The organism is Desulfofundulus thermobenzoicus, assembly GCF_009428905.1.
Taxonomy (GTDB): Bacteria; Bacillota; Desulfotomaculia; order Desulfotomaculales; family Desulfovirgulaceae; genus Desulfofundulus_A; species Desulfofundulus_A thermobenzoicus.
Window position 1 is genome coordinate 1 of record NZ_WHYR01000007.1, and the last position, 57,671, is coordinate 57,671.

59 protein-coding genes, 2 pseudogenes and 1 riboswitch (1 of these 62 running past the window's edge) are annotated in these 57,671 nt (G+C 54.1%); of the genes and pseudogenes, 5 read left to right on the plus strand and 56 right to left on the minus strand.

All coding sequences use genetic code 11. From position 1 onward, the window contains the following. Positions 1 to 207 precede the first annotated feature (207 nt). Positions 208 to 308: riboswitch (cyclic di-GMP riboswitch) on the minus strand. 217 nt (positions 309 to 525) lie between these two features. Next, positions 526 to 1,491, minus strand: coding sequence for an NAD-dependent epimerase/dehydratase family protein (locus GFC01_RS03730; RefSeq protein ID WP_423244365.1), 966 nt, complete (start codon positions 1,489 to 1,491; stop codon positions 526 to 528). Between the two features lie 398 nt (positions 1,492 to 1,889). Between GFC01_RS03730 and GFC01_RS03735 the strand changes: the two genes are divergently transcribed. Then, positions 1,890 to 2,480 (plus strand): Uma2 family endonuclease, encoded by a 591-nt coding sequence (locus GFC01_RS03735; RefSeq protein ID WP_341473739.1) that lies wholly within the window; start codon positions 1,890 to 1,892, stop codon positions 2,478 to 2,480. Between the two features lie 18 nt (positions 2,481 to 2,498). Here the strand turns inward: GFC01_RS03735 and GFC01_RS03740 are convergent, their stop codons facing one another. From GFC01_RS03740 to GFC01_RS03765, 6 genes are all read right to left on the minus strand, one after another. Beyond that, entirely contained in the window at positions 2,499 to 2,879 is a 381-nt protein-coding gene (locus GFC01_RS03740; RefSeq protein ID WP_207707576.1) for a type II toxin-antitoxin system VapC family toxin, read from the minus strand. Positions 2,880 to 2,914: 35 nt separating this feature from the next. Next, positions 2,915 to 3,151 carry a YlcI/YnfO family protein gene (locus GFC01_RS03745; RefSeq protein WP_152945306.1) on the minus strand — a complete coding sequence of 79 codons (237 nt, stop codon included), beginning with the start codon at positions 3,149 to 3,151 and terminating at the stop codon, positions 2,915 to 2,917. Positions 3,152 to 3,295: 144 nt separating this feature from the next. Continuing rightward, a complete protein-coding gene (locus GFC01_RS03750; RefSeq protein ID WP_152945307.1) occupies positions 3,296 to 5,161 on the minus strand; it encodes a tetratricopeptide repeat protein in 1,866 nt (621 codons plus the stop codon). A 69-nt stretch (positions 5,162 to 5,230) separates the two neighbouring features. Beyond that, a complete protein-coding gene (locus tag GFC01_RS03755) occupies positions 5,231 to 6,646 on the minus strand; it encodes a sugar transferase (RefSeq protein ID WP_194174796.1) in 1,416 nt (471 codons plus the stop codon). Positions 6,647 to 6,783: 137 nt separating this feature from the next. Further along, positions 6,784 to 7,260 (minus strand): ribonuclease toxin HepT-like protein, encoded by a 477-nt coding sequence (locus GFC01_RS03760; protein WP_152945309.1) that lies wholly within the window; start codon positions 7,258 to 7,260, stop codon positions 6,784 to 6,786. Further along, a complete protein-coding gene (locus GFC01_RS03765) occupies positions 7,232 to 7,615 on the minus strand; it encodes a nucleotidyltransferase family protein (protein ID WP_152945310.1) in 384 nt (127 codons plus the stop codon). The genes GFC01_RS03760 and GFC01_RS03765 overlap by 29 nt, the downstream gene beginning before the upstream one ends. A gap of 472 nt (positions 7,616 to 8,087) precedes the next feature. On the opposite strand from GFC01_RS03765, the gene GFC01_RS03770 reads away from it, so the two are divergent. Together GFC01_RS03770 and GFC01_RS20150 are read left to right on the plus strand one after the other, a co-directional pair. After that, positions 8,088 to 8,315, plus strand: coding sequence for a DUF433 domain-containing protein (locus GFC01_RS03770; RefSeq protein WP_152945311.1), 228 nt, complete (start codon positions 8,088 to 8,090; stop codon positions 8,313 to 8,315). Positions 8,316 to 8,317: 2 nt separating this feature from the next. After that, positions 8,318 to 8,464 (plus strand): annotated as a pseudogene (locus GFC01_RS20150) (DUF5615 family PIN-like protein); the annotation flags it as partial. A gap of 95 nt (positions 8,465 to 8,559) precedes the next feature. Here the strand turns inward: GFC01_RS20150 and GFC01_RS19240 are convergent. From GFC01_RS19240 to GFC01_RS03820, 11 genes are all read right to left on the minus strand, one after another. Continuing rightward, a complete protein-coding gene (locus tag GFC01_RS19240; RefSeq protein WP_152945312.1) occupies positions 8,560 to 9,609 on the minus strand; it encodes an RpnC/YadD family protein in 1,050 nt (349 codons plus the stop codon). 311 nt (positions 9,610 to 9,920) lie between these two features. Beyond that, entirely contained in the window at positions 9,921 to 11,069 is a 1,149-nt protein-coding gene (locus GFC01_RS03780; RefSeq protein ID WP_152945313.1) for a glycosyltransferase family 4 protein, read from the minus strand. A gap of 4 nt (positions 11,070 to 11,073) precedes the next feature. Then, positions 11,074 to 11,379, minus strand: coding sequence for a Uma2 family endonuclease (locus tag GFC01_RS19680; RefSeq protein WP_279233425.1), 306 nt, complete (start codon positions 11,377 to 11,379; stop codon positions 11,074 to 11,076). Beyond that, positions 11,376 to 11,666 (minus strand): Uma2 family endonuclease, encoded by a 291-nt coding sequence (locus GFC01_RS19685; protein WP_279233426.1) that lies wholly within the window; start codon positions 11,664 to 11,666, stop codon positions 11,376 to 11,378. Before GFC01_RS19685 ends, GFC01_RS19680 begins: the two co-directional genes overlap by 4 nt. Before the next feature lie 368 nt (positions 11,667 to 12,034). Next, entirely contained in the window at positions 12,035 to 13,711 is a 1,677-nt protein-coding gene (locus GFC01_RS03790; RefSeq protein WP_194174799.1) for an SWIM zinc finger family protein, read from the minus strand. A 289-nt stretch (positions 13,712 to 14,000) separates the two neighbouring features. Beyond that, positions 14,001 to 15,056: a GDP-mannose 4,6-dehydratase gene (locus GFC01_RS03795; RefSeq protein ID WP_152945315.1), complete on the minus strand. Its 1,056-nt coding sequence runs from the start codon at positions 15,054 to 15,056 to the stop codon at positions 14,001 to 14,003. Positions 15,057 to 15,071: 15 nt separating this feature from the next. Next, entirely contained in the window at positions 15,072 to 16,040 is a 969-nt protein-coding gene (gene gmd / locus GFC01_RS03800) for a GDP-mannose 4,6-dehydratase (protein ID WP_341473740.1), read from the minus strand. Positions 16,041 to 16,231: 191 nt separating this feature from the next. Beyond that, complete coding sequence (locus GFC01_RS03805) at positions 16,232 to 17,431, minus strand: glycosyltransferase family 4 protein (protein ID WP_194174800.1); 1,200 nt, start codon at positions 17,429 to 17,431, stop codon at positions 16,232 to 16,234. Between the two features lie 22 nt (positions 17,432 to 17,453). Further along, a complete protein-coding gene (locus tag GFC01_RS03810) occupies positions 17,454 to 18,626 on the minus strand; it encodes a glycosyltransferase (protein ID WP_194174801.1) in 1,173 nt (390 codons plus the stop codon). Next, entirely contained in the window at positions 18,619 to 19,755 is a 1,137-nt protein-coding gene (locus GFC01_RS03815) for a glycosyltransferase family 4 protein (protein ID WP_152945318.1), read from the minus strand. Before GFC01_RS03815 ends, GFC01_RS03810 begins: the two co-directional genes overlap by 8 nt. A 206-nt stretch (positions 19,756 to 19,961) precedes the next feature. Continuing rightward, a complete protein-coding gene (locus GFC01_RS03820; protein ID WP_152945319.1) occupies positions 19,962 to 21,044 on the minus strand; it encodes a ParA family protein in 1,083 nt (360 codons plus the stop codon). 503 nt (positions 21,045 to 21,547) lie between these two features. Here GFC01_RS03820 and GFC01_RS03825 point away from each other — a divergent pair. Next, positions 21,548 to 21,712 (plus strand): annotated as a pseudogene (locus GFC01_RS03825) (IS110 family transposase); the annotation flags it as partial. On the opposite strand, the gene GFC01_RS19245 reads toward GFC01_RS03825, so the two are convergent. The 34 genes from GFC01_RS19245 to fliP all read right to left on the minus strand — a co-directional run bounded on the left by GFC01_RS19245 (position 21,704) and on the right by fliP (position 55,282). Further along, entirely contained in the window at positions 21,704 to 21,934 is a 231-nt protein-coding gene (locus tag GFC01_RS19245; RefSeq protein ID WP_243137217.1) for an IS110 family transposase, read from the minus strand. The pseudogene GFC01_RS03825 and the gene GFC01_RS19245 overlap by 9 nt on opposite strands. A 449-nt stretch (positions 21,935 to 22,383) precedes the next feature. Continuing rightward, positions 22,384 to 22,728, minus strand: coding sequence for an IS110 family transposase (locus tag GFC01_RS20155; RefSeq protein ID WP_423244368.1), 345 nt, complete (start codon positions 22,726 to 22,728; stop codon positions 22,384 to 22,386). Positions 22,729 to 23,253: 525 nt separating this feature from the next. Further along, the gene (locus GFC01_RS03840; protein ID WP_194174802.1) at positions 23,254 to 27,408 is read right to left on the minus strand and encodes a glycosyltransferase family 4 protein; all 4,155 of its coding nucleotides are present in this window, start codon (positions 27,406 to 27,408) and stop codon (positions 23,254 to 23,256) included. Continuing rightward, positions 27,405 to 28,943 (minus strand): methyltransferase domain-containing protein, encoded by a 1,539-nt coding sequence (locus tag GFC01_RS19925; protein WP_194174803.1) that lies wholly within the window; start codon positions 28,941 to 28,943, stop codon positions 27,405 to 27,407. The genes GFC01_RS03840 and GFC01_RS19925 overlap by 4 nt, the downstream gene beginning before the upstream one ends. 30 nt (positions 28,944 to 28,973) lie before the next feature. Beyond that, complete coding sequence (locus GFC01_RS03850) at positions 28,974 to 30,326, minus strand: ABC transporter ATP-binding protein (protein WP_152945325.1); 1,353 nt, start codon at positions 30,324 to 30,326, stop codon at positions 28,974 to 28,976. A gap of 14 nt (positions 30,327 to 30,340) precedes the next feature. Further along, entirely contained in the window at positions 30,341 to 31,117 is a 777-nt protein-coding gene (locus GFC01_RS03855; RefSeq protein WP_152945326.1) for an ABC transporter permease, read from the minus strand. Positions 31,118 to 31,208: 91 nt separating this feature from the next. Further along, on the minus strand, positions 31,209 to 31,361 hold the full coding sequence (locus GFC01_RS18720; protein WP_194174812.1) for a hypothetical protein: 153 nt from the start codon (positions 31,359 to 31,361) through the stop codon (positions 31,209 to 31,211). Next, positions 31,358 to 31,987 (minus strand): tetratricopeptide repeat protein, encoded by a 630-nt coding sequence (locus GFC01_RS03865; RefSeq protein WP_341473741.1) that lies wholly within the window; start codon positions 31,985 to 31,987, stop codon positions 31,358 to 31,360. Before GFC01_RS03865 ends, GFC01_RS18720 begins: the two co-directional genes overlap by 4 nt. Positions 31,988 to 32,155: 168 nt before the next feature. After that, a complete protein-coding gene (locus GFC01_RS03870; protein WP_152945329.1) occupies positions 32,156 to 32,506 on the minus strand; it encodes a pepsin/retropepsin-like aspartic protease family protein in 351 nt (116 codons plus the stop codon). Beyond that, the gene (locus GFC01_RS03875; protein ID WP_152945330.1) at positions 32,493 to 32,747 is read right to left on the minus strand and encodes a hypothetical protein; all 255 of its coding nucleotides are present in this window, start codon (positions 32,745 to 32,747) and stop codon (positions 32,493 to 32,495) included. The genes GFC01_RS03870 and GFC01_RS03875 overlap by 14 nt, the downstream gene beginning before the upstream one ends. Before the next feature lie 2 nt (positions 32,748 to 32,749). Beyond that, a complete protein-coding gene (locus tag GFC01_RS03880) occupies positions 32,750 to 34,315 on the minus strand; it encodes an O-antigen ligase family protein (protein WP_152945331.1) in 1,566 nt (521 codons plus the stop codon). 159 nt (positions 34,316 to 34,474) lie between these two features. Next, positions 34,475 to 34,744, minus strand: coding sequence for a DUF2283 domain-containing protein (locus GFC01_RS03885; protein ID WP_152945332.1), 270 nt, complete (start codon positions 34,742 to 34,744; stop codon positions 34,475 to 34,477). After that, positions 34,741 to 34,986: a DUF4258 domain-containing protein gene (locus tag GFC01_RS20160; protein WP_423244366.1), complete on the minus strand. Its 246-nt coding sequence runs from the start codon at positions 34,984 to 34,986 to the stop codon at positions 34,741 to 34,743. Before GFC01_RS20160 ends, GFC01_RS03885 begins: the two co-directional genes overlap by 4 nt. A 30-nt stretch (positions 34,987 to 35,016) precedes the next feature. Further along, positions 35,017 to 36,333: a dTDP-glucose 4,6-dehydratase gene (locus tag GFC01_RS19255; protein WP_243137213.1), complete on the minus strand. Its 1,317-nt coding sequence runs from the start codon at positions 36,331 to 36,333 to the stop codon at positions 35,017 to 35,019. Beyond that, positions 36,333 to 36,794 (minus strand): dTDP-4-dehydrorhamnose 3,5-epimerase family protein, encoded by a 462-nt coding sequence (locus tag GFC01_RS03900; protein WP_152945333.1) that lies wholly within the window; start codon positions 36,792 to 36,794, stop codon positions 36,333 to 36,335. Before GFC01_RS03900 ends, GFC01_RS19255 begins: the two co-directional genes overlap by 1 nt. A gap of 349 nt (positions 36,795 to 37,143) precedes the next feature. Further along, positions 37,144 to 37,413: a type II toxin-antitoxin system HicB family antitoxin gene (locus tag GFC01_RS03905; protein WP_152945334.1), complete on the minus strand. Its 270-nt coding sequence runs from the start codon at positions 37,411 to 37,413 to the stop codon at positions 37,144 to 37,146. 56 nt (positions 37,414 to 37,469) lie between these two features. After that, the gene (locus GFC01_RS03910; RefSeq protein ID WP_152945335.1) at positions 37,470 to 38,537 is read right to left on the minus strand and encodes a glucose-1-phosphate thymidylyltransferase; all 1,068 of its coding nucleotides are present in this window, start codon (positions 38,535 to 38,537) and stop codon (positions 37,470 to 37,472) included. Between the two features lie 133 nt (positions 38,538 to 38,670). Then, positions 38,671 to 39,954 (minus strand): flagellar motor switch phosphatase FliY, encoded by a 1,284-nt coding sequence (gene fliY, locus GFC01_RS03915; RefSeq protein WP_152945336.1) that lies wholly within the window; start codon positions 39,952 to 39,954, stop codon positions 38,671 to 38,673. Continuing rightward, positions 39,954 to 40,937 carry a flagellar motor switch protein FliM gene (gene fliM / locus GFC01_RS03920; protein ID WP_152945337.1) on the minus strand — a complete coding sequence of 328 codons (984 nt, stop codon included), beginning with the start codon at positions 40,935 to 40,937 and terminating at the stop codon, positions 39,954 to 39,956. The genes fliY and fliM overlap by 1 nt, the downstream gene beginning before the upstream one ends. Before the next feature lie 23 nt (positions 40,938 to 40,960). Continuing rightward, on the minus strand, positions 40,961 to 41,338 hold the full coding sequence (locus tag GFC01_RS03925) for a response regulator (RefSeq protein WP_341473742.1): 378 nt from the start codon (positions 41,336 to 41,338) through the stop codon (positions 40,961 to 40,963). Between the two features lie 13 nt (positions 41,339 to 41,351). Next, positions 41,352 to 41,987 carry a chemotaxis protein CheC gene (locus tag GFC01_RS03930; RefSeq protein WP_341473743.1) on the minus strand — a complete coding sequence of 212 codons (636 nt, stop codon included), beginning with the start codon at positions 41,985 to 41,987 and terminating at the stop codon, positions 41,352 to 41,354. Further along, on the minus strand, positions 41,984 to 42,832 hold the full coding sequence (locus GFC01_RS03935) for a CheR family methyltransferase (protein WP_423244367.1): 849 nt from the start codon (positions 42,830 to 42,832) through the stop codon (positions 41,984 to 41,986). The genes GFC01_RS03930 and GFC01_RS03935 overlap by 4 nt, the downstream gene beginning before the upstream one ends. 1 nt (position 42,833) lies before the next feature. Continuing rightward, positions 42,834 to 43,343: a chemotaxis protein CheD gene (locus GFC01_RS03940; protein ID WP_152945339.1), complete on the minus strand. Its 510-nt coding sequence runs from the start codon at positions 43,341 to 43,343 to the stop codon at positions 42,834 to 42,836. Positions 43,344 to 43,407: 64 nt separating this feature from the next. Further along, positions 43,408 to 44,265, minus strand: coding sequence for a flagellar hook-basal body protein (locus tag GFC01_RS03945; protein WP_152945340.1), 858 nt, complete (start codon positions 44,263 to 44,265; stop codon positions 43,408 to 43,410). A 359-nt stretch (positions 44,266 to 44,624) separates the two neighbouring features. Further along, positions 44,625 to 45,395: a flagellar basal-body rod protein FlgF gene (gene flgF / locus GFC01_RS03950; RefSeq protein WP_152945341.1), complete on the minus strand. Its 771-nt coding sequence runs from the start codon at positions 45,393 to 45,395 to the stop codon at positions 44,625 to 44,627. A gap of 381 nt (positions 45,396 to 45,776) precedes the next feature. Next, positions 45,777 to 46,526 (minus strand): FliA/WhiG family RNA polymerase sigma factor, encoded by a 750-nt coding sequence (locus GFC01_RS03955; RefSeq protein WP_152945342.1) that lies wholly within the window; start codon positions 46,524 to 46,526, stop codon positions 45,777 to 45,779. 12 nt (positions 46,527 to 46,538) lie between these two features. Beyond that, on the minus strand, positions 46,539 to 47,174 hold the full coding sequence (locus tag GFC01_RS03960; RefSeq protein ID WP_152945343.1) for a flagellar brake protein: 636 nt from the start codon (positions 47,172 to 47,174) through the stop codon (positions 46,539 to 46,541). Positions 47,175 to 47,524: 350 nt separating this feature from the next. Continuing rightward, positions 47,525 to 48,451: a MinD/ParA family protein gene (locus GFC01_RS03965; RefSeq protein ID WP_341473744.1), complete on the minus strand. Its 927-nt coding sequence runs from the start codon at positions 48,449 to 48,451 to the stop codon at positions 47,525 to 47,527. Next, positions 48,432 to 49,832, minus strand: a complete 1,401-nt coding sequence (locus GFC01_RS19930; protein WP_152945344.1) for a flagellar biosynthesis protein FlhF — start codon at positions 49,830 to 49,832, stop codon at positions 48,432 to 48,434. Before GFC01_RS19930 ends, GFC01_RS03965 begins: the two co-directional genes overlap by 20 nt. An 82-nt stretch (positions 49,833 to 49,914) precedes the next feature. Then, positions 49,915 to 51,993, minus strand: a complete 2,079-nt coding sequence (flhA, locus tag GFC01_RS03975; protein ID WP_152945345.1) for a flagellar biosynthesis protein FlhA — start codon at positions 51,991 to 51,993, stop codon at positions 49,915 to 49,917. A gap of 68 nt (positions 51,994 to 52,061) precedes the next feature. Beyond that, positions 52,062 to 53,129: a flagellar biosynthesis protein FlhB gene (gene flhB / locus GFC01_RS03980; RefSeq protein WP_152945346.1), complete on the minus strand. Its 1,068-nt coding sequence runs from the start codon at positions 53,127 to 53,129 to the stop codon at positions 52,062 to 52,064. 61 nt (positions 53,130 to 53,190) lie between these two features. Beyond that, positions 53,191 to 53,961 (minus strand): flagellar biosynthetic protein FliR, encoded by a 771-nt coding sequence (gene fliR / locus GFC01_RS03985; RefSeq protein WP_152945347.1) that lies wholly within the window; start codon positions 53,959 to 53,961, stop codon positions 53,191 to 53,193. 144 nt (positions 53,962 to 54,105) lie between these two features. Further along, positions 54,106 to 54,375, minus strand: a complete 270-nt coding sequence (gene fliQ, locus GFC01_RS03990; protein WP_152945348.1) for a flagellar biosynthesis protein FliQ — start codon at positions 54,373 to 54,375, stop codon at positions 54,106 to 54,108. 169 nt (positions 54,376 to 54,544) lie between these two features. Continuing rightward, positions 54,545 to 55,282, minus strand: a complete 738-nt coding sequence (fliP, locus tag GFC01_RS03995; protein ID WP_341473747.1) for a flagellar type III secretion system pore protein FliP — start codon at positions 55,280 to 55,282, stop codon at positions 54,545 to 54,547. A gap of 44 nt (positions 55,283 to 55,326) precedes the next feature. Between fliP and GFC01_RS04000 the strand changes: the two genes are divergently transcribed. Further along, positions 55,327 to 55,521, plus strand: coding sequence for a hypothetical protein (locus tag GFC01_RS04000; protein WP_152945350.1), 195 nt, complete (start codon positions 55,327 to 55,329; stop codon positions 55,519 to 55,521). Positions 55,522 to 55,556: 35 nt separating this feature from the next. On the opposite strand, the gene fliO is transcribed toward GFC01_RS04000, so the two are convergent. The 4 genes from fliO to GFC01_RS04020 form a co-directional block, all read right to left on the minus strand. Next, positions 55,557 to 56,024: a flagellar biosynthetic protein FliO gene (gene fliO / locus GFC01_RS04005; protein ID WP_152945351.1), complete on the minus strand. Its 468-nt coding sequence runs from the start codon at positions 56,022 to 56,024 to the stop codon at positions 55,557 to 55,559. Continuing rightward, complete coding sequence (gene fliN / locus GFC01_RS04010) at positions 56,021 to 56,401, minus strand: flagellar motor switch protein FliN (protein ID WP_152945352.1); 381 nt, start codon at positions 56,399 to 56,401, stop codon at positions 56,021 to 56,023. The genes fliO and fliN overlap by 4 nt, the downstream gene beginning before the upstream one ends. A 58-nt stretch (positions 56,402 to 56,459) precedes the next feature. Further along, positions 56,460 to 56,951, minus strand: a complete 492-nt coding sequence (locus GFC01_RS04015; protein ID WP_152945353.1) for a flagellar basal body-associated FliL family protein — start codon at positions 56,949 to 56,951, stop codon at positions 56,460 to 56,462. 82 nt (positions 56,952 to 57,033) lie between these two features. Further along, positions 57,034 to 57,671, minus strand: partial view of a flagellar hook protein FlgE gene (locus GFC01_RS04020; protein WP_152945354.1) — the 3' portion only. Its footprint extends 607 nt past the window's final position; the window shows 638 of its 1,245 coding nt (coding positions 608-1,245); its start codon lies beyond the right edge, outside the window; the stop codon is at positions 57,034 to 57,036.

A 57,671-nucleotide genomic window follows, 5' to 3' on the forward strand; every position in this document is an offset into this window, starting at 1 on the left:
GAGAAGGAGGGAGGAGGAACCCCAAAAGGGGTGTTTTACCGGCTTAAAAAGAGGGGCCAAAGTTAACAGGTTACCCCCCCCCCCCCCGAACAGAAGTTCTATCAAGGAACTTTTTCATGTTTGCTCAAACCCCCATCTTTTACAATTATTCCAAATTAAGAAAGCCGCAGGGAGACAAGTATACGCCTTCCTGCGGCTACCTTTCTCCCTTGCAACCCAGCCGTCATAGTTCCCGTAGCAGCCCTTCGGGAAACCTTAGACCTGTGACTTTGCGCCCCCGGCTTTCGCCGGGTTTGCCCTCCGGGATTCGGAATGAAAAGAATAGCTTTATCTACTTTTCTTCCTTACTATCTTGTTTCGACATAATTTGAGCTTACTTGACGTAATCGGGTAAATTCATTCAGGGACACTCCCCAGCGTCAGAACCGGTTGGCGGGAGTCTTCACCCAGTCCATGACCAGCACCCGATCCCTGGTTGCCCGGCGTATCCCGGCCAGGACGCACATTCTCCGGGCAGGGGGTATTTCAAAGCTTCTGCGCCAGGTGTGCCACGGTACGCTTCAGACCTTCCCGCAGATCCACCTGCGGCTTCCAGTCCAGCTCCCGGGCCGCCCTGGCGGCGTCCAGGTAGATCCTTTTCAGCTCCCCGGTCCGCTCCGGGCCGTAGACCACCCGGCCGGTGTAGCCGGTGATGTCCGCCAGCAGCCGGAAGAGTTCGTTAACGGAGGTGCCCAGGCCGGTGCCGATGTTATAGGCCAGGGCGTCGATGCCATCCACCGGCTGCAGATTAATGCCGTTCATTATTTTCCGCAGGGCCAGCAGGTTGGCCCGTACCACATCCCCCACATACACATAATCCCGCAACTGCTCACCGTCGCCGTAAATGGTGGGTGTTTCTCCCCGCAGCATTTTTTGTCCAAAGATGGCCACCACGCCCGCTTCCCCGTGGGGATCCTGGCGTGGACCGTAAACATTGCCGTAGCGCAGGGCGATATAGGGCAGGCCGTGCACCCGGGCGTAATAATAAAGGTAAAATTCGGAGCTGAGCTTGCTCACCCCGTAGGGGGAAAGGGGCCCTTTGGGGAAATCCTCCGTTACCGGCATCCTTTCCGGCTCCCCGTAAACCACCCCGCCGGAGGAGGCAAAAATAAAGCCCTTGAGCCCGTGCCGCAGGCCGTTCTGTAAAAGGTTCAGCAGTCCCTGGATGTTTATCCGGGCGTCTTCCCCCGGGGAGGCCACCGAATGCCGCACATCAATCTGGGCCGCGTGGTGGACCACCAGCTCTACCTTTTCATCCCGGAAGACCCCTTCCAGTTCTGATGAACATATGTCCATATGGTAAAACCGGGCTGCCGGATTTAAATTTTCCTCCCGCCCGCTGCTCAAATCGTCCACCACCACCACATGGTGACCTTCCTCCAGCAGGGCGTCCACAATATGGGAACCGATAAATCCGGCGCCGCCGGTGACTAAAATTTGCAAAATCCTCACTCTCCCAGCAAAGTTCTTATACGATAATAGCACGGACAGCCGCCTGCCTGCAAGAAAAAAGACGCTTTTACCGGTGACCGGTAAAACGTAAACCGGCGGATTGTGTAAACGTTTCAAGGTGTTGATGAGCCTGTTTTTAGCTGAGGATTGCCTCCGTTAAAGACCAGGCACTATTATTTCGACATGCAAAGGGTTTACCGGTTGCACAACGCGGCAATCTTAAAATCGCTGGGGGATTAGCGCTATGGTGGATAAGGAACTTTTGGCGAAAAAAGAAACTGCTGATCGAGTATATCTCCGATATCTCCGACCTGTGGTTGACAAAATTATGTCCCCAGGATACTATTTAATGAGAGGGCTGGTTATTAAATCCTGTTTTTCTAAAGAGGTGATTTACGGTGCGGGAAACGGCAGTTACCCGCGAGCCTTCCCCTCAAACGGGTTTAACTTATGCTGATTATTTGAAAATTGACGACGGGCAGCGCTATGAGCTGATGGAGGGGGAACTGTTCTTGACGCCTTCGCCGGGTTTTTCGCACCAGTACATTGCGGCCAACATCGCAACGCTTTTGCGCGACTACGTGGAGAAAAATAATCTGGGGCTGATTTTATTTGCGCCTTTTGATGTGGTACTTGCCGATAACGTGGTTTTGCAGCCGGATGTGCTTTACCTTTCCCGGGAGCGGTTCTCACTGCTTACGGAAAACTGCCTGCAAGGAGCACCGGACCTGGTGGTGGAAGTGCTCTCGCCGGCCTCGGGGCGCCGCGACCGCTTGCAAAAGAGCAGGTTGTACCGGCGTTACGGAGTGAGGGAATACTGGGTGGTGGACCCCGCCGGCGAAACGGTGGAAGTGTTCAGCGCCAGCGAAAAGGGTTGGCTGTTGGCCGGGGTGTACGGTCCGGAGGATTCCCTCGCCTCTCCCCTGCTTCCCGAATTCGCTGCCCCGGGGGCGGAGATTTTCCGCCGGCCGGAGGGCCTGACGGTGTAAACGCGATACTGGATTATTTCACCAGCCTTTAATTATTAATTGTTCAAAGGGGTAGTGGGAAAGGTTCCTGGTAACCAGAACCAGGTTCCTGGAAATGGCCAGCGCAGCGTTGGTCACGTCCGCGATGGCCAGGGTATAACCTCTGGAAAGCCACTCCTTCCTCAACCGGCCGGCCAAAGCCGTCTCTTCGAAAGTGGGAGTAAGGTAAAAGTAAAGTTCCCGCAGTATTTTCTCCACCTGCTCCTGGACCGGCTGCGGTACCCCCGTCATAAATTCTGTGACCACAACGCTGGAAATAAAAAGATCTTCCTGGTTAATCTCGAGGAGCAGGTCTTCTGCCCTGGCCCTTAGATTATTCCGCCTGCCCCGGTTTAAATCAATCAAAAAGTCCGTGTCCAATAAAAATCCGGCTCTATCATTTTCCGAAATCACTATTATACCCTTTCGTCCATGGCTCTCAGACAGTTAATAAAGGCCAGGGTATCCAAATCGTCGGCGATAAAACCTTCCGCACTCGCGATATGGGCAAGACGCGCCCTGCGTTTGAGCTCTTTTTCGATGGCCGTGGCGATAAACCGGGAGCGATTACCTCTACCCACCAGGGCGTCAATTTTCTGGACGATTCCCACCGGCAACCTTACGGCTGTGATTTTAGAATTTCCGGTGGTCATGTATATCACCCCCATTCTGTATTACATTTAGTATAACATACCAAAGGATACCTTACAACTCCCGCTTAAGCTGTTTTCCTTATAATGCATGTAAAAATAACTGTGGATGATCGCCAGTATCCTTCAGGGGAACCGGGAAGAGTCTTAAGCTTCCAGAATGTCCATCAGAATCTGACGCAGTTCCAGAGGCACTACGACAATTTTACATTGATTGCCTCCCACCCTGGCCCGTCCTACAAATACCAGTGCCCTGGACCACAGGGTGCCTAGAGTGGACACCGGTTCGCGCTCCTGCCAGAAGTAACCGTCTCCCTGCAGGGAACCGAACTTACGGGTGACGGCGTTCATACGGCTCCAGCCGCCCCGCTGCAGCAGGTAGCGCAGCAGTTCCCGCTCTTCTTCGCCCAATGCTTCCACCACCTGTTCCAGGTTGCTGCGGCTGGTGAGAAATTCCCGTAATTGTGCCTCCCTTTGCTGGCGAACCCGGGCTGGCTCCAGGTGGTGGCTCAGGCAGGCACATTCAAGCCAGTGGGCAGGCATATTTTTCAATCCCCGCGAGAGGGGGGCGTCCACGGGCAGGGGTTTTTTCTCCACTTCTGTGCGCTGTCTCTCTTCTAAATCGGCAATAAAATCTTCCGGTGAGAAAAGTGAATGGACAAGCTCAGCCTTTTTAATTTCCTTTTCCAGGAATTTTAACTTATCTTCATTTTGCTCACCCAGGGCGTTTTTGTCAACCTTATTAAAATATTCCCGCGCCTGCTCTACCTTTCCCATTTGCAGCATCAGGGCCGATAGATTGAACAACAGGGCCGGGTCGTCCGGAACCATATCCGCGAGCATTTCCATTATGACCAGCGATTCTTGTAGCTTGTCCCTTTGACGCAGGATGTTGGCCAGGGTCATCATGGCCGGGGGATAGATCCTGCCCTCCTGGTATATTTTTTGTAGCAGGGCTTCGGCTTCCTCCAACTGCCCATTATCCCTTAAACGAATAGCCTGGTCCACCATTTCGTCCAGTTCCTGATCCGGCTCCGTTATGACCGGCAGCTTTTTCAATACCACCAGGCGCCGTTTCCCATCAATGAACATGGGTATGGGCTCGTTCTCCTTAAAGATACCCCTGGCCACCAGGGCATCCGCCGCTGCAAACTTGAGGGATGGAGGCAAGTCCGGGTATTCCAGAAACTGACGACCCAGTTCTTCCCCCCACTTGCCGCCGAAATAGATCATCGTGTATAGGGCCTGTCCCGCCTTTCCGGAGTGATCAGCCAGGACCCAGGAAAGAAGAAACATGCGCACAGAACCGTCCTGCATGCACCGCTGTTGTCCCTCTTTGCTGTTTCCGGCTCTGAGTATTATTTCTTGCATATCTTCCACGGAATGAAACTGGTAGCCCATTTGAAAGGGCGGGATGACACCCATTTCCGCCAGTAAAGCCACCTGCTGCATATGGGGGAATACCTTATATACATGGCCTATGGAGGCCCAAAGGTCTGCGGCCCGCCCGTAATTGCCCATATTAAAACAGGCCACGGCAGCCATAAACCTGTTTTCCCACCGGATGTGCAGAGATTCCCAGCGGTGATAAAGGTCTAATACGTAGCGGTGATCCCCAAGGTCGGCGGCGGCCCGCATGATTGCCACCGTATACTCCCGGAAAGGACGCGGAACCTGTGCCAATCCAATGCCTTCTTCAAAGCTATCTACGGCCCGTTGCAACCACCGGCGGGCCTCCTCATCCCGGTGTAAGGCGCAGTAAATCCTGGCGGCCAGGGCATAAGTATAGGGGTTTGCTTCGATGTTTTCCATTTTCAGACATGGCTCCAGGATCTTGAGGGCGCGCCCTGGTTCTCCGCCCATGAAGACGGCCGTCGCCAGGTTGTTGCGGATGGGGATGGCGTTATCCAGTTCCAGGGCTTCGGCGAACACCTTTTCCGCTGCCCGGAAGTCGCTCTTACTCAAAAGTGAGCTGCCCTTAGCGACCAGTTGCTTTGCCTTATTGACCTTCATATGTAATTCACCAGCTTTCCCTTTTTTGGATTGCCATTATACTACAGTGGTAACCGCGGCGACAGGGGCTCATTTTCCCTCCTCCCCCGCCGCCGCTTCCCGGCAGCCGTTGACCAGGGCGTGGATGGCGGCGCTCTTTTCCGGGTCCGGTTCGCTGCAGCCCCGGGCCGCCTCCCCGCCCAGGGCCACGGGGATGGTCTGCAGCAATATCTTCAAATCCAGCAGGAAGGAATAATTGCGTATGTAATAAAGATCGTAGCGCAGCTTGTCCGCCGCCGAGGTGGTGTACTTGCCGTAAACCTGGGCCAGGCCGGTGAGCCCGGGTTTCACCAGGTGGCGGTAGTGGTAATCGGGTATTTCCTTAACAAACTGTTCAACGAAGAAAGGCCTCTCCGGCCGGGGTCCCACCAGGCTCATGTCCCCCTTTAGAACATTGAACAGCTGGGGCAGTTCGTCCAGCCGGGTGGCCCGCAGGATACGGCCCACCGGAGTGATGCGGGGGTCCTTCTCCCCGGCCAGCACCGGCCCGGTCAGTTTCTCCGCATCCCGCACCATGGTGCGAAATTTGTAAACCCGGAAGGTTTTGCCCCGGAAACCCGTGCGCACCTGGCGGTAAAGGACCGGTCCCGGGGAAGAGAGAACAACGGCCAGGGCGCAGAGCAGCATTACCGGGGCGGCCAGCACCAGCCCCACCCCCGCCGCCAGCACGTCCACCACCCGTTTTACGGCCCGCTGGGGCCAGGTGAGGCGGATGTCCTGCACCTCCACCACCGGCAGATCGTCCAGCTGGGTCAGCCCGGCCCGGATCAATAAAATGTCGTAAAGATCCGGCACCAGAAAAGCTTCGCGCCTGGCCTTCAGGCAGGCGCTCAAAATGCCGGCCTTATCCTCCCGGGAAAGGGAAGGCACCACCAGCACCGCATCCACAGCGGGCAGGTGTTTGCCCAGATCCCCCAGTTCCTCCGGGGGTAAAACCCGCCGCACCTTGAACCAGCCCCGGGGCAGGTCCAGCACCTTGCCCAGGATCTCCGCGGCCTCCGCCGGCGGTCCCACCACCAGCAGTTCCCGCTGGCCGTAAAGCAGGCGCTCCAGGTGCCAGAAAAAATAACGCCACAGGCAGACGAGGGTCACCTGCAGGGGCACCGCCAGGGCCAGCACGCTGCGGGGAAAGGCGAAACCCCTGAACCAGAAGGTGAGGGCCATGGTGGTGACGGTTATGCCGGCAATGCCGGTTACCGCCGCCCGCAGGACCGGCGTCAGGCCGTTGTGCAGTTTCTGGTACAGGCCCAGGCCGCCGAAGAGAAGCAGCGTAACCGCTCCAATCCAGGGCAGCACCCGGATAAAGGCCTGCCAGTTCTCACGGGGTATTGTCCCGTCGAAGCGCAAAAGAAAGGCCAGGTAAAAGCCGCCCAGGACAACCAGAATGTCCCCGGCGGCCAGAAACCAGGGCAAGACCAGTCTTGGTAAACGCCGTTGTGTGTTCATGGTTATAACCAGTACTCCCGTCCAATACATTGAAAACATTTTTGAGCAGTGATTTATCAACGATAAAGGCCCAGCCTGCAAATACCCCGGGCAATCATATCTTAATTTGCATAACATGAACCCGTGGTGCGAAGGATCTATTTAGCAGCCAGTTCCCGCAAAAATGCCGTGAAGGAATGGTAATTACCAGCCCATAAATCTTTTAATTGCCAGGCTTTCTTCAATACCAGAGCAACTTTTTCCGCTTCGAGGTCGGTATCGTAGGCGTGGCGGAAAAAGTGACGGAAAGCCCTTAATTCATTGAGACAGTGATAAGCTTCTTCGCTGAGCAAAGCCGGTCTAAGACCTTCGATGGACAAACGCATTCTGTCCAATAAGCTTTTGTGCCAGTGCAGGGTATCAACCGTGTTTTCAAAAACTTCGGCCACTTGATAAAAAATCTTTTCATACCCGGAATAAAGCTGATTGAGATAAAAAGCTGTTTCCACCAGATAGCTGTAATCAGCGTTTGCATGATAATGTTTCCAACTCCGGTCAAGCTTATCATATATACGGGCCTGCCGGCGGTTGATATCTTCCATTTCACTAAGAAGAAGGAGGATTCTTTCTTTCATAAAGCACTATCCCCTCGCGTTTTATTTTGTCTTTGAATGGCAGCCTGGTTATTTCCCGGAGATCGATATCCTGCTCAAAGCGGCGGTCCAATTCCGCCCACAGATTGAACAGGTCAGTCCCGGAAAGGTTGCCCTCCACCGCCAGGTCCAGGTCCGAATCCGGCCGCCAGCGGCCGGTCAACATGGAACCGTACAGGTATACCCTCTCCACAGGGAAAAAAGGCGCTACAACCTTTAGCGCTTCCTTCAGTCTGGCCAGAACCCGGTAGCGTGCCTGTTCTCTGATTTGCCGCCGCTTTTCTTCTCTCTCCCAGAGGAACCGGCGCACCCGGGCTATTTCTTCTGACGTAACCATCCAGTCCATGCTCCCCTCTCATGTCTGCGTACCAGCTGTTTTTTTTCTAGTCAAAAACAGGAATGAGGAGGCGATTGACGGCGAATTCTGCAAGTGCCGTCTTTATCGATTCCACCCCCGGGATACCGGCGGCGCCGGTGATCAGAATCTGCTTTTGGGCATGATTACTACCTTCCCTGGAAAATCTCAGATTATCATAACATGAAATGCCGGAAACCGGCAACCGGTTTCCGGCGGCAGCGGTGTTGATATGCCTGGGCGATAAACCGCAGTACCCGGCCCGCCGGACACCGGTACAGCTTATTATATGAAATAGCACTCGTGCGCTTTGAGCACGATGCCGACGGGATATTGATTTACAGGTTTTTTGCCTTATAATGCATGTAAAAATAACTGTGGATGATCGCCAATATCCTCCTGGGGAACCGGGAAGAGTTTTTCGAGGTATACGTTTAGTTAGGGGGTGTTGGAAATGATTGAGCGTATTTCAATTGATCCGGCTGTTTGTCACGGTCAGGCCTGCATAAAAGGAACGCGTATTCCTGTGCATCAAATTATCGCTATGATGGCGAATGGAGATACCATTGAGGAATTGCTGGCGGAATATCCAACCCTGCAAAGGGAGGATATTCTGGCCTGCCTCGAATATGCGGCTTTACTCGCTGAAGAACAGATCACACCCATCGAGGTTATGTCGTAATCATGAAAATTTATGTGGATGAAAATATCCCATCGCGAACAGTTCAAATCCTGAGAGAACTGGGTCACGAAGTTTTTGATCACCGGGGAACGACGAAAGAAGGAATTGCCGATCGGGAACTTTGGAAAATTGTTTTACGCCTGAAATGCCTGCTTATCACTACTGGGCCGGTTCTTGTTGATGCACTCGGGTTGCTTGTATTATTCAGAAAGGACCGCCGGGGAGCGGCGATAGCACGAAAATATCAGATGATATCCTTAAGGTTGCCGTTAACAATGGCCGTGGCCTCTGCCAGTGTGTTTGCAGCAAATAGCTCTTCCAGGACATGGTCCAGGACATCGAGATTGGTCATTTGGCCGATCTTTTGCTGTAGACCGGTGGACTCTTCTCCGAAGCGGCGGGCCAGGTATTTGCGGATGGCGTCCTGCTTTCCCTGGATTTTGCCTTTAATCTCACCTCTGGCCTCACCCACTGCTATCCCCTTTTCAATTCCCTTTTCAATTCCCTTTTCAATTCCTTTTTCAATTCCTTTTTCAATTCCCTTTTCAATTCCCTTCATTTCTGCTTTCTCCAGCTCTTTAGCGATGTATTGGTAGAAAATGTCGGTCACGATTAACACCTCCCATAAACTGTCCATGGTTTTACTGTCCAGCAGCCTGCTATTCATAACCATCAGGCAGCCAATCAGGTAGCCGTCTTCGGGTGAAGCCACTTTATCCCGTAGTATTTTAGCAGATTCAATGGCCAGTTCTTCCGGTGCATGTTGCCGGCTATCCATCATAGGCAGGAAGATCAAGTTTATTTTGTCCAGGTCGTCCAGGCCCATGTCCCCGGCGATTTTCTCATTTATTCCGGCCAGCACCTCTTCAGCATTTTTATTGCCGGCTACAGCGTTTTCTACTGCATACTGGAGCGTTCCCAGATTAATACCAGTCAAGCCGGGCTTTACACCACGCGGGTAAATTACCACCGTACGGATTTTGGGCATATAATTCTTTTCCTGCCGCCAGGCTTTGCTCAACCGCAGGTCGTAAAGAATGAAGCGTTCCAGATCCTCCACGTCGGCCGGTGTTGACTGATACTCCAGGTGGAGCAGCGTGCCATCTTCGATCAGGAAAAGATGGTCCATGTCGCGCCGCTCCACCTCAATGGCCGCCTGTACCGTCGGCTCTACCCCGATAATTTTGCCGATCTTTATACCGAAAAATTCCACCATCCTGTCTTTAAAAGCACCTGTCAGGCATTTGAACATAATATCCCGGCTCTGGGGGTGAAAGTCAAAGGTGGTCCGCAATGTTTTATTCCGCTCCTTAACGATATTATAGCAGATCCTGGGGCTATCTCCTAGCCCGTGATAATCGGAAAAGCCCGTATCAAACTAATTTGACGTCATATCGTCTCAAACGCTCCTTGATAAACGTCCTTGTCGGGAAAGTTTTCGCGGATAAGAGCCAGGTGTTCACGTACCAGTCCGATCCCCCGCCGCACTACCCTGGCCGCCAACAAGGGCGGTACATCGTCAAGACTTCCCTGAACGGCGCCACTTTGATTCAGGAACATGTATTCTCGTTAAGTCAACCCCTTGACAACTTAACTCAGGTTAAATTACACCCTTAAAAGATCATCATAAACCCGAAGGTAATCCGCCACCATCCGTTCCACTGAAAAATGCTCCAGAACCGCCCGCCGGCCCCTTGCGCCCATATCCCGGCGCAGCTGACCGTCTTTGAGCAATGTTTCCAGGGCCTGCACGGCCCCGGCCAGGTCCCGGGGTTTTATTAAATAGCCCGTCTCCCCCGGCGTGACCAGTTCCCCCACCCCGCCCACAGCCGGGGCCACCACCGGTTTGCCGGCCTGCATGGCCTCGATAACGGTCAGAGGCAGGCCCTCCCATAAAGAAAAAAGAACGAACACATCCAGCCCGGCCACCAGGGCCGGGGCATCCTCCCGGTTGCCCAGAAAAAACACCGCCCGGGAAAGGCCGTGGCGCTGCACATATTCCCGGCAGGGGGCCATCAACGGGCCGTCGCCGATGAGCACAAAGTAAAGATTTCCGGCCCATTTCCCGGAATAAAGTAAAGCCCGGGCCACCTCCAGAAAAAAGAGGGGGTCCTTTGGCGGGCGCAGGCGGCAGACAGTACCCACCATCAGGGCCTTTTCGCTCAAGCCCAGTTCTTCGCGCAGGGCCGGGGGCTGCTGGGCCGGCCGGGGCAGGCCGTTATGAATGACCGCCAGCCGGTCCGGCGGCACCAGCTTTTCATCCAGGGCTTTTTGATAATCGGCCCGGGAAACGCAAACCACCCGGTCGCTGCACCGGCCGGCCACCTTTTCCGCCAGAACAAAAAAAGATTGCTTGATCCGCGAGTGATGGTCACCCAGACCCCACCCGTGCACGGTAAAAAGGATTCCCCTTACTCCGGCCAGGCGGGCCGCCAGCCGGCCCAGGATGCCGGCTTTGGAGCTGTGGCAGTGGACGATGGCGAACCCTTCCCGGCGCATCAGGCGGTATAAAAACCAGAAGGCACGCAGGTCTCTGGCCGGGGAAATTTCCCGGCAGAGGTGGGGCACCTGAACCACCCGCACACCGTCCAGGGGCGCAAGCCAGCGCACCAGTTCCCCGCCCGGGGCACAGGCTACGGTAATATCAAAGCGATTCCGGTCCAGGCCGGCCACCAGATGATAAAGCACCTTCTGGGCGCCGCCCATTTCGGACAGGGTGATTAGCTGCAGGAGTTTGATTCTGGACATGGGCATCAGATTATCGCTTTAGACTTCCAGAATTTCCATCGAAGATGCTTTCCAAACAAATGGCGAACCCGGAAAGGACACGGGAGGGGATTTCGCCTGTGCGCTCTGCTTCCTGGTCGAGGACGAACCTGCCCTCCTTGAGCAGAAAAACCTGTACCGATTTTTCTTCCGGGTCCACGATCCAGTATTCCTTGACGCCGCACCGCTCGTAAACCTTGAATTTTTTCCGCAGGTCGTAATAGGCGGTGGCCGGGGAGAGAATTTCCACCACCAGGTCGGGAGCGCCGTTTATCCGCCGCGGTTCGATAATATTCATTCTCTCCCGGGCGAAAAAATGATATCCGGCTGGTAGGTTTCGGTTTCGCCGAGGTAGACGTCAACTGGGGCGAAGAGCACTCTTCCCAGGTTTTCCTGCCGTACAAAATTTCCCATTTCCAATCCCAGGTTAAACAAAACAATCTGGTGGTAAGTTCCCGGTGCAGGCGTCACCACTAATTCGCCTCCAATGAGCTGGTAGGGTGCCCCCTCGGGGAGTTTACAATAGTCTGCGTAGGTGTGTTTTTTTTCGCCGGCAGCGGCGATCTCTGCAAGTGCCGCCTTCATCGATTTCACCCCCTGGATGCTTGCGGGAAAAGGCCCTGACTGGCTCTTCGCGGCAAAATTGTAACATTTTCCGGAAGGCGGGCAATGAATTATTCTCGAACAATTCAAAGATGATTTGGACAAATTCTTCAAGTTTATCCGTGAAGAAGAAAGCAAAAATCATAAGAAGCTTGCCGGCATTCCTCCTGTAAAGAACATGTCACCCGAAAAGGTAGTCGGGTGAACCTCCCCCGGGACAAGCCCGGGGGCTTCCTCCCGGGCGTGCTTTAACGCGATCCGGCAAACAAAATCACTTCCTTAAATGCTATTATACTACGGTGATGACACTGACGACAGGGGATCATTTACCGTATTTCCCCGCCGCCACTTTACGGCAACCCCGCTCCGTCCAACTCTTCCTGGAGCGCCGGGAAACGGGCATATTTTCTCCTCAACGCGGCGAGGTAATCTTCCCAGTTCTCCTGCGCGCCGGTGCGCCGGCAGAGTTTTCTAATCCGGTGCAGGTAAGCTGCGGCTTCCCGGTAAGCCTTGCGCTGGCGGCGGCCGATGGCCTCTTCCACCAGCTCTTTGTACAGCGCTATGGCGTCTTCCGGCCGTTCTTTTTCGGCGACCCCGGCCACACTTTCCTTGTAATTACGCCATCCCCAACTCCTAACCCGGGGTAACAACTCCAGCGCCCTAGCCACGTCGCCCTCATGGAGGGCGATTTCAAGCAAAACGTGCGGCTTTTTCTCAATTTCCGGAGCATGTAGCAATTCCGAGCGCACCTGTTCCCAAATACCAAGCTTTTTACTTATATTTTCCAGGACGGCGAACGAGTCGACCCCCGGGTTCTGGAGAAAGACCCTGCGCTGCCACTGCAGGGCCGCCTCCCAATCTTCCTGTGCCCGGTAATATTCCGCCAGCCATTGCACATAGCTCCAGTGGGAAGCGGCCCCTTGCGCCAGTTCGGTCACCAGGCTTACGGCCTGTTCCCGGGCGCCGGCTTCCACCAGCTCACCGGCCAGCCTGGTGATCACGCCGGGTTTATCCAGGCAGTGCTGCCGGGCAATGTCCACAGCCGCGTCCGGTTTTCCCTCCCCAACCAGCCACAGCATGTGCTGCTCCGGGGTGCCCAGCGTGCGGATGATGTCGCCCGCTTCTTCATGCCGGCCGTGTTTCTCCCGCCAGGAGACAAGCATCCTGACCAGCATTTCCTTCTTCCATTCATTGCTTTCTTCCATGGCTTCACGTATTCGTTCCTCGAGTACGACCCATTCCTCTTCGGTGGCATACTCCAGAATGGCGTCAAAGGCGCCGGACGCAAAGTCAACACCGCCCAACCTGATGTCGGCCAGTTCGGCTTCCAGCAGCGCCTGCAGCCACTCCCGCCGCGTGCGGGCATCAGGCCGTCCCCGGGCCAGACACTCGCCCAGAAGTTCGGCGCAATCCCCGGCAACAGCCGCGATGTCCCCCTCTTCGTCCATGAACTGAATGTCCTCATATCCGGAGGACAGCACGCTCAACAGGGCATGGCAGACCGTACCCGCGCCAGGCCAGTCTTCTTTTGCGGCCGTATGTTCGGCCATGTTCAGCATGCCCCGTAAATCCGCTTCGATAAGGGACGGGTCTTCATGCCGCAGCGCAGCCAACGCCTGCCGGCGGCACGATGCCGCATCGACGGCTCCCCGGGCCGCAGAGGCCGACAGTTCCAACAGGGACAGTAAAGACGGTTCCCGGTCAATCATCTTACCGATTAAAGATATGAGATCTTCCTTGTCGAACCGGGCAAGCATTTCCTCCAGCGGAGCCAGTTCCCGGAATGACTCCGGTTCATGCACATAGGTCAGCAACAGGGCCACGATGTGCTTGCAGAACCCGCCCCGGGGGCATGTGCAGGAAGCATCCACAATGCCCCTGTCGCTAAACCTGACCCTGACCCTGTATGGCTGGTACCGGGAACCGCTGCATTCCCCGCGCAGTTCCATCCCCTGGCGGACGGGGTCTATGATCGCTCCATCATGATAGTAATTCCTGCCGCGCTCAAAACTCCGCGGGTCCGCCATATCGCGGATTTGGGTTTCGGTCAGTGGGGGTAAGTTATATCGGTTTGTTGTGCTTTTTCTTCCAGACATGACCACCATTACCTTTCATTGAGTCATTCCCTTGCCCCGTGGAAAGCAGTCTCGGGCGGTTTGATGACGATTCCGAGCGGGATATTGGTTTACGGGTTTTTTGCCTTATAGAGACAGTCGATAAACCCAACTAAAAGCATAATTGGCAAACTTTCGCCGGAGTTTTTTTCCAAGAAAACTCATGGGATGCTTTCGGTCCTCCGCAGGGTCTCATTTATTGTCACTTTTCAATATGACTGTTTTTTCCAACCAACTTCCTTATCCAGTAATCCAGCACATCCTTTAACGTCTCTCGAAATGGTATCTTTGGTTCCCAGCCGGTTTGCCGGGAAATTTTTTCCCTGCTCCCCAAAAGCACTGGTATATCCACCTTGCGCTTTAATCCAGGCACCGATTCAATTCTGGCCTTTACTCCAGCCTCTTCCATTAAAATGTTCATGATATCTCTTATGGAATAGGCCCTTTCGCTGCAAACATTGTAGGCCTGGCCGCTATTTCCCTTTTGCAGCAACAGCCAGTAGGCCTCCACTACATCACGGACATCGGTGAAATCCCGGGCCGGGTCCAGATTTCCCACTTCTATCAGTGGTTCTTTTTGCCCCGTGGCAATGGCTGCCACTTCCCTGGCCAGCCGGGAACAGACAAAATCGGTGGATTGGCCCGGGCCGGTGTGATTAAAGGGCCGGGCGCAAATCACATGCAGTCCTTCGGCGGCATATGCGCAAGCCAGAGCTTCCGCCGCCGCCTTGCTGGCCGCGTAGTGGTTATTCGGGCAAAGGGGGCGACTTTCTTTCACCGGCAATTCATCGGGGCCTACCACCCCATAAGCATTAGCTGAACCCACATAGAGTACCCGGGCGTTCGGAGCTGCTTCTTTTACCGCCTGAAGCAGGTTAAAGGTCCCCTGGAAATTCACCCGGTAATAATCCTCCGGCGCCTGACCAGTTGTTACAGCCAGGGCGGCCAGGTGGTAAATCTCATTCGGGCGGCAGGTCGCCATGGCTTCCCGGATAGATTTCTTAGTGGTAATATCCAGGAGCAGGGGGTGAAACATCGGGTGCGATTCAGAACATATCTCCCGGGGTGAGTGCCGGTGTTCTGTTCCTTCTAGTGGCATACCCCAAAAGCTTCGCTTACCGGCCAACCCCATTCTGGAATCAGTTTCAGCGGGCTTTTCCCCACGAAAGGTGCCAAAGACTTCGTAGCCTCTGGAAAGCAACAACTGAACAAGATAGGGTCCCACAAACCCCCCTGCACCGGTGACCAGTGCCCGCATATCAGATCAACTCCTCTATAGTCCAAGCCTTGCCATATCCGCCTCCACCATAATTTGCACCAATTCTTTAAAAGTAACCTTCGGCTGCCAGCCCAGTTTTTCCTTTGCCCTGGAGGCGTCACCCACCAGCAGATCCACCTCTGCCGGGCGGTAAAAAGCGGGATCTGTTTTCACGTATTTACGCCAGTCCAGACCTGCCGCAGCAAAGGCAGCCTCTACAAATTCTCGCACACTGTGGGTTTCACCTGTGGCAATTACGTAGTCTTCGGGTTCTTTCTGCTGCAGCATGAGCCACATGGCTTCCACATATTCCGGCGCATATCCCCAGTCCCGTTTGGCTTCCAAATTGCCCAGACGCAGTTCCCGCTCCTGGCCGCTTTTTATTCTCGCTACCCCATGGGTTATCTTCCGAGTCACGAATTCCAGCCCCCGCAGGGGGGATTCGTGGTTGAAAAGAATTCCCGAACAGGCGTATATGCCGTAAGCCTCCCGGTAGTTAACTGTCATCCAGTGGGCGTAAAGCTTGGCCGCCGCGTAGGGGCTGCGGGGATAAAAGGGCGTTTTTTCGTTTTGCGGTACTGCCTGTACTTTGCCGAACATCTCACTGGAAGAAGCCTGGTAAAAGCGGATTTTTGGATTAACCAGCTTGATTCCTTCCAGCATCCGGGCCGCTCCAAGGCCGGTAATGTCCCCGGTGGAAACCGGCTGGTCAAAAGAAACGGCCACAAAACTCTGGGCGGCCAGGTTATATACTTCATCCGGCTGGACCTTTTGCAGCACCCTGACGATACTGCCCAGGTCCAACAGGTCCAGGGGCAGCAGTTCCACCTGCTCCCGGATACCCAGGTAATCCAGCCGCTCCAGATTTAAAACGCTGGAACGGCGAAAAGCCCCGCATACCCGGTAGCCTTTGGATAAAAGGAGTTGGGCCAGGTAGGCGCCATCCTGACCGGTGATGCCGGTAATGAGCGCAGTTTTGGACACGTAAAATTCCTCCTTAAAATGTCAGTCAATTATTGTTGAACGTAAGGCCGGAAACCTTACTCTGGCCTGTATTCCCTATCCCCGTCTATATTGTTATAAAAGTTAACCCGGTGGTAGCTACCCCCTCGCCGCTATACCCTGGGATGAAACGGCAGTTTGCCCGGGAGTAATTTTAGTTTTATGACAATGTCTTACAAGCAATGGATGTGCTTATAGCAGGTTTCAGTATCCAGGCTCTCTAACAAGTTGCTTAATGATGAAATCACCGCATCCCAGCTGTAATTCTCTTTTACATAGCGTGATCCATTCCGTCCCAGTTGCTGCCGGTAATCTTTATTGGAGATTATTTTGCCAAGTCCCTGCGCGAAGGACGGATAGTCGGTATATTCAAGACCCCCGCCGCTGTGCCGGCAGTGCCCGGCCAGTACCGCACATTCACCGTTGACCAGAACCGGCGTTCCCAGGGCCATGGCCTCCAGCACTACCAGGGAAAGGCTTTCATAACGGGAGGGTTGAACAACCGCCAGGGCATTTTTAATCAGGGCGTATTTGGTTTCTTCATCTACGAAGCCCAGGTAGAAAATACCCTTGTCCTCCGGTAGTCTTTCCCGGCAGTGGCCGGCCAGAAGCAGGTTTACCGCCGTTTCAGGATGGGCCGCCCGAAAGCGCATAAAATAATCAAAGAGTTGATCGATGTTTTTGCCAGGGTCCACCCGGCCCAGGTACAAAAGATAGGGTGAAAGCCGGCCCGGGGCTGGGATTTCACCCTTAACCTGTTCCGGAACATCGATGCCTGAACCGGTGACAATGAAGGTTTTGTTCTTGACTGGAAAGGTGCCTGCCACCAGATCCCTTTCTTCCTCGCTTAAAAAGATAAAGGCTCTGGGCCACTGAAAAATCCTACGGAACAGTTTCAAGAAAAGCGGGGGTTCGGCATGGGCGGTGGGCACCAGCACGGCCCTGTCCTTTACTTGGGGAAGCCCGAAGTAAGTAGTGCAGTAAAGGTAGGTAAAAAAAACAAAAATATCATACTTATTTCGGTGCGCATTGATATACTCAAAAAGCTTGCTGGCATAAGGCCCCTGGGCTTTCATCCAGATCTCTTCCAGCCATGCGGGCATAGGAATATGGCGGTGCACCAGCCTGTTTAAATGGGCAAAATACCAGCGCCGGGGATAGTCCACCGGAAAGCGCAAAACCGGAATGCCGTTGCAGGTGGTTTTACCCGCCGGATAATAATTTTGCCAGGTGTGGTAATCCAGAGCGCAGGTGGTCAGCACGTCGATGGAAAACCTGCCGGCCAGCCTTTCGGCCACCTGGCGGCTTAAAGTTTCCGCCCCGCCCACCACCTCTTCGCCATAGCGCTGGACCACAAAAGCAATTCGACGCAAAGCTCCAAACTTCCTCCCGGTGTTAAAATACATCTTCCATTACTGTGTTTAACTGCTCACCAATGGCCTCCCAGGAATACCTGCTTTCCACCAGCAACCGTCCATTATGTGCTAGACTAACCCTCTTTGCAGGGTTAGTCAATAAATCGATGACCTTCCGGGCAAATGCGCCGGGATCGTCGGCCACTTCCAGGTGCCTGCCCGGTTCCACTAGCAACCCCTCACAGCCCACGCTGGTGGAAACCACCGGCCTGCCGCTGGCCAGGGATTCCAAAATTTTCAGGCGCGTTCCCGCCCCGGCCCGCACCGGACAAATGACCACCGCTGTCCGGGCCAGGTGTGGCCTTAAATCCGGCACATAGCCCAGCAGGTTGACCGCCTCGTCGGCAACCAGGGCCTTTACTTCCGGGGGTGGTTCTTTGCCGGCAATATCTAACCTTACATCCGGTACAGCCTTTTTTATTTCCGGCAAAATGTTATGGCAAAAATAAACAATGCCGTCGGCATTGGGAGGATAGCGCAGGTGGCCGAAAAATAGTAGCGCGGGCTTAGAGACATCAGCCAGTGGTCTGAAATATTCCGTATCCACACCGTTGGGGATTACCCGTACGGGAATTTTTATCTGTTGCTGCAATACTCCGGCATCCGCAGGAGAAGCCAGCAGGACCAGATCGGCCGCCCGGGCGTATACAGGTTCCCAGTAAGAAAGCCTGACCAGTTCCAGCAAGGAAAAAATTTTTGGCCACCCTTTGACCACCTGGTTCAGGCGGGCACGATAAACACTTGAAACATCGGTTAGATCCAACACCTTTTGGGGAATTGAACAGCAGTTTAAATAACCGGCCATTTTCAGTTGGCAGGCCATTACCAGGTCAAACTTCTCCTGCCGGGTAAGGTTTTGCAAGAGAAAGGACATGCGGCGCGAAGCCCTGGCGGCCACAGTCACCGGTAGGTGGGGCAGCTGCAGAACATTCAGGATCATTGTTTTTCTATTCAGCTTAACCATCTGAATGCTGCGGCACAAAGGTTCCAGTGAAGGCAGCCACTGCCCGACCTCCCGATCGGAAACAAAGGTAACCAGGGTGACCCGGTGCCTTTTAGCCAGGGAACGCAAAAGATGGTAATTTCGTATCTTATCCCCCTGATCCAGCGGCCAGGGTGGTTCGGCAGTGAGAAAAAGAATTGCTTTACTCACGGTTTCTCCTTTTACTTTTTCCAACCTGCTCATATAACGCCAGGGTTTCCTTTGCGCAGCGCTGCCAGGAAAATGAGGTTACATGTACATTGCCCTTTTCCACTAACTCCTGGCGCAGGGCGGGGTTTTCAATCAACATTAACATTTTATTGTGTAAATCGGTAATATCCGTGGGGTCAAAGACAAGAGCGGCTCCGCCGGCCACCTCGCCCACCGCCGTGGTGCCGGAGCACAGGACAGGCACACCGTGACGCATGGCTTCCAATACCGGCAGGCCAAACCCTTCGTACAAAGAAGGGTAGACAAAGAACAATGCATTCCGGTAAAGGGATGCCACGATCTCATCGGGCATATAACCGTATAAATGAATCCCCTTCCCAGCCAGGGAGGCAAAGAGGTTAGGCTTTTCCACCCCAGCCACCACCAGGGACACCCGGGACTTAACCGCCTCCGGCAGGCCGTTATATGCATTAAGGAGGAATGCCGTATTCTTTCTTTTATCCACCGCACCCAGGGCAAAGATATAATCGCCTTTTAAGCCGGGGGGCCGCTCTTTTGTATAATCCCGTCCCGATGCAGGTATTTCAACCGGAGCTTCATAAGTAACCTTTATTTTTCCCAGAGGCACACCTAGAACATCAGCGATATCCCGGCGGGAAAATTCCGAAACGGTGATTATAAGGTCGCTAACCTTTGTCACCCGGGGTAAAACCCCCATCCGGTAAAACCGGCTGATCCGGTGCCGTAAAGTAAGCCTGATATCCCCAAACTCCCTGCGCCGGAATTCTATTACATCGTGTATGGTAGTAACGATGGGGCATGGTTTAAACACGACCGGCGCTATGTTAGCCGGACAATGGAGCACATCCAGCCTGTCCCGCCTGGCGGCAATGGGCAGGGCAAACTGCTCCCACAAGGCCAGATTCGGGGCGCTGAGAATACGCATTTCGAAAGGACCATCATGAAAGTATTCCATAACGCCTGTATCGGCCATCCTGTCGGCATACAAGCAATAGGTGAAATCCTTCAGATGAAGGCGTTTAAATTCAGAGAGTAGATTAAAGATATAATTACCAATCCCCCGCCTGGTCTTTCGCAGGGCATAGCGGGCGTCGATACCAATACGCATTTAAGACTTATTCTCCGAATTATGACTAAAATTAATATTTTATACAGGACCTCGTCAAAGTTGCCACCGGCGTTTATATATAGTATACAATTGTTCCATGAACACTAGATGTTCGGTGGCCAGACGTACTTTATATACGTATTTATGTACATAAGAAATTATTATTTTGAAAACTTTCTGCTTAGACTATATCGCTATGGCGAATATTAATAATACGGAAAGAAATCAATCATATATTTTGCAAGACGATCAAATTCTCGATCTATTTTATACATTAAATTTCTTTGGTCTTGGCTCCATGAACCTTTGCCAATGTTTTGTCTCGTTGGTTTTGCCTGGCTAAGGTTTTTGAGAGGGATATTTTGAACGATACTATCTGGAGCCATTACGTTTAAGTCTTCAATTTTAGCCACTGGCTCTGCATCTATAAAATCTGGTACGCATTTATAATCAATCTTTTTGTGTAAGTTATTTATTAATTTTTCCTGCACAGCCTTATAAATAAATGTGTACTGTGCTTTATCAGCACCTGTTTCTTCAATTACATTTGTGCCAACTTTTTTTCGTGTGTCAAAACCGTTAAATATCCACCCTCCAAACTTAGGTTGTCCCTTCAAAGGAACAACATCATCATACGGATTTTGCGAAATATATCGCTTTTTGCCCTGTTCCCAATCCATAATAAAAGCAGGCAATACTTCTCCAATCAATCCTACACAATAAGCAGAAAATAAATCAGGGGTACAAGGTACAATAAAGTAATCTGAGCAATATAAAGCGGCTCTAACCAAAGTATTAAAAGATGGGGGCAAATCAATTAAAATGAAATCATATTTTATTCCTTTTTGTTTTTCGATTTCATTAACTAAAATATGCAAAAGTAAGAATCTATATAAACCTGAACCGCTTATCACATCTGTGCCTACATTTAAAATATCAGCAAAATTGTTAAGCCAAAAATCGCCAGGAACGATATCGTAGTCAATATTATTTGTTTTATCTTTTGGTTTAGCAATAAAGACATCCCCAATCTTATTCTGTTGAATATAAGGCTGAGCAAAAGCTTTTATTGTTCTGCCATGAGGAAACTCTTGAGAAGTATAGAGATGTTGGGCAAATTCTTCATTGCCTAATACAGCAATTGAAAGATTGCATTGTGGATCAAAATCAATCAATAAAACAGTTTTACCTAGATAAGAAAGTGATACACCTAAATTCCAGGCTATTGTTGTTTTTCCAACGCCTCCTTTATTATTAAATAAGGATACAGTTATTTTGTTATTAGACATTTAATAACCCTCCTATCTCAATATTTTGAAGCCATGCTTTGAAAAGCTCACTTTATCAGCCTTTTTGAAAAAATTCATCCTGGGTGGTCTAACCCACCTGTTCGCCCCCTGCTTACCCTATCATGTCTCCCGGGGTCAAAAGCCCTTACATTCCTTCGTTCAGCATAATGGGGGCGGGTGGGGCACCTTTACTCGTATGCAGGGTCATGCCCTAACGGAGGTTTTTTCGGTTCCCCCACCCAAGATTTTTACTTTATGATATTCCTTTGTGCCGTCGGGCTTGTGGATATGTGAGCAACGCGAAGCGTTGTCCAAGCGAGTGTGAACCCTGTGGACAGGCGGAAGATAAACCAACAAGCTGCCTAAACCCCAGACTTCTCATTAAATAACTCCCGAGTGGCAGGAGGCCTCCCGCGCCTGTCCACATGTCCACACGAGCGGCATATCCACAAGCCTTTTAGGCCGCCAGTTGCTGCCACGGTAGCTGCCCAAAACCTTCTCCGGGAAACATTCTCTACCAGGCCGCGCTGATCCTGGTGGCCAAAAACCCCCAGTTCAAGGCGCTCTACGATTACTTGAAAACCCGGCGGGAAAACCCGCTGAAAAGCAAGCAGGCCCTGGTGGTGGTTGCCTGCAAACTCTTACGGGTAATGTTCACCTTAGCGCAATTCTGAGTGGCCCCTTTTGGATATTTTCGTGCTCCCTTTTTTGGAATCCCCAGACTGGTTTATGGTCAGGTTGTAACCGGCCAGTTTGCGGATTTGGCGCCAATCTTCGTACCGGGTCAGGTCCCCCACTTCCCCTAAGAAGCTGGCGGCCGTAACGACTCCGATTCCGGGGATGCTCAAAAGATATTCGGCTAAACCAGTTTTGGCCAGGGCCTTTTCCATAGCCGCTTCAGTTTGGGTTAATTGCTTTTGCCAGAAGAAGATTTCTTCCAGGCACTGGGTTAGCCTCAAGCGGGCGGCGGTGAGGCCTTCCGATACGCCGGTGGATTCGTTGGTCACGGCCAGTAAAAGAACAGCCCGTTTTTGACCCACTTTCCCGCTGCTGGCTGCCTTAAGTTCAGCGGTCAGCTCTTCTGTCGTGAGCTGTTTTAGGTCGGCGGGGAAGGGCCGGTGGGTCAGAATGTACAGGGAGGCCTTCACCAGAAGGTTTTTAAAAATACGGCGATATTCGGGAAAGTACTCGTCCAGGATTGCCACCAGGATGTTCTGGGCGGAGTTTAGTTTGGCCTTTTGCTGATGGCGGTTTTGGGTGTACCCCCGAAGTTCGACCCAGATCCCTTTGGGTAGATAGCAGTGGAAAAAGCGTCATTCCCAGGTTAAAGTTGCGATAATCAGGGCGACCTTCCGGTCGTTTTTGGTGGGTTAGTTATCATCGAGCTCCTTTTGCTTTTTGACGTGGTAATGACGATCACCACCGGGATACCGGTATTGATCAGGTAGCTGGCCAGGGGTTTCCCATAGTGGCCGGAAGGTACCATGACCACGACGATGTTTTGCGCACCGATTTGTTCCTTGACCCGCTGCATTCGACCCAGTAGACGGGTAAAGTCGTTTATGCTATTATGAAAAGAGAAGGCGCTGCCCACATCAATACCCGTTGATCCGTCCAGCATGCGGGTCCAGTGTGTCCTTTTGGCGATGTCGACGCTTACAATCAGGGTGTGAACACTGCGAATCTCTTTTAGGTTTTTTGTTTCGTTTCGTCATTAATCTCGACCTCCGGTACGTTTGGAATTTGCTCTAATCTTTTTGTACCAGGAGGTCTTTTTATTGGTCAACCCCTCTCTAAAGCATTACAGGAATGCTTGTGTAGCAAAATAAATCAATTTATCTCTAACAGCCAAATACAGAAATTGTGAATAACCACCAAGCTGTTTACTAATAACAATTAAGTATTATCAAAGCAGTTTCGTCAACAATAACATAGCAACTTTCTGGTATGCAGGAATTTAATTTGGAATATTATGGAGACAAGATTTGCTATAAACTTGGGGAGCGCTGTGAAGCTATTGCTCAGCAAGCAGGATGCAACGTACCTGCTACGGAAATTTCTCGTTCGCCGTGAAGTCGTCGGGTAGGCGCTTTAAGGGGCGACTCGAAGCGTTAGGCTACCCGAAAAGGCCTTTTGGCCGAGACAGGATGCGGGCCGTAGCGCAAGAGAACCTACTCTACTCTTGGCAAATAAAACTGTATTTATGCAACTACTGCGACTTTGAAGAGGCTAAATCAAATAAATATGAATTAATTATTCTACCAATATATTCCCAAGAATATTTGTTACTAGCTTTTTCATAACCGCGTTGTCCCATATCATTTGCTATAACTGAGTTATTATGCAGGTAAATGATTGAATCAATAAGCTCTTCCATATTTGCAACTAAAAATCCATCAATACCATTTTCTATAAGATCATTAAAAGCTATGCAATTTTTATTCGCAATTACTGGTTTCTTGCACATCCATGCTTCAATTATAACAATGCCAAAACTTTCACTTTCGCTCATTGATATAAGACAACTACAAGAAGCTAAAGCACCAAGGGTTATCCTGCGAGATTGATGGCCATAATAATAAGCATATTGACTCAATATTGGTTCTTTGTCTTCGTCAATTCCAATTATTACAGCATCTAGAACATGACCTTTTTGGTTATTTATTATGTCTATAGCTTTTATAACATCATTATATTTTTTGGCACCGGATTTCCTTCCTAAAATAAGAACAAAAGGCCTGCCATATGGATGAAGTCGTTTGAAATCCGTAATGCAGCTATCAAGATTTTCGTATTCGGCAGGATTTATCCCTCCACCTGGGATGCATATAGCGTTTGCTCCAATCTTATCAAAAAACATTTTTTTAGATGAATTTGGAGCGGAAAAAACTATATCAGCATTCCTAAAAGCATTGTAAAAAATTTTCCAATGATAATACTTATCGTCCATATGATAGTGTGGCAATATTGCACATCTGATACCGTGCTTTCTTGCATAATAAACACCTAGAACTGAAGTGGAAAAAGGTACACCCTGAATAAGTAACACATCGTAATTTGATATATTATTTGATAACCAACTTTCCAACTCCCTAGAAAGAGGTCCTCTGGTAAAATAAATGAGCCGATCGTCAACGTTATTGCGCTTTGAAGTTATTTCAATTAATGAAGATACCCATTTCTCAGGATACCTTAATCGCAAATAATTCTCATAATCGTCTGTTAATGATATTTTATTCGTTATGTTATCAGTCTTCTCAAATAATTCATTAACAATTACACCTAAAGTTCTAGGGTCATCCTTAGAATTAAACGGGTGACAAATTTCCAAAGTCATCACCCCTGAGTTATTTTTAGGTACATCAATTTTAACATGAAATGAGCCATCAACGTTTAGTGAATAACAAAAAATATCGTTAAAATAAATCTTAATTCGCTTGTTGTTGTTTGCATATCCTACAATTTCAATACCATTAACATATTTTGGACAATAAACTTCACATTTGTTAGATGTCCATCTAAATATTTGGTTTCCATGTTTTTCTGGCAGATACCATCCACCCAGCAATAATGTTTTTTCGTAATAACCAACAAAAAATCTTGCGTGTAATATGTTTTCCTTGTTCCATAACGAATATAATTTTTTGCAATTATTAAAAATATATTTGGTTTTTATTCTATCCGGTTTAAATCTATAGATGTTATTAATATAACTAGGTATATGGGCATCTATATCTTCATTATTATATTCAATTGAAAAGTGGAAACGGTTATTAAGTGTTGAAATAAAATATGTTGCAATGTCAATATCAAAATCATTTAAATTACTAATTACTTTTAATATCTCGTTTAAATATGTTTCTGCTCCTCCTAGTGGCGGTAAGGTAAATCTATAAGTTAACACTAAAAGTTTTTTTTTTGGTAAGCATATCATTTTTGATGCTGATTTATCTATCACATTATTTAATATATTCATATACTTGTTAGCTAAAATATCCCAATCAAGATTATTGTGAGAAAAAATCCGCCCAGCATTTCTTAGCTTGTTCATTAAAGAATGATTAGACAATAAATAACTTATTTTGTCCGCAAATTCATTATGTGATGCAACAATAACATGTTCACCATCTATTAAATCAAATCCCCTAATGCCAACTTTTGTGGAAACAACAGGTAGGCCTGCTGCTAAATATTCCGCAATTTTTAAACTTGATCCCCCACCAGTATACATAGGGTTAATTGCTATATCGGCAATTGATATTAAAATTCTTTTAATATCATCATCAACAACACCAAATAATAATGTATTTGAATGATTTTTTTTGGTTTTAAAAAAGTCGCAAGCAGAACCAATAATTATAAAATATATATTAGGTAGCCTTAACGCTAATGTGTCAATAATAAATTTTATAGCTTCAATATTTGGTGGGTGCCCGCTGCCTATAAAAAGTGATATTGGATATCCTTTAAAAAATTTTTTAATGTTATCATTATTGCAATGATCTTGGTATAATTTTGTATTAACTCCATTTTGGATAATCTCGATTTTAGTAGGGTCGGTAATGCTTGAAAAATTATTGTAATCTTCTTTCGAAACACAAATAATTTTTGTCGACAAATTGCATAAATGTTTTTCAATTGAAGTTACTATATTTAATAAATCTTTATATCTAGGATGTTTAAATAATATTTCTTTTTTGATTTTTTGTTCAAAGTTGTGAGCCTCATAAATAATTGGTACATTAGGCTGATATATTTTTAAAAGAGTTGACAGATATGGATGTTGGAATATTATTATATCGGCTCCTGTTGAATGAGACTTGTAATAGTTTAATAATGTTTCATTTTCAGTACACATTATCGAACTAATTATATCAGAAACAGATATATTTGTTAGTTTATTCCATTTAGCTTCAAGTGACCGATGCTCTTCAGTTTTTGGAATCCTAATTTCTTTAAAATTTGTTGTAATTTGTACTTCATTAATATTATATTCGTTTGTAAAGCAAATCAAATTTACATCGAAAAATCTTGACAATGAACTAAATAGGTTGCAAATACGTACTTCTCCACCACTTGCTGGTTTTGAAACGGGAAAGTCATTAATTAATAATATTTTTTTTCTCATTTTGACCATATTGATTATTATCCTATCCTTTATTTTTTCAAGCATCTTTTCAATTTCTATATAGATGTTATCTGTAATAGATCTCCAACTATATTTTGAATATACAAGCTTTTTTGCAGCTTGTCCAATTTCTTTTCTTAAATTTGGATCTTTAAGGAGACGGTCTAGCTCATGGATAAATGCCTTTGCTTCACTTATAATACAGTGAACTTGATTTTTAATATCTAGACCACGAGCACCAACTGGTGTGCTTATTATTGGTAAACCAAATGACATATAATCTAGCATTTTTAAATTAGTGCCAGCACCTGAAAACATAGGATTTATGGCAACATCACAATTAGTCAGCAAATAATTTCTATGTTCATCATTTACTTTTCCTAGCAGTTTAATATTGCTAGGCGTATGATTTATTTTATCGCATACTGATCCCGCAATTAAAAAGATAACATCTGGAAAATATGGAGCTATTGAATTACATATAAACTGTACTGCTTCAATATTAGGAGGATGAGCGCTGCCGAAAAAAATAACGGTTCTGTTTGACTTGTATATACCTAACTTTTGAAATAGATCATCGCAATTTTTTCTTGTGTTTAAAATATTATTTGATACTTCAATTCCATTAGGGGCAAGAGCGATTTTCTCTGGACTACATCCATATGCTTGTTGAAATGCAATTTTTTCTTCTTCTGAGGTTGCAAATACCAAATCGCAATTATTAACCAGCTTATATTCAAGATCAGTGATATATGTAACATATTTATGCTTGTAAGGACCAGATAAAATCTGCTCTGCTAATTTGCTTTCTAAATTGTAACTATTGTAAATGCGTGGTTTTTTATCTTTTCCAAATTGAGTATCAAAATTAATCATGTAGGGGGATTCATGAACTATTATATTTGCGTCATTGATTAGTATCTTATAGGCATCATGATACTTAGTTGTTTTGCTACTGGATAATGCGCATACCAACGCAGAGCATTCTGGGCCAATTTTAATTTTATCCATTTCCTTGTGAAGTCTTATATGTATATCTTCCTTGGGTATTCTGTATTCGCGAAAGTTTTTGTTAAACTCAAATACTTCATAATTATGTTCTGGATAAGTTGGAGAAAGGAGAGTGATATCATAATATCTGCTTAAATTTAAGTATAGATAATAATATCGCTGTTCACCGCCGCTTGTTGGTGGATAAAAAGCTGGAAAAAAATTTAGAACTAATAATCGTCTCATGCCTTCCACCCCACCACGGCATAGTCCTGTGGTCCATAAAATAGCTGATTGAGTCTTTCGGCTACGTCAGATCCAGATAGCTTAAATGCTTCAGGATATGGATGGAGATTGATTATTTCCACGTGACAGAGCCCCCGTGCTTCAGCTAGGAACTTTAACATGGGACTGGGCAGTGGATTACGGTGGGAGGGATCAAAGTAAAAATTGCAACTGCCCACCAGTATGTTTTCCGGATTTGGCGTTTCAAAAATGGCCACCCCTCCAGGCTTCAGAACCCTTACTGTTTCATCAAAAAGATTGATTATATGTTCAAAAGCAAGGTGTTCCACAATATGGAAACCGGTTACCGCTCCGATGCTTTCATTGGGTAATGTACGAATATAATCCAGCACGTCCCCCTGGGTTACAGCAAGTCCAAGCTCCTGGCAGAACATTATCATCGCCTTATTTATATCCACTCCCCTGGCTATCAACCCTTCTGCTTTAAGAAGTTCCAGCCATTCTCCCCGTCCGCAGCCCAAATCCAGTATCGGTCTTTCTTGAGTGCCTGCACCTGCCTTTTGAATAAGTGGTATAAAAACCTTTTGTCTTTCTTTTATATCTTCCCTTGTGCCGCGAAAGTGGTCTTCAAATTCCATATACAGTCCGTCATATATGTCGCTGGCTTTCTCTATAAAAGTTCTGCTTTGCTCAGGTGAGAAGGGTTCTGGCAGGCGCTGCCGGGCCTCTTCCAGCAGCAGGCCCAACCGGCGTTCCTGTAGCAAAAGATTCTTTTTGAGATACTCGGTCTTTTGTAAAGCCTCATTAATCCGGGATTCCTGGTAATTGAACCTGGTCAATTTTTCTTCCGATAAATTGTTCAATTGCTGATTTAAATTAGTAATTTGCTTGACAACCTGGGATTCCAGATTATTCAAGCTTGCTATAATGCCAGATATTTTTTCAGATAGGAGGTTTTGGGTATTCTGAAGTTGCCCGATCATGGATTCAATGGAATTAATGCGGGGGACAATTTTAATCGCATTTTCCGAATCCCCATTAAGTTGGGACTTTAGTTCACTTAGCTCCGCTTCCATGATCCGGATGCTCTCTCCGTGTGTTTGTTCCAGGGAAATCAACTTGTGATTAATTCCGGTTATTTCTTCATTTAATTTATTTACGGAAAGCTTTTTGCTTTGTGTCTCCATGTCTTTTAATACCTGTTCCATGGAGCGTATGGCATTTAACACCGAGGTATTGTAAGCACGCTGGTCCCTGGTGATTACCTGCGATAAGCGCAAAAAAACATTTCCTGCGAAGGTGGCAATTTTTCTTCGCCAGCCCCTGAAGGTATACATTCCAGGGAGCCTGGTTCCTACCTGGCTCACCTGTTCCGCTGCTTGCAGGGCGCTTTCCAGCTGCACCCATTTATTGATAAAATTATTATTATAAATCATTTCCTGGTCCGGGGATAAAACTTCATTCCCGGGAGGCACGCTGGTTTGCTGGCGTCTCCTTCTAATTTCTTCGCGTATCCGCTCCATTATTTCGTCCACATTTAATTCAGGTGCCGGTTTGGACATTTTTCACTGCTCCTTATTACGCCAGATTTTGTTTTTAAGCAACGCTCTTTCCGAATTGCCTAAAACCACCCACCCGTGCTCCAGCCTGGCCACCCCTACATCCTTAATGCGGGAAAAAATGCTGAACTCCAGACAACGGGTCCAGTAATCGTAGGGTATGCCTTCTTTAGTGTGAGCGGCTACGTCCAGGAAGTACCTGCCTTCCAGGAAGTGAATGCTCTGGATTTGACATTCAACTACCCCTTTTGGGGGTAAGCTTTCTATTTCAAAGTGATCTATATCCGTATTGGTTCCGTAACAGTGAAGGCCGTCATCCCGGAAGATGCCGATGCCGAAGACCAGGTCGGAAACCGGTTTGTGCATGATATAGTGGATGGCAATGGTCGCAGGCTGGCCGCATTCAAAAGAGTACGATTCCTTTCCCCGATGATTGAACATTTTTACCGCCGTTATTTCCACCTGGTGGTTTCCCCAGCGGTTGGTCCTGGCCGGTGGGTCAGTTTGATCCGTGATTATGTATTGTTCATGCTTATCCCCGGCGTCCTGGTCGGTTGGTGTCTCGCCCTCGTTCCATTCCGATTGTCCGTGAGATTTTTCTTTCTCCTGAAGCATTCTTTCTTCTTCCCGGGAGGCCACCAGGTCCAGATACCGGTTAATCACTTCACCGGGCCTGCCCTGGGCTTTAATCTCCCCATGCTCCAGCCATACCACATAGTCGCAGATCCGTTGCACCAGGGACATGTCGTGGGCGACAAAGATGATGGTCTTTCCCCTGCGCCGGAATTCGTTGATTTTTTCCAGACATTTTTTTTGAAAGGCCAGGTCGCCGACGGCCATGACCTCGTCCACCAGCAGGATGTCCGGGTCCACGTGCACGGCCACGGAAAAGCCAAGCCGCACATACATGCCGGAGGAATAATTGCGCACCGGGTTGTCGATAAATTCTTCCAGCTCGGCAAAATCAATGATGTCCCTTAAGTGACGTTCCGTTTCCCGGCGACTTAAGCCCAGAATAGAAGCATTTAAAAAAATGTTTTCCCGCCCGGTAAAGTCCGGATGAAATCCGGCCCCCAGTTCTAACAGGGTGGAAACCCGGCCGTTTATCTTTACCTCTCCCGTGGTGGGGTACAGTATTCTGCTGATGATTTTCAAAAGGGTGCTTTTACCGCTGCCGTTACGACCGATTAGGCCCACCGTGGCGCCCCTGGGGATGGATAAATTGATGTCCCGCAGGGCCCAGAAATCTTCCATTTTCTGGCGGTTCCAGAAAATGATCATTTCCTTAAGGGTCTGGGTGCGATCCTGGTAGAGATGAAATTTTTTGGACAGGTTGATTACTTCTACTGCCGTTGACATGGGCTACCCCGCTTTTATACGGCTTCGGCAAAATTTTTTTGCAGTCGGTGGAAGACCGTTAAACTAAACAACAGAAAAACGACTGCCCCGAGACTAAAGCTTCCCAATGAGGCCCAGTCGGGAAACTGGCCGTGAAAGAAAATGTCCTGGTAGGCTTTGATCACCGGCACCATCGGGTTTAGAATGAATAATCCCTTTACTTCTTTTGGTACCATTTCCATCGGGTAAAGAATGGGTGTAAAGAAAAACCAGGCCATAATGATCACGCCGGTGATATGCTCCAGATCCCGGAAATAGACATTTGCTGCTGCCAGCAGCAGGGTTAAACCGCATACAAAGAATGTCTGAATAAGGACCACTACCGGAAAAGCAATTAACGCCATGGTAAGAGGTACTTGCACAATTAACAGTGCCGGGATCAGAATGAGAAGACTGAGCATGTAGTTAATCAGGTTAGATAAAACTATTGATAATGGCAATATCTCCCTTGGAAAGTAGGTCTTTTTGATCAGACCGCCGCCGGCCACAATGCTGGCAGCTCCCATCTGGGCTGAAGTGGCCAGATAGTTCCAGGGCAGCAGACCCACAAACATAAACATGGAATAATGCTCCATCTGCACGCGCATAACAAAGGAAAAAACGACGCTATAGACCACCAATGTCAGTAAAGGATTGAAAAACGTCCATAAAAATCCAAACACCGATCCCTTATAGCGTGCCCGGAGTTCCTTAGCCACCAGGTTTTTGAGCATTTCCCGATATGCATAAATTTCTTTGATCTGCTGCCACATTGTTTATGTATCCTCGCTTTGATAAAGTCCCTTCACTCCACCCCTGCCATGGCCAGCTTGGGAGCCCTGGGATTGATAGATCTTGAGCATTTTACTTTAAAGGTTCCAGGGCTTTGAGCTGTTTAAAAACGGCCTCGCTATTTTTGTTTATTTTCCCGGCTTCCTGGACCAGTTTCTGGGCTTCGTCGGGTTTGCCCTGTTTTTCCTTGACCAGGGCCAGCCACAGGGAGGCTTCGCCCTTCAACTGGTTGTCCGGCAGGGCGGCCTGCAGGCTTTGTTCCGCTTCGGTGAACTTGCCCAGCAGATACCGGCCTGTCCCACGCCCAGCTGCAGCCGGGGCGTGACGGCCAGCATGGGGGCGTCCCGCCAGAGCTTCTTTTCTTCTTCGCCCAGGCCGGCCACCCGGGCCTGCAGCATACCCGGCACCTGCAGCGCTTCTTCCAGGTGCTGCCGGGCGGCGTCCTTGTTGCCGGCCTGCAGTTCTCCCCGGCCGGCGGCGGCGCATATGCCGGCCAGGGTTTCGTACCAGGCGATCTGGTAGGGGGCCAGTTCCAGGGCCCGGCGGGCGCAGGTCACCGCGTCGGCGTACCGGCCGGCGGCCAGGTAGGCCTGGGCCAGGTCGGCCTGGCGGGCGGCGCCGTACTGGCTGCGGGCTGCGGCCGCTCCGGCCTCTTCCACTGCCTGCCGGGTTTTACCCGTGGCCAGGTAGATGCGCATCAGGCCGGTGTGGTAGTCGGCGCTGAAGGGGTTGTAGGCCGCCGCCTTCTGCATGGCGGCCAGGCCCTGCTGGACGTTCCCCCGCTGCAGGTATTCGCCGGCCTGGCGGGCGTAACCGTTGGCCGAAGCCAGGAAGAAGGCGAAAAGGAACACGGCGGCGCAGGCTACGGAGGCTGCGGCCAGGGCTACGGGGTTTGAGGGGTGGACAACACTTTTTTTTGTTGCTTGCAGTTTATTGCTTGGAACTTGAGCAATATCATTAGCAACTAGACTAATTGTTTTTTTGCGTCTTGCTTTTTTGCCCAATTTTAGTCACTGTCCTTACATTAATGCATCAATAATTACTTTTTGCCCTCGATCTAGAGTTAATCGCAAATGATCAATTATTGCTCTACCTATAAGACATTCATTCCCCAGACAGGTTATGCGTACCATTGTAGCAAAACCTATTTCCGGGATCGTGATGTTTCCGATATATTCTGCTGCTACAACAAGTGCTCCATCTGCTACTTCCCAGTCAGTAAAAAATGCTGGCTCACCGATTCTTTCAATATAATATTCTGGCAAGACGATATAACCTTCAAATACAGTGTCTATATAGGCATGTATTTTTTCTTTGTAATCGCCAACTGCGAAGAACAAGTCAATATAAGGGTATTCATAGGCAGGCACTTATAGCCCTCCATTTACCTATTGCTTTATAACCAATTTTGTAAAAGGCAAATCGGCCGGGGCCAAATTTCTCTATTGCCTGTTGTGCAACTCGAATGTCATTAGAATCCACTATGATTTGACCTTCCTCAGAAATGGCAATATATTTTCCTTTATGCTCCTTTTCCAATTGCCGCCCATATTTCTCGTAGAGTTGTGCATTCCTTTTTACTATTTCCTCAGGATAATAACGCAAAGACATCTTCACTCACCTTCCACACCTGTTTCCCTGTTTCGATTATAACCCAGAACCCTGACGCAGGCAAAGAGGGTCCACAGGGCCAGGGTGAGGGCGGACAGGGACAGGTCGAAGTCCATGACGGCGTGCAGGCCCACGGCCAGGGCGGCTGCCGTCATGGCCCAGGCCATACCCCGGCGGCCGGAGCCGGGCGGGGCGTTCCAGAAAGCCCGGTGGGCCGTCCACAGGAAGGAGGCCCAGATGCCCAGCACCACTAAAAAACCCAATATGCCCGTTTCCACGGCCACCTGGAAATAATAGCTGTGCACTTCGTTGGAGTTGTACAGGTAGTCCTGGTAGGAGCGGTAGGCTTCTTCCCAGCCGCCGCCCCCCCAGCCCAGGATGGGCCGGTCCTTGACCATGGCCAGGGCGTCTTTAACGAAGAAGGTGCGCTCAAAGGCATTGCGCAGGTAGGTGAAGGTGGTGATTTTCTCCACCGCCTGCGGGTGGACGGCCAGCAGCGCCCCGCCGGCGATTACACAGGCCAGCACCATCCCGGCCAGGGCCATATTCACCCGTTTTTTCTCTGCCGGCCACCGGGCAGAAAAACGCCCCTCCCCATATCTATACGCCCACTGGGCGGCCAGAACCAGGGCCAGACCGCCGGCCATCCACAGCCAGGCCTGGCCCGTTTGTTTGGCTTCGGCGGCGGTGATGAATTTTTCTACGGCCAGGTAGCCGGGTACGCTCAGCAACAGGGTGTATACCAGCACGGGCAGGCGCTTCTGCCAGGAAAGGCCGATCAGGTAGAGCACGAACACCGCCCCGGTGACCAGCAGGCCGCCCCGGGATTTGGTGCCGAAGAGCACGGCCAGGATGAGGAAGTTGGCCGCGGTGTAAAAATAGCCGTAGGGGCGCAGTTCCAGCAGGCGCCGGGGCAGGGTTTTCCGCAGCACCGGATCGGCGATGCTTTCACCCACGGTGCGGGAGCCGTAATCGGCCCGGAAGAACAGCCCCAGGAACCCGGCCAGGGCCAGGTAGCTGGCCAGGGCGTTGGGGTACTGGAAGGAGGAATATATGCGACCGTTTAAAAATCCGTCCTTGATGTTGACCAGGCCGGTGGCGGTGAAAAGACCGGCCAGGGCCACGCCGGCGGCGGCCAGGTAGATGACGTGCAGCAGGCGGCCGGCGTCCCGTTCCTCCCGCACCAGCTGCCCGGCCACCCAGTAGACCAGGAAGTACAGGACGTTCTTGACTATTTCGTCCACGGCCAGGCCGGTGTTGACGGCCACAAAGAAGGAAAGTATGTATACCGCCGGCAGGGCCAGGGTGAAATAGTCCAGGGGGTGGGAAAGAAAACTGTAGTCCCGCTCCCCGTGCTTCCACAGCCAGGTGAACCAGCAGACCACGGCGGCGCCCATCAGGGCCAGTTCCTGTTCCGGGGAAAAGAACAGGCCCCGGAAAAAGGGCGGCAGCAGGAGCAGGACCGCCAGGCCCCAGAAGGCCGCCTGGTAGGTCCAGGGGCGGGTGGCCGCTTTTGCCGCTGTCAGGTTGGTGCTGACCGCCCGGGGGGCGGTGGCTGCTTTGGCCATGGGATAAAGCTCCTCCTGTGTGATCGGATGCCGCTGTTACCAGTGCAGAACAAAATCTGTAATTCTACAGGAAGCGCGTTTTTCCTGCTTGATCTTTCAGGAAACTGCTTCCAGGGGGCTGATGCCGGTATGGTCACTTATCGCCGGGCATACATTCAGTTACAGTAAACCGGCTTTTCCTGCAGACTTTCTCCGGGATGAACTGTTGGAATGGCCATATAACCTCTGAGATGGCATGCCATTAATGGTAATATTAGTTAAACCCTCGCGTAATTTTTCCGATGCATCTAAAACTTCTAAACCTATGACATGCCCATTGTCGTCAAGATCCACGGTGATACCCTCTTCAAGATCAATGCTGTCCGTTGGAATTCCTTCGCGCAGCTCCAGATACAAGGCGTCCACTTCGGGGTCATATTCGATTTTCATGTTAAGTCCCCCTTTGGCCCATTTTTCTTTAGCGTTACCGTTATAACAATGATTTCATGGAGGTTTTCTTGTGAATAAGTTACTCTCAGGTAATTGCCATTTCGTTTGCTCCAGGCATTTTTGCGCTTTTTAATACTTTCTTCAGTTAGAAACGCGTTTTCGATGGCAGTAATAACTTCTGTGTTGCTAATTTTGAACCTGTGCATTCTATTCTTTGCGTGCCGCGAAAAGTATATTTTCATTTTATCATAGCTCCCATAAAAAAGTAAATCCTACCGCCCTCCGTACATCCTTTCGTAATACTCCCGGTACGCTCCGGACTTGATCCGCTCCCACCAGGGGCGGTTTTTTACGTACCATTCCACCGTGGCGGCCAGGCCCCTTTCAAAGGTGTGCCGGGGCTGCCAGCCCAGTTCCCGGGTGATCTTCGACGGGTCGATGGCGTAGCGCCGGTCGTGGCCCGGGCGGTCTTTGACAAAGCGGATCAGGCCGGCCGGTTTATCCAGCAGGTGCAGGATGGTGCGCACCACCGCCAGGTTGGTGCGTTCCCCGTGGCCGCCGATGTTGTATATTTCCCCGGCCCGGCCCCGGTACAGGACCAGTTCCAGCGCCCGGCAGTGGTCCTCCACGTGCAGCCAGTCCCGGACGTTCAGGCCGTCGCCGTACACGGGCAGGGGCCGGTTCTCCAGGGCGTTGGTGATCATCAGGGGGATCAGCTTTTCCGGGAACTGGTAGGGCCCGTAGTTGTTGGAGCAGCGGGTGACGGCCACCGGCAGGCCGTGGGTGCGGTGGTAGGCCAGGGCCAGCAGGTCGGCCGCCGCCTTGCTGGCGGAATAGGGGCTGCTGGGATTCAGGGGGCTTTCCTCGGTGAAGCGCCCTTCCGGACCCAGGGAGCCGTAGACTTCGTCGGTGGATATCTGGATGAAGGCCACGGCCGGGGCGGTGCCGGGCTGCCCCCGGTCCTCCCGGGGTAGATCCTTCGTACTGATGGTGGAACCGTGTTCCCATGATCCGGAATCCCCATTAAAACGGGATTTTCCGTTACCGGCCTGCCCGGGGCTTGCCCCGCCGGCCGCCCCCGCCGTACTATTTCCGCCGCCGGAAACCGGTGCAGTATCAAAATTATCGCCGGTAGTTGAGGCAGTCACACCCGCCGGAGGGTCGGTGGGAGCGCCTCGAATTGAAGACCGCTCCAGCATCGGACCTGCCGGCGTTGCTGGGGGACCGCCGGCTGTATGCTCCCGCCACCATTCAGTGGTCACATCCAGCAGCACCTGGGTGCCCCGGATGTTGGTTTCGATAAAGGGCGTGGCGTCCATGATGCTGCGGTCCACGTGGGACTCGGCGGCAAAATTGATCACCGCGTCCACGCCCCGGGAAAAGATCTCGCTCACCAGCCGGCGGTCGCCGATGTCCCCGTGGACGAAGGTGTAGCGGGGATTTTCCTCCAACCCGGTCAGGTTCTCCAGGTTGCCGGCGTAGGTAAGCTTATCCAGATTGATGACCGCTACCTCCGGCCGGGCATTTAGTATGTAACGGATGAAGTTGGAGCCGATAAAACCGGCCCCGCCGGTGACCAGTAGTCTCATCAGCCGTGCCTGACCTCCCAGGAGTAGGGTATGGACGGGTCGTTGTAGGGCAGGCGGTATTCGTCGGGCCGGCTGTAATTGTACAGCTCCGTGGGGAAGTTGACGATCAGCGCCGTCTGGCCGCCCTCGGCGGTAAAGCCGTGGTAGACCTCCGGCGGGATCTTCAGCAGGCAGGGGTTCAGGTAGCCCAGGTGAAAGACGTTTACCAGCCCTCTGGTGGGGCTGTTATCCCGGGGGTCGTAGAGCACCACCCTGGCCATGCCCCCCACGCAGACGAAGTGGTCCCACTGCAGTTTATGGTAGTGCCAGGCCTTGATCACGCCGGGATAGCAGGCGGTGATGTAGGCCTGGCCGAATTTCATGAACTCCGGCCAGTCGCTGCGCAGCATTTCCATGAGGTAGCCCCGGTCGTCGGGGATCAGGCGCAGGGGTTTTAGCACAACCCCTTCGATTAACTGCATTAAATATAACCTCCCCGTTTGCCAGTAGATTTCAACTTGTCGGTACGATAAAGACTAAACCTTACTTGGTCGGTTGAAAACATAATTAACTGGAATCCAGGGTATCATTTTACCTGGTCCAGTAGATTAAAAAATTTTTCCCTGGACATACCTGCTGTTTGCATATTTGTACGTATATGAGTGACTGGCACCAGCCTGGGGCTGGTTTTAATCACCAGAGGTCGCTTTATTCCAGATTTTTTCATAATGATGTGATCCCCGGCCTTTCTGCTTATGGTGAATCCATCTAGTTCAAATATCCGTATCAAGAGGGTGTAATGAATTGGGGTTATCTTCCGCTTTTTCATGGTTACATGGAAACCACCAGTTTTTCTTCGTCAACGGACCTGCGGTACGTCCAGGTATCCTGGTTTTTCATAAATCCTGCTTCTTCCAGTACTTCCTCGAGCGTACCCATTTTTGCGCACTCTTCCAAAAAAACCTCCACGGCTTCCACCAGGGACTTTTTAGCCTCCTGAATAGTGTCCCCAAAGCTGGAAATATTGAGTTCGGGAGATAGCCCTACGTAAACGTCGCCCTCCTTAAAAAACTGTGCTTTGAATTCTATCCTGCCGGCCATATGGTTCACTCCCTGCCAGTTTATAATGGTCAATGTTATTATACCATGTTTTGCATCTATATCACCACTTCCGCGTCGTCCCCCACGAACAGGCGCAGGGCCCGGCGGCGGGCGGTGGAGCGGCACACCCGGGTGTTGCTGCCCACCAGGCTGTCTTCGATGCGTTCCACATCCACCAGGCGGCAGTTTTCCAGGAGCACCGAGTGTTCCAGGGAGACTCGTTCCAGGTGGCTGCCGCCGGCAATGGCGGTGTAGGGGCCGATAAAGCTGTCAATGACGGTCACGTTGCTGCCGATGACCACCGGTCCCCGTACCAGGCTGTTCACCACCCGGCTGCCGGTGCCTATTTCCACCCGGCCCACCACCTGGCTGCCGCCGTCCACTTCTCCCCGGATGTCCCGCCGGGCGTATTCGTCCAGCACCACCCGGTTGGCCTCCAGGATGTCGTCCTTTTTGCCGGTGTCCAGCCACCAGCCGGAAAGCACCCGGGCCTCCACCCGGTGCCCCATGTGGATCAGCTCCTGGATGGCGTCGGTAATTTCCAGCTCCCCCCGCCAGGAGGGTTTGATGCGGTCGATGGCCCGGTGCACCACGGGGCTGAAGAGGTAGATACCCACCAGGGCCAGGTCGCTGGGCGGGTTCTGGGGCTTTTCGATCAGCTGCACCACCCGGTCCCGCTCATCCAGCACGGCCACGCCGAACTGCCGGGGGTCGGGCACTTTTTTCAACTGGATCAGGGCGTCGACACCGGCGTCGTTGAATGCCCTGACCAGCCCTTCCACACCCCCCTGGATCAGGTTGTCGCCCAGGAACATGAGAAAGGGCGAGTCATTCAGAAATTCCCGGGCCGTTTTCACGGCGTGGGCCAGGCCGCCGGGGGTGTCCTGCAGTATGTAGGTGATTCTTGCTCCCCAGCGGGAGCCGTCCCCCACGGTGTCCCGCACGTTTTGCCCCGTTTCCGGGGAGATGATGATGCCGATGTCGTCGATGCCGGCGGCGCGGACCTGTTCCAGCACAAAAAAAAGGATGGGTTTGTTGGCCACCGGGATCAGCTGCTTGGCGGTGGTGTGGGTCAGGGGCCGCAGGCGGGTGCCCCGGCCGCCGGAGAGGATCAAGGCTTTCAAAGAAATGATACCTTCCCTTCGTGGAAAATAAGAATGACGGGTGACGGGCACCTTACTTTTCCGAATGCACCGCTGACTTTTTCTACATTATGCACGTGCATTCCTGCCTGTTTCTGTTATTTTTTCATTTTCTTTAGTGTTTGGGGCCCAGCTGCTCCACCCTTTCCGCCGGGCTGATGATGCTGGTGATGCGCACGCCGAAGTTTTCGTTGACCACCACCACTTCCCCCCGGGCCACCAGGGTGCCGTTGACCAGCACCTCCACCGGTTCGTCCACCAGGGAGGACAGCTCTACTATCGCCCCCGGCGTCAGGCCCAGCACTTCTTTAATGGGCCGGCGGGTGCGGCCCAGGACCACGCTCACCTTCAGGGGGATGTCCAGCAAAAGCTCCAGCTTGCGCTGCTCTTCGTCGGTGAGGATGGAGAAACGGGCTCCACCGTTTCCGGGCAGGGCCGCGGCCGCCCGTGCTCCGCCGTTTAGCGGTGGCGGCTGGACAGGGCCGGCCGCCGCTTCCGGTTCCGGGGCGGCCGTTTGTTCCGCCACGGTGGCCTGCGCTGTCGGTTCCATGGTCTGGGCCAGCACCTGGCCCAAAAGCATGGCCGCCTCTTCCTTGGCCGTGGACATGCTCATGATCTGCATGATTTCCGTGTCCACCAGTTCACCGATGGTCATTTTGAAGGAGACCACCACGATGGGGTCTTCGGTGGGCAGACGGTAGTCCACGCCCCCGTCGGCGGCCACTTCCAGCACTTTGGTGGTGGGCGGGGAAATATTGATGGTACGGCGGAACATGGTGGCCAGGGAGGTGGAGGCGGTGCCGATCATCTGGTTCATGGCTTCCGAGGCGGCCGAAAGTTCCATTTCCGAAATCTGTTCCGCCAAACTGGTCCCGTCGCCCCCCATCATCAGGTCCGCCATAATCATGGCGTCTTTCAACTGGATGATCAGTATGTTGAAACCCTTCAGCCCCTCTATGAATTCCACCTGGATGATCACGTAGGGTATTTTGAAACTGGCGAAAAACTTTTCCTGCAGGCAGGTGGTCACCCGGGGGCTGGTGATGACCACCTTTTGATTGAGCAGTTCCGACAGGGTGGTGGCCGCCGAGCCCATGGAAATATTGCCTATTTCTCCCAGGGCATCCCTCTCCTCCGGGGTCAGGTCCACCGCCGGTTCACAGGCGTCGCTCAAGAGTCTGTTTTCCGGTGCATCCTCTGCCGGTGGTTCTTCCGGTTGCCCTGCGGGGGCCGGTTCTCCCGTTTCTTCCCCGGCCGGCTGCCCCGCCATTTCCACCGCCTCAGCCATGGCCGCGGCCGCCGTTTCTTTTTCCCCTTCCCCCGGCCGGGATTCTGCGTTGGCTTTTAAAAGGGCGTCTATCTCTTCCTGGCTAAGGAAATTTTTGCCGTTTTCCGACATTATGGTTCCTCCCCGGTCAGCGATACCACCTGTACCGCCAGTTTTTGACCCACCCGGCCGGCCTGTACGCCGAATTTGCGTTCCCCCTCCACGTACAGGTCCATGTCCTGGTTGATGCGGCGATTTAAAACCAGCACGTCCCCTTCCTGCATCTGCAGCAGTTCCCGTACGTTGATTTCCGTTTCCCCCAGATGCACGCTGATTTCCACCCGGGAAAAGCCGAGCCAGTAGCCCAGCCGGTCAATGTCTTCCGGCCGGGGAGCACCCACCTGGCGGCTGAACTGCTGGCGTACGGAAAGCCGGGAGATCACCGGTTCCATAAATATGTAAGGCAGGCATATGTTCAAAAAGCCCCGTTCCTCTTCGTTAATGGAAACGGAAAGGGTGATTAGAGCCACCACTTCATTGGGGGAGTAAAGCTGCTGCATCCTGGGGTTGGTTTCAATGGCCTGTATATCCGGCTCCACGGTGTAAAAGTCCTGCCAGGCCAGGGCCAGGTGCTCCAGGATGCGGGACATCAGGCGCCGCACCACCGTCAGCTCGATGTCGGTCAACTCGCGCATCTGGTCGCTGGAGCTGCCCGGACCGCCGAAAAGCAGGTCGATCATGGAGTACACCATCTGATTGTTTGCTTCCAGGAGGGCCGATCCTTCCAGGGGCTTCAGGGTGAATATGATCAGGGTCGTGGGGCTGGGAATGGATCGGATGAACTCCTCGTAAATCAACTGCCCCACGGAAACCACTTCCACGTTTACCGAGGAATGCAGGTACCCGGAAAGAAAGCTGGAAAGCAGCCTGGCAAAATGCTGGTGGAGCATCTCCAGGGTGCGCAGGTGTTCCTTGGAAAACTTGTTGGGCCGCCGGAAGTCGTATGTCTTGACCTGCGGTGTCAGGGGCTTCTGTGCCTCTTCCAGGCTCAGCTCCCCGGAAGTGAGGGCCGCCAGCAGGGAGTCTATTTCCCCCTGGCTCAATACTTCCTGCATCGTCTTTCCCCCTTTGCCGTCCGTCAGGCCCGGGCGGAGCGGGACAGCACCCGCTCAATGGCCTGCAGGATACGGTCCTGCTGGAAGGGCTTGACAATAAAATCCTTTGCCCCGGCCTGAATGGCGTCCATCACCATGGCCTGCTGGCCCATGGCGCTGCACATGATGATGTTGGCGTTGGGATCGATGGCCCGGATGGCCTTTACCGCATCAATGCCGTCCATTTCCGGCATGGTGATGTCCATGGTGACCAGATCGGGTTTCAATTCGGCGTACATTTTCACGGCTTCTTTGCCGTTTTCGGCCTCCCCGGCCACTTCGTAACCATTCTTGGTAATGATGTTTTTAATCATCATGCGCATGAAGGCAGCGTCGTCAACTACCAGGATCTTCTTACCCACTGCTGTTTCCTCCTCACGTATTTTCACTCCCGCCACCACTTACGCCCAGGGCGGAGATCAGGCGATCAATGGCTCCTGGTTCGGTAAGCAGGAAAAAATGCCCTTTAATTTGCACTTCCAGATCATGAAACAGTTCCGTCTCTATAACCAGCACCTGGTCTTCCACCCGGCCGGCCGCCACCATCAGGGAGGTGAGCACCGCACCCAGCATATCAAAGGCAAAGAGGGGCACGGTGGTGATCATATTCAGGCCGGTCATCATGCCGATGGCGCTGATAAAGGAGCCGGTAAGCACATTACCCACTTCTTTGATGGCCGACTCGGCCATTTCATCCAGGGCGGCGGTGGTGCCCACGGGGGCACCTATGAGCATATCCACCAGGCGGTAGGTGCTTTCCTCGTTGAAAACATACAGCACCATTCCCGGGGCGTCTCCCAGCACCCGCAGGCTGACGCAGCCCACCAGCTCCTCATAGCCCCCGATCATATTGATCATTTCTTCGTAAGGTAGAAAGCAGGTGCGGGGAACGTGCATGCTCACCCGCCGGTTGATCAGCTGGGCCAGGGAGGTAACGGCATTGCCCAGACCGATGTTGCCCACTTCCTTCAATGCGTCCAGCTCTACCGGGGACAGAATGCGGTAGCTCACCGTCCCACCCCCTTTCCGGTCAACCGCCGGTAAAAACAGATGCTGGCCTTTTCCAGTCCCAGTTCCTGATAGTTAAAGATCATTTCACTGCCTCCGATGAAGAGGATGCCTCCCGGGGCCAGCGCCTGGGCCAGCCGGGCGTTCAGCCGTTCCTGGGCTTCCCGGGTGAAATATATGGTTACATTGCGGCACAGGATCAGATCGTAATCCCGGCCGAAGGGGTCGCTTAGAAGGTCGTGGCGCCGGAAAGTCACCCGCCGGCGAAGGGTTTCGTTTATCCGGTAAGAGTTCCCCTCCCGGGTGAAGAACCGGGCCAGTCTCGGGGGTGTAACGTTCCGGACGGCTTCCGGCGGGTAGATACCCTCCTTTGCTTTGGCCAGGATGTTCTGATCTATGTCCGTGGCTTCCAGGTGGTGGATGCGTCCCGGGGTCATTTCTTCCAGGATGATGGCCATGGAATAGGGCTCCGCCCCGGTGGCGCAGGCGGCGCTCCATATTTTCAGCCTGCCTTTTTGCTGTAAAAGCTGGGGCAGGTAGACCTTTTCCAGTTCCGCGAACCTCTGGGGGTCCCGGAAAAACTCGGATACGTTTATGGTCAGGTATTCCAGAAAAGATTCGTAAAAGGATCTGTCGCTCTGCAGCTTTTGAAAGAGGGCGTCGTAACCGGACAGCTGCCTGCGGGTAATATAGGCCTCCAGCCGTCTTTTCAACTGGGTTTCCTTGTAGCTGTTCAGGTCCAGCCGGAAGGCCCGTCCCACCATTTCCTTGAACCGGGCAAAATCCATATGCGGGAGTTTGCTGTTAACGGGACTGCCGGTAAATTTTCCACGGGGCATATCTGGCATTTCAGATCACCTTTAACTTGTTGCCCAGCATACGTATGCTCACCTGTCCGGTACTGGTGTCAAAGATCATGGTGCGGCCCCGGTTGCCCCCCACTTCCTCGGCCAGGATGGGAATGCCGTATTCTTTGAGCATCTGGCGGGCTTTTTCCACATTGCGCTGGCCGATGTTCAGAATCATTTTGCTGTCCAGACCGGAAAACATCTGCGCCCCGCCCACCAGTTTGGCCTTTAAGCGGGAGGGGCTGGCGCCCTCTTTCTGCATTTCCTGAATTAACAAAGGGATGCCCAGGTCGGCGAACTTGGCCGGTTTGGTTACGTTGGTGAACTGAGTGCTGTCGGGGAGCATCAGGTGCAGCAGCCCCCCCAGTTTTAATGCGGGGTCGTATAGGCTGACCCCCACGCAGGAACCCAGGCCCAGGGTGATCAACCGGGCCGGTTCCCTGGCTGTTTTATAGTCGGCGATGCCGACCTGAATCTCCACTATGTTGTTTATAGCCCTGGCCGGCTCCATTCCAGTCCCCCTTTTGGGGGATGATGCCGCCGGTTGTCATGGCTTCCCGGCAGCCTCCTCCCCTTTATTTGCGCATGTTGTTGGCCATGCTCCACAATTCGTCGGCCGTGCGGACAACCTGCAGGTCCAGCTGGTAGGCCCGCTGCGCTTCGATCAGGTCCACCAGTTCCCGGGTGATGTCGGCGTTGGAACCTTCCAACCAGCCCTGGGCCAGGGAACCCACGCCGTTTTGTTCCGGGAATCCCACCACCGGCGGACCGCTTTCAGCCGTGGCCAGGTACAGGTTGTCGCCCCGGGAGGCCAGCCCGGCCGGATTGTTGAAGGTGTACAGGGACAGCCGGCCCAGTTCTTCGTATTGCTGTTCACTGTTTATTATCGTCACCCGCCCGTCGGAATGAAGGGTGAGAGAACTATATCCCGGTGGTAAAGATATTTCCGGATCCAGAAGATAGCCCTGCTGGGTGACTATGCGGCCGGTGGCGTCCACGGTAAAGCTGCCGGCCCGGGTATAGGCGTACTGACCGTTGGGCAGCAGCACCCGGAAAAACCCTTCCCCCTGAATGGCTGCATCCAGGGGCCGGCCGGTGCGGATCAAGGCGCCGGGGCGGAAATCCCGGGGGGTGGTGACCACCCGCACGCCGCTGCCGGCCTGTACCGGTGCTGCGGCACCGGCGGCTGCACCGGGGACAGCCGGCGCGCCCGGCGCGGCGGCACCACCCGGCGGATTGGCGGCCGGGGGGGCCGCGCCCGGCACGTTGGGAATGCCTTCCCGGCCCACTTCCTGGTAAAGCAGGTCGGCGAAGGTTACTCCCTGGCGCTTGTAACCGGCGGTGTTGATGTTGGCCAGGTTGTTGGCCCCGGTGTTCAGGCGGATCTGCTGTGCCGCCAGCCCGGCAGCGCCGGTGGATAAAGCTCGTAACATGGTATCACCTCGGTAATAGGTATGGGGCGGTGGCTTTGTGACTTTGTGACTTTGTGACAGGGGACGGTTCTCTGTCACGGACTGTTTTGTGACAGGGGACGGTTCTCTGTCACATTTTTCTGCGCATGTGACAGGGGACGGTTCTCTGTCACATTTTTCGGTGTCTTTTGCCCGTTAATTTTAGGGTATGTTTCCGGGGACTGTTTTCTGGCTCGGGTCATCCCTGGTGCTACCGGTTGGTTCGGTGCACAGATAGAAATGTGTCAAAGAACCGTCCCCCTGTCACACCCCTGTCACGAGAATGTGTCAAGGAACCGTCCCCTGTCACACAGTCCCCTGTCACACATGGGGCGGTGCGGTTACCGCAGTGCGCCCACCCGGTTTACGGCCAGTTCCAGCAACTGGTCCTCCACCTGCAGTATCCGCTGGTTCATTTCGTAGGAACGGGCCACGCTGATCAGCTGCACCATGGAAGCGGCCGGGTCCACGTTGGAGCCTTCCAGGTAACCCTGGCGCACCGCCGGGTTGGCCGCCGGCTGGGCGGCCCCGGCCGGGGCGGTGAAATAGTTATCCCCGGTTTTGGATACCTGGTCCAGGTTGGCAAAGGTGACCACCTGCAGGCGGGCCACCACACCCTGGCCGGGCAGGACGATTTCGCCGGCGTCATTGATCTGGAAATCCCTCCGGCCCACCTGGATGGGACCGGCTTCCCCCAGCACCCGGTTGCCCCGGGAGTCCACCAGGTAGCCCTGATTGTCCAGGTCCAGGCGCCCGTCCCGGGTGTAGCGGTCCCCGGCGGGCGTCTGCACCACCAGGAAGGTGGCGGCGTCAGCCAGGGCCACATCCGTGTTCCGGCCGGTTTGTTTCAGCGTACCCGGGGCCAGGCTGGTGATTGTTTGGGTGACGGCGGCTCCCTGGTTGTTGACGCCCACATAGCGCCAGCCCGGGTCCACCGGCACGGTACGGTCCTCCTGCCGGGCGATGAGCAAAAGTTCGGAAAAGGGTTTCTGGATCAGGTTATCTGCCTTGTAGCCGCTGGTGGAGGCATTGGCCAGGTTGTTGGCCAGCAAATCCAGCCGGGCCTGGTTTACGCCCAGCCCGGAGGCGGTGGTATAGATGCCGCGGAGCATGTTTGTATTTATACCTCCTTTGTGTCAGGGGACGGTTCTCTGACACACTTTTTGTTGTCTTTTTCGCGTTGATGTTAGGGTATGTTTCTGGGGACTATTTCCTGACTCTTGTCCTCCGTAGTGCTACCGGTCGGTGCAGTGCACATGATTGAAGTGTGTCAAAGAACCGTCCCCTGTCACATTGCTGTCACCTACGGAAATGTGTCAAGGAACCGTCCCCTGTCACAGTTCATGATTGAAGTGTGTCAAGGAACCGTCCCCTGTCACACTCCCGGAAATGTGTCAAAGAACCGTCCCCTGTCACACCCCTGACAGTTTGATTGAAATGTGTCAAAGAACCGTCCCCTGTCACATTGAAATGTGTCAAAGAACCGTCCCCTGTCACAGTTCCGATAGTTTTTTGCGCAGGCGGTTGATGGCCCGGCTGTGCAGCTGGCATACCCGGGATTCGGACACTCCCAGAACGGCCCCTATTTCCTTTAAGGTCAGGCCCTCCTGGTAGTACAGGGCCAGCACCAGCCGGTCCTTTTCCGGCAGGCTTTCGATGGCCCGGGCCAGCATTTCCCGGTCCTCTTCCCCGGAGATACGTTCCAGGGGGTCGGGGCTGGACTCGTCCGGCAGGAGATCGCCCAAACGTACGGGTTCGCCATTGCCCGTGGCCACCATTTCTTCCAGGGAGAGGGTGAACAGCCGGTGCAGCTGGCTGTCCAGGTAATGCACTTCCGCCTGGCTGACACCCATTTCCCGGGCCACCATCTCCACGGACACGGAATCCTGGCACTGCCTTTCCAGCTTCTCCCTCACCCCTTTCAACCTTTGCAGTTTGTACCACAGGGTGCGGGGCATCCAGTTGGCCCGGCGCACCTCGTCCAGCATGGCCCCCCGCACCCGGGCGTAGGCGTAGCCTTCAAAATCGTTGCCCCGGTCGGGGTCGAATTTGTCAATGGCTTCCATCAGGCCGAAAACGCCGCAGCTTTCCAGATCCTCCTGGCTCAGGCAGGCGGGCAGCTTGATGGCCAGCCGTCCGGCCAGGTGCTTTACCAGCCACAGGTAGGAAAGGATCAGTTCCTGCCGGACGGCCGGGTCCCCGGTCCGCTTGTACTTCCGCCAGAGTTCCTCCTTGCGGTCCATATGATCACGCCCCTAGCGCAGCCGGGCCTGTTCGCCCATGCGCTGGAAGATATAACGGACGATCAGGTCTTGCTGTGCCGTGGTTATGTCCACAAACTCCAGGGCCACATGGTGGCCGCCGTCTTCCATTGCAAAAAGGCGCACCACCCGGCCCTTCAGCTCCATTTTCCTGAGACCCTCGCGCAGGGGCAGGTTAAACTGCAGGAGCAGTTCCGCCCCGGCCTGAACCGGTTCGTTTACGGCCAGGCGCATACCACCGCCGCTCATATCCACCGTATAGGCCCTTTTATAACGCGGGCGGCGGTTGGGGGCCGGCGGATGGGCGTAATGGACTTCCAGAGTGGTTTTCAAACGCACGTGGCTGCGCTGCTGCACCCGCTGTATTTCCCCCGTCCTGGCCAGGCGGTACAGGGGAACGGAATCTTCGGTGCGTCCCAGGCAGCGGGCTGGAAAAACGAAACTGGCGCTTTCTTCGGCGTACCGCACCTGGACGTTGTCGCCCGGCGACAGGATGAGCGCGTTTCCCCGCAGGCGGGGCAGGGCGATGTATATTTCCCCGTTTTTTATGTCCTGAATGGTGGAGGCATACCAGTCCCGTTCCCCTTCTCTGGCCACCTGTATTTTCTTGTTGATGGTTAGCTGCTGCAAAAGGACTTACCTCCCCGGCGGGGGCGGGAAACAGCCTCCGCCACCGCCAACTGCTTTCGGCAGAATAACGCTGTAAACATACCGGTTGCCGGCCCATAGGGGTAATATCAGGGGGTCAGATGCCATTGCCATACATGATTGAGATCCTGAATGACCGAAGCATGCCAATTCCTTTCCCCTTCCCGGGCCACCTGTATTTTCAGGTTATGGTCAGCTTTTTCAATTTGAGCAACCTCCTTGCGGCCGCCGGGACAACACCCGGTCACCCGCCCTTCCGACTGATTAAATTAGCCTTCCGTCGCCATTGGTCCTGCTGATGCCACTTAACGACGCGCTCTTTTGCCGTGGAATCAACCGAATATCTTCAACAGCCGGCCCACGAAACCCCGCGCTCCCGGTGGCGGGGCCTCTTCCCGGCGGCCGGTGGCCAGGGTGCGGGCCATGGCGGTCACATTCCGCGCGGCCCGGCAGCGGGGGTCCGCCAGAACGAAGGGCCTCTGCTCCCGCACCGCCCGGTTCACCGCCCGGTCTTCCGGCAGGTGACCCAGGTAATTGACCGGCAGGTTCAGGAAGCGTTCAGCCACCATTTCCACCCTCCTGGCCGTGGCCAGGGCCTCCTGGTCACCGGCGGCGCGGTTGATCACCAGCAGCACTTCCCGGTGGGAACGGAAGCGGGCCAGCACCTTGATCAGGCTGTAGCCGTCGGTGAGGGAAGTGGGTTCGGGGGTGATCACCACAATCACTTCCCCGGCGGCGGCCAGGAACCCCAGCACGTTTTTGGAAAGTCCCGCCCCGGTGTCGATGAGTATGTAATCCGCCAGGGTGTCCAGAACGGCCAGGGAGGAAATCAACCGCTGCCGGCGGGCCCGGTCCAGGTTGGCCAGTTCCAGGAAGCCCGAGCCGCCGGAAATAAACTGGATTCCCCCGGGAGCCGGCAACAGCACCTCCCGGATGTCCCGGTTCCGGTACAGGCAGTCGTAGATGGTATAAGGGGGGCTCACCCCCAGGAGCACTTCCACATTGGCCAGGCCCAGGTCGGCGTCCAGGATGATCACCCGCCGGTTTAAAGAGGCCAGGGCCAGGCCCAGGTTTACCGTCAGGTTGCTTTTACCCACGCCCCCCTTGCCGCTGGTGACGGCTATAACCCGGGCGGCGCCGGCGGCCGGTCCCGCCGCCGTCAGGAATGTGTCTTCCTCATACTGGTCCACCGGGGGGCGGGCGCCCGCGGGGCGGCCGTAGATGCGCCCCCCGGCTGCCTTAAAAGTCCGGCCCCACACCGTCCTCTCCCCCTTCCAGGAGCAGGGCGGCCAGTTTACGGGGGGTTACAGGCACCAGGTCGTCGGGGACGTTCTGCCCGGTGGTGATGTAGGCCACCGGACGGCCCGTGCGGTGGACCAGGTTCAGCGCCCCGCCCCTGGTCCTGGTTTCGTCCAGCTTGGTAAAGATGATCTGCGAGTAGCCGGCCCGGGCGAATTCCCCGGCGGCATGCAGCAGGTCCCGGTTGCGGGTGGTGGCGCTCAACACCAGGTAAATCCCGGTCTCCGGGGGCAACACATCCAGGAAGCCCTTTAATTTGAGCAGTTGGCCGGCATTGCGGCAGGAGATGCCTTCGGTATCTATGTACAGGGCGTCCCGGTCCCGGTGGGCTTCCACCGCCGCCGCCAGTTCCGCCGGGGTCATGACCACTTCCACCGGCACGCCCATGTTCTGGCCGTAAAATTTCAGCTCCTCCACCACGCCGAAGCGGTGGCTGTAAACGGCCACCAGGGCGATATTTTTTCCTTCCAAAAGGGCCCGGCGGGTGGCCAGCTTGGCCAGGGTGGTGGTTTTGCCCACCCCCGTGGGGCCGATAAAGGCGCAGATGCCGCCCCCGTCCCCCACTTTTCTATAGGCGTCCCGCACCAGGGAGCTGATCCGCTTTGTCAGCTGCAGACCCAGGAGATCTTCCCGGTCCGCGCCTGGTGCATCCACCACCAGATCCTGGAGCAGCTCATCCACCAGCGCGGCTTCCACCTCCCCGTCCAGCAGGTGCCGCCGCCATTGATCCGTTACGTCCCCGTTCATCAGTAATTCCTCCTGTTTCTTCAGGATTATATTAAATGGAGAGGGATTGTTTTCCTCCTTTTCCGGTCCCGTATACATGGGAATATTTTCTCCGGTATCCCCTGCCGCTTCCCCGGGCGGGAGCGGGGGTGATCCGGCACGCCCGGCGGCATTGGATGTACGGGACCGCTCCAGGGTCATGGTCTCGCCGGAATATCCGCCCCCGAAGGAACGAGCCGGATATCCGTCCGCAGCGCAGGCGGTCGCAAACCTGCCGGCGGCAGGTGCATGAAGCCTCCCCGGGGCCGGCGGCGGATCCGGGAACCTGGCGGCCGGTGGTGCGCCGGGCCGGCTTCCCATCGGAGGTCCGGAGTGAAGCTGTTCCAGCCCCTGGTAATTTGCACCTCCCGGGGGCAGGGAGCCGGCCGGGGCTGGCCCGGGGGGCAGTTCATCCATGGCGGCGGTCACTTCCAGCTGCACGGGACGGAAAAAGTCCAGGATGTTTTTCCGGGGCAGGCGGTAGCTGCTGATGATCACCGCGTCGGGGCCCAGATCTTCTTTAATCAGGCGCATGGCTTCCTGCATTTCCCGCACCACGTATTTTTTAATTTTCACCGGCCGTCACCACCTTGCGTGGGAAATTTATATGCCGCGCCAGACACACCGCAGGAGCCGCCAAAATTTGGAATATTAATTTTCACTCCACGCTCACCGTCCCCACTACCTCCACTTCAAAGCCCGGGGCGATTTCATTCAGGGAGAGCACGGCCACCGCCGGCAGGCTGCGCTCAATGAGCCGCCGGAAGGGCAGCCGTATGCGGGGTGAACAGAGCACCACCGGCGAAAGCCCCTTCAGGCTGATCTTTTCGGCCTGTTCCCGCAGCCGGTCCAGGATCTTTCTGGCCAGCCCCGGTTCCAGCACCGGGTAGGATCCCAGCTGGGTGGGCTGGATGGCGTCGGTGACGGCCTGCTCCAGCCGGGGGTGCAGGGTGAGCACCACCAGCTTGTTTTCCGGCGTCAGGTACTGCCGGCTGATGGTGCGGGAAAGGCGGCTGCGCACATGTTCGGTGAGAAAATCGCTTTCCCGGTTCAACCGGACGCCGTCGGCCAGGGCTTCGCAGATGGTCACCAGGTCCCGCACGGGCACCCTCTCCCGCAGCAGGTTCTGCAGCACCTTCTGCACTTCCCCCAGGGTCAAAAGGTCCGGCACCAGTTCCTCCACCACCGCCGGGTCCTTTTCCTTGATGGCTTCCAGCAGTTCCTTCACTTCCTGGCGGCCCAGCAGCTCAAAGGCGTGGGCCTTGATGAATTCCGTCAGGTGGGTGACCATGACGGTGGAGGGGTCCACCACCGTCAGCCCCGCCAGTTCCAGCTTCTCCTTTTCCCCGGCCGCCACCCACCAGGCGGGCAGGCCGAAGGTGGGTTCGGTGGTTGGGATGCCCGGCACGTCGGTGGCCTGTCCCGTGGGGTCCATCACCAGGTAATAGCCGGGCATCAGCTCCCCGGAGGCGCTTTCTTCCCCGCGGATCTTGAATATGTAGGCGTTGGGGGCCAGCTGCAGGTTGTCCCGGATGCGGATGGGGCGCACGTAGATGCCCATCTCCATGGCGCACTGCCGGCGCACCGCCGCCAGCCGGGACAAAAGGTCACCGCCCTGGCTCTCGTCGGTGAGCGGTATCAGGTTATAGCCGATCTCAATCTGCAGGGGGTCCACCTGGAAGTAGGTGGTGACGTTTTCCGGCTCCCGGCGGGTTTCCTGCATCTGCCGCCGTACCCGGGCCTCCTGCCGGCTGGCCTCTTCCCTTTGTTTTTCCCGGACCAGGCTGCGGCCGGCCAGGAAGCTGACCCCCGACAGGATCAGGAACAATGCGTTGGGCATGGCCGGGATGAGCCCCAGCACAAAGAGGACGCCGGCCACTATATACATGATTTTGGGGAAGCCGGTGAACTGCCGGGAGATGTCCGTGCCGAAGTTGGCATCGGAAGTGGCCCGGGTGACCAGGATGCCCGCCGCCGTGGAAATGAGCACCGAAGGCACCTGGGCCACCAGACCGTCACCGATGGTGAGCACGGTGAAGGTGCGCAGGGCTTCACCCACGGGCATGCCCATCTGCAACGTGCCGATGACCAGGCCGCCCAGGATGTTCACCAGGGTGATGATGATGCCCGCTATGGCGTCGCCGCGGACGAATTTGCTGGCGCCGTCCATGGCCCCGTAGAAATCCGCTTCCCGCTGCAGTTTTTTGCGCCGTTCCCGGGCCTCGGCTTCGGTGATCAGGCCGGAGTTGAAATCGGCGTCGATGCTCATCTGCTTGCCGGGCATGGCATCCAGGGTGAACCGGGCGGCCACCTCGGCCACCCGGCCGGCGCCGCTGGTGATGACCACGAACTGGATGACGGTGATGATAAGAAAGACGATAAAACCCACCACGTAGTTGCCCCCGGCCACGAAGTGCCCGAAGGCGTCGATGACGTTGCCCGCATAGCCCTGGCCCAGGATCAGCCTGGTGGAGGAGATGTTCAGGGCCAGCCGGTACAGGGTGGTCACCAGCAAAAGGGACGGGAAGATGGAAAACTGCAGCGGCTCGGTGGTGAACATGGTGATGAGCAGGATCACCAGACCCAGGGTGATGCTGATGGACAGCAGCACGTCCAGGGCCCGGGGGGGCATGGGGATGATGATCATCAGCACGATACCCACGATGAGGCCGGCGATGAGCAGGTCGGTGTTGCGTTTTAATTGTGATCTTAAGGTTGTGCCGGGTGCGGGCGGCATACACTTTCCTCCTGAATTTGTTTCACTGAATGTTTCAGTAACCGTTATGGTGCCGACGGTAGTGATTTTTACACCGTCCGTTTCTTCAGCCGGTAGACCAGGGCCAGGATCTGGGCCACCGCCTGGTAGAGTTCCGCCGGTATCTCCCGGCCGATGTCCACCTGGTACAGCGCCCGGGCCACCGGCGGGTTTTCTATGACCGGCACGTTATGCTGCGCGGCCAGCTCCCGGATGCGCCGGGCCAGGTCCCCGGCCCCCTTGGCCACCACCAGGGGCGCGGACATCTCCTTTTCTTCGTAGCGCAGGGCCACCGCCAGGTGGGTGGGGTTGGTGATGACCACCGTGGCCCGGGGCACCTCCTGGCGGATGCGGTTGAGCAGGATCTGCCGCTGCCGGCGGCGCTGCCAGCCTTTGACCACCGGGTCCCCTTCGGTCTGTTTGAACTCGTCCTTCACTTCCTGTTTGGTCATGCGCAGGCCGCGGATATATTCCCAGCGCTGGTAGAAGAGGTCAATCACCGCCAGCAGCAGGTAGGTGCCGCCGGCCGCGGCGGCCACCGCCAGCATGACGCCGGCCACGGTGCCGAAGGCCGCCCGGGGCGACCGGTGAAAGACCAGCAGCAGTTCGTCCAGGTGGGCCTTCACCACCAGGTAACTGACCCCTGCCACCACCAACACTTTGATCATGCCCTTGCCCAGCTCCACCAGGGTGCGCAGGCTGAACATGCGGGAAAGGCCGCTTACCGGGTTCAACCGCTCCAGGTTGGGCCTCACCACTTCCGGGGCGAAGATGAAACCGCTTTGGGCCAGGTGCACCGCCAGGCCCGCCCCCATGAGCACCAGGAAAAAGGGGGTGAACATCCATAATGCCCCCCGGCCGACCTCGTAGATGATCCGGGGCAGGTGCTCCGGCGCCAGGTCAAAGGAAAGGCAGCTGGCAAAATACCGGGAAAGCTGCCTCTCCCAGCCCTCCATGGCCGGCTTTTCCAGCAGGTAGCCCAGCAGTACGGCGGCCATCAGCACCACCGCCGCCGAGAAGTCCCGGCTTTTGGGCACCTGGCCTTTTTTCCGTGCCTCCTGCAGCCTCCGTGGGGTTGGAGCTTCGGTTTTTTGCTGGGCTCCGCCGCCCCCGGCCAATTCCCATCACCCCTTCCAAATAAGTTAATAAATCAGGTGCCTGGCACCCGTTGTTAACTTTTTATCCGGAGAGGCCCCGGATGACCGTGTGCAGGTCCTGCTCCATCATGCGCACCATGGCCCGGAAAACCACCCCGAACAGGGGCACCATCACGCTCAAAGTGAGTATGCCCAGGGCGATTTTCAAGGGGAAGCCCAGCATGAAGATGTTCATTTCCGGGGCGGTGCGGCCCAGGATGCCCAGGCAGATGTCGATGATCAGCACCACCGCCACCACCGGGGCGGCGATCTGCACGCCCAGGGCTACCATGCGGGCGAACATCTGCACCACCGCCAGGGTGGTGGTCCCGTCCAGGGAGGCGCCGGTTAAAGGCACCAGCTGGTAGCTCCTGGCCAGGCCGGCGATGAGCAGGTGGTGGCCGTCCAGGATGAGAAAGAGCACCATCCCCAGCAGGTACAGGAAGCGGGAGGTGATGGTGGCCTGGTGGCCCATGGCCGGGTCGAAAAGGTTGGCCATGAAAAAGCCCATCTGGATGTCCATGATCTGGCCGGCCATATTCAGGCTCTGGAAGACCAGGGTGGTCACAAAGCCCAGGACCAGCCCCACCCCCGCCTCTTCCGCCGCCGCCAGGCCAAAGCCCGGCAGGCCACCCGGGAAGTTCGGCCCGGTCTGCGGCACCACGGGGAAAAGCACCACCGCCAGCGCAAAGGCCATGCCGGCCTTGAACGGCCGGGGGACGCTGGGGAAAAAGAACAGCGGCCCCGCGGCCAGAAAGGCGCTGGCCCGGATGAAGATCAGGATGAAGGTGGCCACCAGTTCGTAGTTGAGCAAGGTAATTTGCCTCCATAAAAAAGGGGACTGGCTGCTTTTTAACCGGCAGGCGTGCTTCCCGGAAAGTGTCCGCCGGGGAAGGCCGGCTGTTTTATGTTACACCGGTTCTCTTCCAGAACACGGCTTTTTCGCCAATAGCTGCTGTTAGCCCGTGAGGGTGGGCAGCCGGTCGAAAAGCCGGGTGGTGAAACCGGTCATCAGCCGGATCATCCACGGGGCGGTGACGGCCAGCACCAGGAATACGGCGATGATTTTGGGCACAAAGGTCAGGGACTGCTCCTGCACCTGGGTGGTGGCCTGCAGGATGCTGATCACCAGACCCACCAGCAGCGACACGGCCAGGGTGGGCAGGGACAGGATCAGGATCATCATCAGCGCTTCCCGGGCGATCTGGATAACAAGGGTGTCGGTCAAAACGGCCACCTCCCAAAATACTGTGTCAGGGGACGGTTCTCTGACACATTTTTGTTGGTGAGAACGGGAAGTTGCCATGGGTGGCTCCCGCGCAAGCGAAGCCTTTTCCGCCTTTGCTTTCGCCTGGAGGCGGGGGCTTTCTGGTTCATTGACTGCAGCCTCAGGGGTCTTAGTGGAAGCTTTCCACCAGGGAGCGCACCACCAGGTACCAGCCGTCCACCATGACAAAGAGCAAAAGTTTGAACGGCAGCGAGATCATCACCGGCGGCAGCATGAACATGCCCATGGACATGAGGGCGCTGGCCACCACCATATCGATCACCAGGAAGGGCACATATAAAAGGAAGCCCATTTGAAAGGCGGTTTTCAGCTCGCTGATCACAAAGGCCGGGATGACCACCGTGATGGGCAGTTCGTCGGCATTATTGGGCTGGGGCAATTTGGCCAGGCTCACAAACAGAGCCAGGTCCTTTTCCCGGGTTTGCTTCAACATAAAAGCTTTCAGGGGTTTGCCCGCCGCCTCAAAGGCCTGTTCCTGGGTCAGCTGATTATTTAAATAGGGCTGCAGCGCCTGCCGGTTGATCTCCTGAAAGGTGGGCGTCATCACAAAGGCCGTTAAAAACAGGGCCAGGCCGATGATCACCTGGTTGGGCGGCGTCTGCTGGATGCCCAGGGCCCCCCGCAGGATGGACAGCACCACCACGATGCGGGTGAAGCTGGTGACCATGACCAGTATTCCGGGGGCCAGGGCCAGCACCGTCAGCAGTACCAGCAGTTTGACGCTGTCCACCACCTGGGCCGGGTTGTCCGTGGGGGTGACCCGCAGGTCGATGCCCGGCAGGGGCTGGGCCTGCCCGGCCCCTGGCACCGCCAGCAGGGCCGCCAGAAAAACCAGGGACGCCGGGATGTTTAACAAAATTTGTACCGGACCTTTCCAGGCGGTATGGCCGGTTGGCCGCTGTTCTGCCCCGGGTTGGGGCACTGCGGGTACTGCGGCCAGGCATTTCCCTTCCGGCGTCGGTGGTGCCGGATCGTTCCGGCTGGGAAGGCCTGTTGGCCATTGCTCTGCACCGGGCTGGGGCTCTGCGGGCACTATGGTCGGATCTCTTCCCTCCGCCGGCGACTGTACCGGATATTTCCGGTTGAGCGGCCGTCCGGGGCCTGTCCTTCCCGGGCCTATGCTAATCTTTTTCCTGTGTATGTTCATCTTGTTGTTCATCCCGAATGGTTTTAATGGTAAACGTGGTGCCCGGCGCCCGGCCCGGCACCTCCCCTTTCCCCCGGTTGAACCGTTCCTTCAGGCGGAGCATGGCGGCGGCCAGCTCTTCCCGGAACGGCAGGGGCCGGAGCCCGCCCACCGGCGCTTCCCCCGGGAAGGGTATGGCCTCCGGCAGTTGATCGAATTCCTGCAGCAGGGTGACCCCGCCTTCCTGCTGGGCCAGCAGGTAGTAGCGCCGGCCCACCTGCACCAGGGTGAGGGTGGCCTTCAGCCCCAGGGGCACCTGCTCGATCACCCGCATGTGCCGGCCCCGGGTCTGGGCCAGGCGGCGGCCCAGACCGTAACGTACGGCCAGGTAGGCCAGGAAGGCCACCAGGGGCAAGGTGACGGCCAGGCGCACCACCGCCCAGAACAGCTCGCCGTCGTTCACTGTTTTTCCCCGCCCGCCCGGTTTTTGCCCGCTTCATGGATGCTTTCGATGCGGATGCCGAAATTGCCGCCCAGGACCACCACTTCCCCCCGGGCCAGGGGCTGGTCGTTGATCAGCACCTCGGCCGTATCCCCGGCCGGCCGGTCCAGCTCCACCACCGAACCCTCGGTCAACTGCAGGATGTCCCGCACCTTCATGATGGTGCTGCCCAGTTCCACCGTGATGGTCACCGGCACGTCGGTCAGGTAGTCCAGGGCTATTTTCAGCTGCTCCGCCACCGCCGGGGGAGTCAGTTGGGGGAAGCGGACCTTCTTTACCACCGGCTGTTGCCCTTCCATCCGCCGGATCATTTCTTGAATTTCGTCTTCGGTAATCAATGGCACCGCCTGCCTTCGGTTGATAATCAACTGCCTTCTGCGGCCCGGTCGTCGGTGATTACTGCACCAGGAAGTCGGTGAAATACAGTCGTTCGATCTTGCCGTGCAGCAGCTGGCTGTTCATATGGTCCAGCATTTGTTTTTTGATGGCTTCCTGGTTTTTCACCGGCAGCACATCTTCCGCTTTCTTGCTGCGCAGAACAGTCAGGGCCATCTCGGTGAGCATGGGCTGCTTGGCTTTTATCTCTGCGGACAGCTTTTTGTCCTGGGGGTACTCCAGCACCACCCGCACCCGCAGGTAGTGGCTGGGGCCGTCGTCGGCCAGGTTGATCACCTTGTCCCCCAGGTCCAGGGTTTCCATGGGCACTTCTTTGGGTGTGGCCTGCACCGCCCGGCCGGACAGGGGGCCGAGGAACCACAGGGCGCCGAAGGTTGCCCCCCCGCCGATGATTATGGCCAGGAGCAGCAGGAGCAGGGTACGGAAAGCCCCGCCGCCCTTCTTTTTTTCCGTCTCACCGGTAGCTTGTTGTTTTCTTCTGTTTATGGGCATTTTTCAGGATCACCCTTTTGCCGCTGCCGGACGGGTGGCCGGAGCCGGCAGGCGGTATTGTGGTTTTAACGGCAATATGCGCTTACCGTTTCAGGTTGATCAGCTCATCCAGCATGGTATCGGACACGGTGATGATCCGGGCGCTGGCCTGGTAGCCCCGCTGGGTGGTGATCATGTTGGTGAACTCGTCCGTCAGGTCCACGTTGGACATTTCCAGGTAGCCGGATTCCACGGTGCCGTAACCGGCTGAGCCTGGCTTGCCCATATTTGGCGGGCCACTGCTTTTGCTGACACTAAAGAGGTTCTGGGCGGCCCGCTGCAGACCATCCTGGTTGGAGAAGGTATAAAGGGTAATTTGCAGGAGATCGGCGTTTACCGGTGGATTATTTTTAAGAAGAGATGGGTCCCCCTTCCATTCGAGAATGTTTCCGTCTTTGTCGGTACCGGTGATCAAACCGTCCTTGCTCACATTTAAGCTTGCCGCCGGGCCGTTAAGCATACGGATATAGTCGGTAAAGGGGTGGTGACTATTGTCGGTGGTAACATCAGTTCCATATATAGTAACATCACCTATGCTGTTGTTATTGTTAAAGGTTAAGGGATTGGTATTGTTAGAACTACTAATCGTTAGTTTCGCTGTGTCACTATTGCTGCTTGTCCTGAACACAAGATAGTGGTGAGTACCAGTATTATCTGTTATTGTTTTTCTGGACACTTCCA

Coding starts and splice junctions, on each gene's coding strand:
- GFC01_RS03745 (WP_152945306.1), bottom strand. CDS start 3,151: ATGACCACCGGAAATTCTAAAATCACAGCCGTAAGGTTGCCGGTGGGA.
- GFC01_RS03750 (WP_152945307.1), bottom strand. CDS start 5,161: ATGAAGGTCAATAAGGCAAAGCAACTGGTCGCTAAGGGCAGCTCACTT.
- GFC01_RS03755 (WP_194174796.1), bottom strand. CDS start 6,646: ATGAACACACAACGGCGTTTACCAAGACTGGTCTTGCCCTGGTTTCTG.
- GFC01_RS03760 (WP_152945309.1), bottom strand. CDS start 7,260: ATGAAAGAAAGAATCCTCCTTCTTCTTAGTGAAATGGAAGATATCAAC.
- GFC01_RS03765 (WP_152945310.1), bottom strand. CDS start 7,615: ATGGTTACGTCAGAAGAAATAGCCCGGGTGCGCCGGTTCCTCTGGGAG.
- GFC01_RS03770 (WP_152945311.1), top strand. CDS start 8,088: ATGATTGAGCGTATTTCAATTGATCCGGCTGTTTGTCACGGTCAGGCC.
- GFC01_RS03780 (WP_152945313.1), bottom strand. CDS start 11,069: ATGCCCATGTCCAGAATCAAACTCCTGCAGCTAATCACCCTGTCCGAA.
- GFC01_RS19680 (WP_279233425.1), bottom strand. CDS start 11,379: ATGAATATTATCGAACCGCGGCGGATAAACGGCGCTCCCGACCTGGTG.
- GFC01_RS19685 (WP_279233426.1), bottom strand. CDS start 11,666: ATGAAGGCGGCACTTGCAGAGATCGCCGCTGCCGGCGAAAAAAAACAC.
- GFC01_RS03790 (WP_194174799.1), bottom strand. CDS start 13,711: ATGGCGGACCCGCGGAGTTTTGAGCGCGGCAGGAATTACTATCATGAT.
- GFC01_RS03795 (WP_152945315.1), bottom strand. CDS start 15,056: ATGCGGGCACTGGTCACCGGTGCAGGGGGGTTTGTGGGACCCTATCTT.
- GFC01_RS03815 (WP_152945318.1), bottom strand. CDS start 19,755: ATGCGTATTGGTATCGACGCCCGCTATGCCCTGCGAAAGACCAGGCGG.
- GFC01_RS03820 (WP_152945319.1), bottom strand. CDS start 21,044: ATGTCTAATAACAAAATAACTGTATCCTTATTTAATAATAAAGGAGGC.
- GFC01_RS19245 (WP_243137217.1), bottom strand. CDS start 21,934: ATGGAAAAGGCCCTGGCCAAAACTGGTTTAGCCGAATATCTTTTGAGC.
- GFC01_RS03840 (WP_194174802.1), bottom strand. CDS start 27,408: ATGAGACGATTATTAGTTCTAAATTTTTTTCCAGCTTTTTATCCACCA.
- GFC01_RS03850 (WP_152945325.1), bottom strand. CDS start 30,326: ATGTCAACGGCAGTAGAAGTAATCAACCTGTCCAAAAAATTTCATCTC.
- GFC01_RS03855 (WP_152945326.1), bottom strand. CDS start 31,117: ATGTGGCAGCAGATCAAAGAAATTTATGCATATCGGGAAATGCTCAAA.
- GFC01_RS03875 (WP_152945330.1), bottom strand. CDS start 32,747: ATGTCTTTGCGTTATTATCCTGAGGAAATAGTAAAAAGGAATGCACAA.
- GFC01_RS03880 (WP_152945331.1), bottom strand. CDS start 34,315: ATGGCCAAAGCAGCCACCGCCCCCCGGGCGGTCAGCACCAACCTGACA.
- GFC01_RS03885 (WP_152945332.1), bottom strand. CDS start 34,744: ATGAAAATCGAATATGACCCCGAAGTGGACGCCTTGTATCTGGAGCTG.
- GFC01_RS20160 (WP_423244366.1), bottom strand. CDS start 34,986: ATGAAAATATACTTTTCGCGGCACGCAAAGAATAGAATGCACAGGTTC.
- GFC01_RS19255 (WP_243137213.1), bottom strand. CDS start 36,333: ATGAGACTACTGGTCACCGGCGGGGCCGGTTTTATCGGCTCCAACTTC.
- GFC01_RS03900 (WP_152945333.1), bottom strand. CDS start 36,794: ATGCAGTTAATCGAAGGGGTTGTGCTAAAACCCCTGCGCCTGATCCCC.
- GFC01_RS03905 (WP_152945334.1), bottom strand. CDS start 37,413: ATGGCCGGCAGGATAGAATTCAAAGCACAGTTTTTTAAGGAGGGCGAC.
- fliY (WP_152945336.1), bottom strand. CDS start 39,954: ATGTCGGAAAACGGCAAAAATTTCCTTAGCCAGGAAGAGATAGACGCC.
- fliM (WP_152945337.1), bottom strand. CDS start 40,937: ATGCAGGAAGTATTGAGCCAGGGGGAAATAGACTCCCTGCTGGCGGCC.
- GFC01_RS03935 (WP_423244367.1), bottom strand. CDS start 42,832: ATGCCAGATATGCCCCGTGGAAAATTTACCGGCAGTCCCGTTAACAGC.
- GFC01_RS03940 (WP_152945339.1), bottom strand. CDS start 43,343: ATGGAGCCGGCCAGGGCTATAAACAACATAGTGGAGATTCAGGTCGGC.
- GFC01_RS03945 (WP_152945340.1), bottom strand. CDS start 44,265: ATGTTACGAGCTTTATCCACCGGCGCTGCCGGGCTGGCGGCACAGCAG.
- flgF (WP_152945341.1), bottom strand. CDS start 45,395: ATGCTCCGCGGCATCTATACCACCGCCTCCGGGCTGGGCGTAAACCAG.
- GFC01_RS03955 (WP_152945342.1), bottom strand. CDS start 46,526: ATGGACCGCAAGGAGGAACTCTGGCGGAAGTACAAGCGGACCGGGGAC.
- flhA (WP_152945345.1), bottom strand. CDS start 51,993: ATGCCGCCCGCACCCGGCACAACCTTAAGATCACAATTAAAACGCAAC.
- GFC01_RS04015 (WP_152945353.1), bottom strand. CDS start 56,951: ATGCCCATAAACAGAAGAAAACAACAAGCTACCGGTGAGACGGAAAAA.